The 57,218-nt window shown below is 65.1% G+C and carries 48 protein-coding genes and 1 riboswitch (2 of these 49 only partly in view); of the genes, 24 read left to right on the plus strand and 24 right to left on the minus strand.

What is annotated here, in order from left to right:
* On the minus strand, positions 1-2,132 hold the 5' portion of the coding sequence (locus AC07S4_RS03625) for a TonB-dependent receptor (RefSeq protein ID WP_494985287.1). 262 nt of this gene lie to the left of the window's left edge; only the first 2,132 of its 2,394 coding nucleotides appear in the window; its start codon is at positions 2,130-2,132; its stop codon lies beyond the left edge, outside the window.
* Positions 2,133-2,458: 326 nt separating this feature from the next.
* Between AC07S4_RS03625 and AC07S4_RS03630 the strand changes: the two genes are divergently transcribed.
* Positions 2,459-4,252 (plus strand): DUF885 domain-containing protein, encoded by a 1,794-nt coding sequence (locus tag AC07S4_RS03630; protein WP_494985288.1) that lies wholly within the window; start codon positions 2,459-2,461, stop codon positions 4,250-4,252.
* Here the strand turns inward: AC07S4_RS03630 and AC07S4_RS03635 are convergent.
* Positions 4,236-4,406 (minus strand): DUF3606 domain-containing protein, encoded by a 171-nt coding sequence (locus AC07S4_RS03635; protein ID WP_494985289.1) that lies wholly within the window; start codon positions 4,404-4,406, stop codon positions 4,236-4,238. The genes AC07S4_RS03630 and AC07S4_RS03635 overlap by 17 nt on opposite strands.
* A 207-nt stretch (positions 4,407-4,613) precedes the next feature.
* On the opposite strand from AC07S4_RS03635, the gene AC07S4_RS03640 reads away from it, so the two are divergent.
* The gene (locus AC07S4_RS03640) at positions 4,614-4,910 is read left to right on the plus strand and encodes a hypothetical protein (protein WP_494985290.1); all 297 of its coding nucleotides are present in this window, start codon (positions 4,614-4,616) and stop codon (positions 4,908-4,910) included.
* Between the two features lie 77 nt (positions 4,911-4,987).
* Entirely contained in the window at positions 4,988-6,973 is a 1,986-nt protein-coding gene (locus AC07S4_RS03645) for a TonB-dependent receptor (RefSeq protein ID WP_494985291.1), read from the plus strand.
* On the opposite strand, the gene AC07S4_RS03650 is transcribed toward AC07S4_RS03645, so the two are convergent.
* From AC07S4_RS03650 to AC07S4_RS03660, 3 genes are read right to left on the minus strand one after another with little or no spacing between them, the layout of a single operon-like run.
* Positions 6,974-7,156: a hypothetical protein gene (locus AC07S4_RS03650; protein WP_494985292.1), complete on the minus strand. Its 183-nt coding sequence runs from the start codon at positions 7,154-7,156 to the stop codon at positions 6,974-6,976.
* A gap of 60 nt (positions 7,157-7,216) precedes the next feature.
* The gene (locus AC07S4_RS03655; protein ID WP_494985293.1) at positions 7,217-8,878 is read right to left on the minus strand and encodes a glycoside hydrolase family 43 protein; all 1,662 of its coding nucleotides are present in this window, start codon (positions 8,876-8,878) and stop codon (positions 7,217-7,219) included.
* A gap of 19 nt (positions 8,879-8,897) precedes the next feature.
* The gene (locus tag AC07S4_RS03660; RefSeq protein WP_494985294.1) at positions 8,898-9,995 is read right to left on the minus strand and encodes an endo-1,4-beta-xylanase; all 1,098 of its coding nucleotides are present in this window, start codon (positions 9,993-9,995) and stop codon (positions 8,898-8,900) included.
* Between the two features lie 161 nt (positions 9,996-10,156).
* On the opposite strand from AC07S4_RS03660, the gene AC07S4_RS03665 reads away from it, so the two are divergent.
* The 4 genes from AC07S4_RS03665 (at position 10,157) to AC07S4_RS03680 (ending at position 18,632) form a co-directional block, all read left to right on the plus strand.
* The gene (locus AC07S4_RS03665; RefSeq protein ID WP_494985295.1) at positions 10,157-11,236 is read left to right on the plus strand and encodes a LacI family DNA-binding transcriptional regulator; all 1,080 of its coding nucleotides are present in this window, start codon (positions 10,157-10,159) and stop codon (positions 11,234-11,236) included.
* A 199-nt stretch (positions 11,237-11,435) separates the two neighbouring features.
* On the plus strand, positions 11,436-14,147 hold the full coding sequence (gene galB / locus AC07S4_RS03670; protein ID WP_494985296.1) for a beta-galactosidase GalB: 2,712 nt from the start codon (positions 11,436-11,438) through the stop codon (positions 14,145-14,147).
* 265 nt (positions 14,148-14,412) lie between these two features.
* Positions 14,413-17,604 carry a TonB-dependent receptor gene (locus AC07S4_RS03675; protein ID WP_494985297.1) on the plus strand — a complete coding sequence of 1,064 codons (3,192 nt, stop codon included), beginning with the start codon at positions 14,413-14,415 and terminating at the stop codon, positions 17,602-17,604.
* A 176-nt stretch (positions 17,605-17,780) separates the two neighbouring features.
* The gene (locus tag AC07S4_RS03680; protein ID WP_494985298.1) at positions 17,781-18,632 is read left to right on the plus strand and encodes a transposase; all 852 of its coding nucleotides are present in this window, start codon (positions 17,781-17,783) and stop codon (positions 18,630-18,632) included.
* Between the two features lie 109 nt (positions 18,633-18,741).
* Here the strand turns inward: AC07S4_RS03680 and AC07S4_RS03685 are convergent, their stop codons facing one another.
* The 3 genes from AC07S4_RS03685 to AC07S4_RS03695 form a co-directional block, all read right to left on the minus strand.
* A complete protein-coding gene (locus tag AC07S4_RS03685) occupies positions 18,742-19,764 on the minus strand; it encodes a glycoside hydrolase family 43 protein (RefSeq protein WP_494985299.1) in 1,023 nt (340 codons plus the stop codon).
* 40 nt (positions 19,765-19,804) lie between these two features.
* Entirely contained in the window at positions 19,805-21,292 is a 1,488-nt protein-coding gene (locus AC07S4_RS03690) for an MFS transporter (RefSeq protein WP_494985300.1), read from the minus strand.
* Positions 21,293-21,466: 174 nt separating this feature from the next.
* Positions 21,467-21,628 carry a hypothetical protein gene (locus AC07S4_RS03695; protein WP_161071199.1) on the minus strand — a complete coding sequence of 54 codons (162 nt, stop codon included), beginning with the start codon at positions 21,626-21,628 and terminating at the stop codon, positions 21,467-21,469.
* Between the two features lie 167 nt (positions 21,629-21,795).
* On the opposite strand from AC07S4_RS03695, the gene AC07S4_RS03700 reads away from it, so the two are divergent.
* Both AC07S4_RS03700 and AC07S4_RS03705 read left to right on the plus strand, forming a co-directional pair.
* Positions 21,796-23,502 carry a hypothetical protein gene (locus tag AC07S4_RS03700; RefSeq protein ID WP_494985301.1) on the plus strand — a complete coding sequence of 569 codons (1,707 nt, stop codon included), beginning with the start codon at positions 21,796-21,798 and terminating at the stop codon, positions 23,500-23,502.
* A riboswitch (cobalamin riboswitch) is annotated at positions 23,497-23,713 on the plus strand. Its footprint overlaps the gene before it by 6 nt.
* 76 nt (positions 23,714-23,789) lie before the next feature.
* Complete coding sequence (locus AC07S4_RS03705; RefSeq protein ID WP_494985302.1) at positions 23,790-25,787, plus strand: TonB-dependent receptor; 1,998 nt, start codon at positions 23,790-23,792, stop codon at positions 25,785-25,787.
* Positions 25,788-25,791: 4 nt separating this feature from the next.
* Here the strand turns inward: AC07S4_RS03705 and AC07S4_RS03710 are convergent, their stop codons facing one another.
* Positions 25,792-27,609: a serine hydrolase domain-containing protein gene (locus AC07S4_RS03710; RefSeq protein ID WP_494985303.1), complete on the minus strand. Its 1,818-nt coding sequence runs from the start codon at positions 27,607-27,609 to the stop codon at positions 25,792-25,794.
* A gap of 214 nt (positions 27,610-27,823) precedes the next feature.
* On the opposite strand from AC07S4_RS03710, the gene AC07S4_RS03715 reads away from it, so the two are divergent.
* The 4 genes from AC07S4_RS03715 (at position 27,824) to AC07S4_RS03730 (ending at position 31,789) form a co-directional block, all read left to right on the plus strand.
* Positions 27,824-28,423: a LysE family translocator gene (locus tag AC07S4_RS03715; protein ID WP_494985304.1), complete on the plus strand. Its 600-nt coding sequence runs from the start codon at positions 27,824-27,826 to the stop codon at positions 28,421-28,423.
* A gap of 72 nt (positions 28,424-28,495) precedes the next feature.
* A complete protein-coding gene (locus AC07S4_RS03720; RefSeq protein WP_494985305.1) occupies positions 28,496-29,053 on the plus strand; it encodes a DUF1003 domain-containing protein in 558 nt (185 codons plus the stop codon).
* 115 nt (positions 29,054-29,168) lie between these two features.
* The gene (locus AC07S4_RS03725) at positions 29,169-29,627 is read left to right on the plus strand and encodes a (2Fe-2S)-binding protein (protein WP_494985306.1); all 459 of its coding nucleotides are present in this window, start codon (positions 29,169-29,171) and stop codon (positions 29,625-29,627) included.
* Between the two features lie 5 nt (positions 29,628-29,632).
* On the plus strand, positions 29,633-31,789 hold the full coding sequence (locus tag AC07S4_RS03730; RefSeq protein ID WP_494985307.1) for a xanthine dehydrogenase family protein molybdopterin-binding subunit: 2,157 nt from the start codon (positions 29,633-29,635) through the stop codon (positions 31,787-31,789).
* A 6-nt stretch (positions 31,790-31,795) separates the two neighbouring features.
* Here AC07S4_RS03730 and AC07S4_RS03735 read toward each other — a convergent pair whose 3' ends face one another.
* From AC07S4_RS03735 to AC07S4_RS03745, 3 genes are all read right to left on the minus strand, one after another.
* Complete coding sequence (locus AC07S4_RS03735; protein WP_494985308.1) at positions 31,796-32,203, minus strand: hypothetical protein; 408 nt, start codon at positions 32,201-32,203, stop codon at positions 31,796-31,798.
* Positions 32,204-32,269: 66 nt separating this feature from the next.
* A complete protein-coding gene (bcaP, locus tag AC07S4_RS03740) occupies positions 32,270-33,688 on the minus strand; it encodes a branched-chain amino acid transporter BcaP (protein WP_494985309.1) in 1,419 nt (472 codons plus the stop codon).
* Positions 33,689-33,839: 151 nt separating this feature from the next.
* Complete coding sequence (locus tag AC07S4_RS03745; RefSeq protein WP_494985310.1) at positions 33,840-34,052, minus strand: hypothetical protein; 213 nt, start codon at positions 34,050-34,052, stop codon at positions 33,840-33,842.
* A gap of 225 nt (positions 34,053-34,277) precedes the next feature.
* Here AC07S4_RS03745 and AC07S4_RS03750 point away from each other — a divergent pair, with 225 nt between their 5' ends.
* Together AC07S4_RS03750 and AC07S4_RS03755 are read left to right on the plus strand one after the other, a co-directional pair.
* Positions 34,278-35,066, plus strand: a complete 789-nt coding sequence (locus tag AC07S4_RS03750) for a Crp/Fnr family transcriptional regulator (protein WP_494985311.1) — start codon at positions 34,278-34,280, stop codon at positions 35,064-35,066.
* Between the two features lie 83 nt (positions 35,067-35,149).
* Complete coding sequence (locus tag AC07S4_RS03755) at positions 35,150-35,710, plus strand: lysozyme (protein WP_494985312.1); 561 nt, start codon at positions 35,150-35,152, stop codon at positions 35,708-35,710.
* Positions 35,711-35,761: 51 nt separating this feature from the next.
* Here the strand turns inward: AC07S4_RS03755 and AC07S4_RS03760 are convergent, their stop codons facing one another.
* The 4 genes from AC07S4_RS03760 to AC07S4_RS03775 all read right to left on the minus strand — a co-directional run bounded on the left by AC07S4_RS03760 (position 35,762) and on the right by AC07S4_RS03775 (position 39,399).
* Entirely contained in the window at positions 35,762-36,535 is a 774-nt protein-coding gene (locus tag AC07S4_RS03760; protein ID WP_494985313.1) for a ferredoxin--NADP reductase, read from the minus strand.
* 194 nt (positions 36,536-36,729) lie between these two features.
* Positions 36,730-36,954: a hypothetical protein gene (locus AC07S4_RS03765; RefSeq protein WP_494985314.1), complete on the minus strand. Its 225-nt coding sequence runs from the start codon at positions 36,952-36,954 to the stop codon at positions 36,730-36,732.
* 72 nt (positions 36,955-37,026) lie between these two features.
* Entirely contained in the window at positions 37,027-38,391 is a 1,365-nt protein-coding gene (locus tag AC07S4_RS03770) for an amino acid permease (protein WP_494985315.1), read from the minus strand.
* Between the two features lie 72 nt (positions 38,392-38,463).
* Positions 38,464-39,399, minus strand: a complete 936-nt coding sequence (locus AC07S4_RS03775) for a LysR family transcriptional regulator (protein WP_494985316.1) — start codon at positions 39,397-39,399, stop codon at positions 38,464-38,466.
* Positions 39,400-39,502: 103 nt separating this feature from the next.
* On the opposite strand from AC07S4_RS03775, the gene AC07S4_RS03780 reads away from it, so the two are divergent.
* Positions 39,503-40,375 (plus strand): type 1 glutamine amidotransferase domain-containing protein, encoded by an 873-nt coding sequence (locus AC07S4_RS03780; protein WP_494985317.1) that lies wholly within the window; start codon positions 39,503-39,505, stop codon positions 40,373-40,375.
* 338 nt (positions 40,376-40,713) lie between these two features.
* Here AC07S4_RS03780 and AC07S4_RS03785 read toward each other — a convergent pair whose 3' ends face one another.
* Positions 40,714-41,706, minus strand: a complete 993-nt coding sequence (locus tag AC07S4_RS03785) for an alpha/beta hydrolase (RefSeq protein WP_494985318.1) — start codon at positions 41,704-41,706, stop codon at positions 40,714-40,716.
* A 249-nt stretch (positions 41,707-41,955) separates the two neighbouring features.
* Positions 41,956-43,305 carry an MFS transporter gene (locus AC07S4_RS03790; RefSeq protein WP_494985319.1) on the minus strand — a complete coding sequence of 450 codons (1,350 nt, stop codon included), beginning with the start codon at positions 43,303-43,305 and terminating at the stop codon, positions 41,956-41,958.
* Positions 43,306-43,433: 128 nt separating this feature from the next.
* Between AC07S4_RS03790 and cyoA the strand changes: the two genes are divergently transcribed.
* The 8 genes from cyoA to AC07S4_RS03830 are packed head-to-tail and all read left to right on the plus strand — an operon-like array spanning position 43,434 to position 51,527.
* Positions 43,434-44,435, plus strand: a complete 1,002-nt coding sequence (cyoA, locus tag AC07S4_RS03795; protein WP_494985320.1) for a ubiquinol oxidase subunit II — start codon at positions 43,434-43,436, stop codon at positions 44,433-44,435.
* The gene (cyoB, locus tag AC07S4_RS03800; RefSeq protein WP_494985321.1) at positions 44,419-46,413 is read left to right on the plus strand and encodes a cytochrome o ubiquinol oxidase subunit I; all 1,995 of its coding nucleotides are present in this window, start codon (positions 44,419-44,421) and stop codon (positions 46,411-46,413) included. Before cyoA ends, cyoB begins: the two co-directional genes overlap by 17 nt.
* Positions 46,406-47,017 carry a cytochrome o ubiquinol oxidase subunit III gene (gene cyoC, locus AC07S4_RS03805; protein WP_494985322.1) on the plus strand — a complete coding sequence of 204 codons (612 nt, stop codon included), beginning with the start codon at positions 46,406-46,408 and terminating at the stop codon, positions 47,015-47,017. Before cyoB ends, cyoC begins: the two co-directional genes overlap by 8 nt.
* Positions 47,014-47,418 (plus strand): cytochrome o ubiquinol oxidase subunit IV, encoded by a 405-nt coding sequence (gene cyoD / locus AC07S4_RS03810; protein ID WP_494985323.1) that lies wholly within the window; start codon positions 47,014-47,016, stop codon positions 47,416-47,418. Before cyoC ends, cyoD begins: the two co-directional genes overlap by 4 nt.
* Positions 47,415-48,245 (plus strand): SURF1 family protein, encoded by an 831-nt coding sequence (locus AC07S4_RS03815; protein WP_494985324.1) that lies wholly within the window; start codon positions 47,415-47,417, stop codon positions 48,243-48,245. The genes cyoD and AC07S4_RS03815 overlap by 4 nt, the downstream gene beginning before the upstream one ends.
* 45 nt (positions 48,246-48,290) lie before the next feature.
* Complete coding sequence (locus tag AC07S4_RS03820) at positions 48,291-49,610, plus strand: ATP-binding protein (protein WP_494985325.1); 1,320 nt, start codon at positions 48,291-48,293, stop codon at positions 49,608-49,610.
* Between the two features lie 4 nt (positions 49,611-49,614).
* Positions 49,615-50,157 (plus strand): response regulator transcription factor, encoded by a 543-nt coding sequence (locus tag AC07S4_RS03825; RefSeq protein ID WP_494985326.1) that lies wholly within the window; start codon positions 49,615-49,617, stop codon positions 50,155-50,157.
* A gap of 56 nt (positions 50,158-50,213) precedes the next feature.
* The gene (locus AC07S4_RS03830; RefSeq protein ID WP_494985327.1) at positions 50,214-51,527 is read left to right on the plus strand and encodes a TonB family protein; all 1,314 of its coding nucleotides are present in this window, start codon (positions 50,214-50,216) and stop codon (positions 51,525-51,527) included.
* A 50-nt stretch (positions 51,528-51,577) separates the two neighbouring features.
* On the opposite strand, the gene AC07S4_RS03835 is transcribed toward AC07S4_RS03830, so the two are convergent.
* The 6 genes from AC07S4_RS03835 to AC07S4_RS03860 all read right to left on the minus strand — a co-directional run.
* Entirely contained in the window at positions 51,578-52,366 is a 789-nt protein-coding gene (locus AC07S4_RS03835) for a trypsin-like serine peptidase (RefSeq protein WP_494985328.1), read from the minus strand.
* A gap of 20 nt (positions 52,367-52,386) precedes the next feature.
* Entirely contained in the window at positions 52,387-52,740 is a 354-nt protein-coding gene (locus tag AC07S4_RS03840; protein WP_494985329.1) for a hypothetical protein, read from the minus strand.
* Positions 52,741-52,855: 115 nt separating this feature from the next.
* Entirely contained in the window at positions 52,856-54,370 is a 1,515-nt protein-coding gene (locus AC07S4_RS03845; RefSeq protein WP_494985330.1) for a response regulator, read from the minus strand.
* Complete coding sequence (locus tag AC07S4_RS03850; protein WP_494985331.1) at positions 54,367-56,148, minus strand: ATP-binding protein; 1,782 nt, start codon at positions 56,146-56,148, stop codon at positions 54,367-54,369. The genes AC07S4_RS03845 and AC07S4_RS03850 overlap by 4 nt, the downstream gene beginning before the upstream one ends.
* Positions 56,145-57,200 (minus strand): ATP-binding protein, encoded by a 1,056-nt coding sequence (locus tag AC07S4_RS03855; RefSeq protein WP_494985332.1) that lies wholly within the window; start codon positions 57,198-57,200, stop codon positions 56,145-56,147. Before AC07S4_RS03855 ends, AC07S4_RS03850 begins: the two co-directional genes overlap by 4 nt.
* Positions 57,185-57,218, minus strand: the end of a protein-coding gene (locus AC07S4_RS03860; RefSeq protein WP_494985333.1) for an ATP-binding protein. 383 nt of this gene lie beyond the right edge of the window; 34 of the gene's 417 nt are visible here — the last part of the coding sequence; its start codon lies beyond the right edge, outside the window — the gene reads right to left on this strand; its stop codon occupies positions 57,185-57,187. The genes AC07S4_RS03855 and AC07S4_RS03860 overlap by 16 nt, the downstream gene beginning before the upstream one ends.

Consider the following 57,218-nt stretch of genomic DNA (forward strand, 5'->3'; position numbering starts at 1 on the left):
TGCACGCGCGACTGGGTGCGCCACTGCATGTTGAACGCGGTGCGGAAGGGCAGCAGGCCCTCCGGCAGCCGGTACTCGGCGCCCGCGCTCAGCTTCCACTTCGGCGCGTTCGGCATGCCGCCGCCGCTGGCGTCGCGCAGGAAGGCACCGGGCACCAGCGCGTTCGGCACGGTGCAGTCGGTGGCGCCGCTGTAGCACGGTCCCTGCGTCCAGTTCAGGATGGTGGCGCGGGTAAAGGCCAGGCTGGCGTTCAGCTGTAGTTCGCGCGTCAGCAGGACGGTGGTGTCGGCTTCGAAGCCCTTGGTCTGCAGCGACGGAATGCTGTACAGCACACTGGCCTGGCTGCCGTCGGAGAAACGCTCGGTGGCCGAAGTCTGGTAGTCGTGGAAGCGGGTGCGGAAGGCCGCCGCGTTGAACGTGGCCCGGTTGTTCCACAGGTTGGCCTTGAAACCCAGTTCGAAGCTGTCCGCCGTTTCGGCGGCCAGCGGCAGGCGCTTGAACACGTTGACGTTGTTGGCGCCGCTGGTCATGTCATACGCCACACCCTTGCGGCCGGTGGCTGCGGAACCATAGGCCATCACGTCCGGCGTGAAGTGGTAGGTGTAGGCCAGCTTGCCGGTAATGCCGTTTTCGTCGTGCTGCGGCGCCACGTAGAGGTTTTCACCCGTGTGGATATTGTTCGGCGCGCTGGACGAAAGGCTGTCGATGGTGTGGAACATGTAGTTGTTCGATTCGCGGTTCAGGCGCACGCCGGCCGTCAGCGTGTTGCGCGATGCGAATTCCCAGCTGCCGTTGGCGTACAAGGCGCGGTTCAGGTTGGACGACGAGGTTTCGTAGTTGGTGAAGTTGGTTTCCTTCACGAAGGGGTTGCCACGGTAGTAGGTCCGGTACAGGCTGTTGCGCGCAAACCAGAGGCCCACCAGGTAGCGCAGCTGCCCCTCGTCCGGGGACGTGAGGCGGAACTCCTGGGTGGAGGTCTTGCTGTCGCTGGTGCCGTTGATTTCGGCCTTGGCGTTGATGCCGGAAGGCTTGCCGGCGTGGTTCAGCTGGTAGAAGGTGGAAACCAGGTCGATGTTGTCGTTGTCGCGGAAGTCGTTGGACAGGTTTTTGACGACCGAGGAGATCGACGTCAGCGCATATCCGGCCAGCGGTGTACGTTCCGGGAACTGGTAGTTCACGCGCACGCCGACGCCGCGGTTGGTCGACTCCAGGCCGGACGGCGAATCGTTGCGGATGTCGCGGTTGGTGGCGCTGGGCGTGATGCCGCGCAGGACTTCGGTATTCGACAGCGCCGTGTAGGCCTTGTTGTACAGGTAGCCCACGCCGGGATCGATGGACGTGATGGCTGCAGTGTTGCCGGTGGAGAGGGAGTGGTCGTACTGCGGCGCGACCATCACGTCCACGTCGCTATTGACCTTCCACAGGAACTTGGTGACGAAGCTCTTGCCGCCGGAGCCGTTCTGCTTTTTGCCGGTGGTGAGGTTGTTCAGCAGGCCGGGGAAGTTGGTCTTGCTGGCGAACAGGCGCATGGCCACGTCGTCGGACAGGCGGCCGCTGAGGGCGGCGGTGGCGCGGTATTCGTCGTCGGAGCTGCGGAACAGGCTCACATTGGTCTTCATCGGGCCGGCGCCGATAGGCTTGGTGGTCATCACCACGGCGCCCGCGATGGCGCTCTTGCCGAACATGGTGCTTTGCGGGCCTTTCAGCACTTCCACGCGCGACACGTCGGCCTGGTCCTTGAAAGCCTGCTGCGGCTGGGCGTAGGGCAGGTCGTCGATGATGACGGCGATGTCGCCCTCGATGCCCAGGTTGTTCGACGTGGTGCCGATGCCGCGCATATTGATGCTGTTGGTGCCAACCTGGGTGCCGACCGAAATCGACAGCGCGGGCGTCAGGTTGACGATGTCGTTAAACTCGCGCACGTTGTTGCGCTGCATGTACTCCTCGCCCAGCACCGTGATGGACTGCGGCACATCCTCCAGCTTTTCGATGCGGCGGTTGGCGGAAACCACCACGGTCTCCAGTTTCAGCGGCTCGCCGGCGGCAGGCGCTTGCTGCGCCTGGCCGGGGGCGGCCGCGCCCATCAGCAGCAGTGCGGCCGCCATGGCGATGGGGGTGGGGCGATGCTGCATGGCATCTGGCCTTCCATTACTTATCATCTTCTGTCTCCCTTATAGGTCTTTTTTGAATCAGTATAAGCTGCTTTGACCGTTTGTGTAACGGTTTACTGTATCGTTACAGTGAATGGTTCAAAAGAAACCCAATCGTGAAAATCTTGCCTCTTACTTCGAAGATTTCCTCGTTGGGTAGCTGGTAAATCGTTTTACTGTAACGTTGCAGTGAATCTTAAAGCAAAGAAAAACGAAGTCAACAAAAATTTGGCCCGGTGTTTTTCTGTTTCCACAATGATGGTTCTATGCAAATATATGCGGTTCAGCCACTCTCACCGCCACCGCCCATGAAAATTTCGCTCTCCAGTCTCCTGTTCAGCGCCGGCCTGCTCGCCTTTGCGCCCACGCTGGTGCACGCCGCCGCGCCCGCCACGCCGGAGAAAATGAACCAGATCTACGCCGAGTATTGGGAGGAGTATTCGAAAGCGAACCCCATCAGCGCCACCTTCAACGGCGACAACCGCTTCAACGACCGCTTTGGCCCGGTGACGTCGCAGGAAGCGCTGGCCGAGCGCAAGCGCCTGGCGGACAAATACCTGGCCCGCACCGCCGAATACGACCCCGCCAAGCTGGGCGCCGAAGACCGCATCAGCTACGATCTGCTGCGCTACAAGCTGCAGCAGTCGCTGGACGACATGCGCTTCCCCTCGCAGCTTATTCCCATCAACCAGACCTTCAGCCTGCACCTGCTGTTCGCGCAGCTGGGCTCCGGCAAGTTGGCGCAGCCATTCGCCACGGTGAAGGACTATGACAACTGGCTGGCGCGCGCCGCCGCCTTCGCCCCGGCGGCGGACGCCATGATCGCCGACATGCGCGCCGGTATCGCGCGCGGCGTGGTCCAGCCCAAGATCGTCACCAAGCAGATCCTGCCGCAGCTGGAAAACCTGGGCACGGCCGACCTGGCCAAGAGCGTCTACATGGCGCCGGTGCGCCAGTTCCCGCAGGACTTCAGCGAGGCCGACAAGGCTCGCCTGACCGCCGCCTATTCCAAACTGGTGGGCGAGCAGATCGCCCCGGCCTACCAGCGCCTGCTGGCCTTCATGCGCGACAGCTACCTGCCCGCCAGCCGCGAAACCGTGGGCCTGGGCGCGCTGCCCGAAGGGAAGGCGTGGTACGACTCCAAGGTGCGCAGCTCCACCACCACCTCGCTGACGGCGGACGAGATCCACACCATAGGCCTGAACGAAGTGACCCGCATCCGCGCGCTGTTCGAGCAGGCCAAGGAACGCGTGGGCTTCAAAGGCACGCTGAAAGAGTTCTTCGTGCACCTGAACACCGCGCCTGAGCAGCGCTTCAGCACCCGCGAGCAGATCCAGGCCGCCTACGAAGGCCTACGCCCGCGCGTGGAAGCGAAGACGCCGCAGTTCTTCGGCAAGATTCCCAAGACCCCGTTCGAAGTGCGCCCGGTGGAATCGTTCCGCGAAGTGAGCGCCGCGCCGGCGCAGTACTTCGCCGGCCTGCCGGACGGTTCGCGTCCCGGCATCTTCTACTACAACGCCTACAAGCCGGAGACCCGCACCCGCTTCACCACGGTGGCCTTCTTCCTGCATGAAGCCATTCCCGGCCACCACTTCGAGATCAGCCTGGCGAAAGAGCAGACCGGCTTCCCGGCCTTCCGCCGCAACGAAGGCACCGGCGCCTTCAGCGAAGGCTGGGGCCTGTACAGCGAAATGCTGGGCCAGGAGATGGGCTTGTACGACGATCCATGGCAGTGGTGCGGCCGCCTGTCGGCCGAGATCTGGCGCGCGGTGCGCCTGGTGGTCGACACCGGCATCCACTCCAAGGGCTGGACGCGCGAGCAGGCCATCGCCTACTTCATCGACAACGTGCCGCAGAACGAAGTGGTGGCGGTGCAGGAAGTGGAACGCTACATCGCCGCGCCGGGCCAGGCGCTGAGCTACAAGATCGGCGAGCTGAAACTGCGCGAACTGCGCGCCCGCGCCGAGAAGCAGCTGGGCGCGAAATTCGACCTGCGCGCCTTCCACGACGAAGTGCTGTCGCACGGCTCGGTGCCGCTCAGCGTGCTGGAGGCGGCCGTGGACCGCTGGCTGGCCAGCCAAAAGGCTAGTGCAGGCTCTTAATCTTCCGCACCACGTTCTCCACTACCGGACCAACCTCGTTGACGATCTCAACGAGGGTTTCCCTCGGTATGCCGAGCTTCTTGCTCCAGTAAGCCACTTCCCATTCCTTGTCCACGTGGATGCGCGAGCGGTCCCGCTGAAACAGATCTACCAAATTTTCCGCCATGAGTAATGCTCCATATTTCAGGGGCATCACTGTAGCGGCGGGGCGGGCGCACTTCTGTGCGATAACGCACATTCGGCGCAAGAATGTGCGGCGTGATAGGAAGAATGGAAAATCGCGGTTAGAATACGCGTTTTCCCTCCCAGCGAATTGCCTGACGTGTTACGCCGCATAGTGCCCCTGCTGATAGCTTACCTGTTGCTGATGTCGCAACAGGTGGCGATGTCGCACGGCTATACGCACTGGACGCCGGCGCAAAAAAACATCGCAGGGGAGATACTGACCGCCTCCGGCGCGACGACCGAAGGCGCGGTGGTGGACCACATCTGCCTGCAGTGCGTGGCCGCTGCCGAGCTGGCGTTCGCCATCAACGGCTCGCTGCAGCGCTTCGAGCCGCAGTCCAGCAAGCCGCTGCTGCCCGCGCAGCTGTTCGTGCAGGCGCGCGAGCGCTTCGCCACCGTCGTATTCCAATCCCGGGCTCCACCGGTCCTCTGACAGAAATCGCACCAAGCAAGGCATGCGCGCCGGGAAGGCGCGCGGCCGCTTTACGTCAATTCTTGTTTGAGGTTCACATGATGTTCACCCGTACCCTGATCGCCACGGCGGTCCTGTCCACCATTTCGTCTTTTGCTTCCGCCCAGACCAGCGACCCTGTCGTTCCCAAGGTCGTGGTCACGGCCAATCCCTTTAAAACCGCCGAGGGGGACCAGATCCTCACGCCCGCCAAAGTGCTGGCCGGCGACGAGCTGCGCGACAAGATGGGCAGCTCGTTGGGCGACACGCTGTCGCAGGAACTGGGCGTGTCCGCGTCGGCCTTCGGCGCCGGCGCCTCGCGCCCCATCATCCGCGGCATGGAAGGCGCCCGCGTGAAGATGCTGGAGAACGGCATGGCCGTCTCGGACGTCTCCGGCCTGTCCAACGACCACGCGGTGGCGGCCGAAGGCGCGGTGGCGCGCCAGATCGAAATTTTGCGCGGCCCTGCGGCGCTGCTGTACGGTTCCGGCGCAATCGGCGGCCTGGTCAACGTGGTCAATGAACGCATTCCCACCGCGCTGGAAAAGCAGCTCACCGGCCAGGTCGAAGCGCGCTACAGCACTGTCGATAGCGGCAAGAACCTGTCCGGCACCGTGGACGGCGCAGCGGGCCAGTTCGCGCTGCACGTGGACGGCAATCTGCGCAACGCGGACGACTACAAGATTCCGGAAACCCGCATCGCCAACGACCCGGCCTCGGGTTCCGGCCGCCTGGCGCATTCGGCCACGCGCGAGCGCAACGTTGGCGCGGGCACTTCCTATATCGCCGACTGGGGCTTTGTCGGCGCGTCCGTGTCCCACCTGGACAATGTGTACGGCATTCCGAGCGCGGAAGGCTCGAAGATCGACCAGAAGCAGACCCGCTACGACTTGGACAGCCTGGTGCACAAGCCCTTCAGCGGATTCGAAACCTTAAAGTTCAAGGCGGGCTACACCTCTTACGAGCACGCGGAGCTCGATGAAAGCAACGAGCCGGTGGTGATCTTCAACAACCGTTCGCTGGAAACGCGCGCGGAGCTGGCGCACGAGCCTATCGCCGGCATGCACGGCACCTTCGGCTTCCAGACCGAGAACACGCACTTCTCCGCACTCAGCCCGGACGGCGCGGCCGATACCGTGCCTGTCACGCATTCGACTTCCACGGCGGGCTTCCTGGTGGAAGAGGCGAAAGTCGGCGCCGTGCTGCTCAGCGCCGGCGGGCGCGTGGAATCCGTCAAGCGCAAGCCGGTCACCGGCCAGGACCGCTCCTTCAACCTGAACTCCGGTTCGCTGGGCGCGTTGTGGACCTTCACGCCGGGCTACGGCGCGGGCGCCACCTTCTCGTACTCCGAGCGCGCGCCGGCCACGGAGGAGCTGTACTCCGGCGGCCCGCACGACGCCACGGTCACCTTCGACGTCGGCAACCCGGACTTCAAGAAAGAGGCTTCGCGCAATGTGGAACTGAGCCTGGAGAAGAACACGGGCCTGGTGCGCTGGAAGGCCAATGCCTACCGCAACAAGGTGCGCGACTTTATCTACGGGCATATCACCGGCAGGCTGCTGGATGAGGAAGGCAATCCGGGCGACGAACTGCGCGAGCGCATCTTCGAGCAGGCCAAGGCCACCATCAAGGGCGCGGAAGCGGAGATCACCTACAACGCGCAGGGCAGCGGCTGGTCCGGCCGCCTGTTTGCGGATACGTCCAAAGGCAAGCTGGATGGCGCGGGCAGCCTGCCGCTGCAGCCCGCAACGCGCGTCGGCGCCAGCGTGGGCTACCGCGAAGGTGCATGGCGCGGAGGTTTGTCGCTGGTGCACGCGAATGGCCAGGACCGTCTGGCTTCCTTCGAGACCACGCCGACCGGCTCCTACAACCAGCTCAACGCCAACCTGTCTTACACGCAGCGCCTGGGCAGCCAGGATCTGACGTGGTTCATGCTGGCGAAGAATCTGCTGAACGAAGACATCCGCATGTCGACGTCGGTGCTCAAGGACATTGCGCCTCTGCCTGGCCGCAATATTGTGCTCGGCGTGCGCGCCAAGTTCTAACTAGGGTTTGGAGGCGCGCCTGCGCCTCGGCCTGCGCTTGGTATAGGAGCCCGAGCGCGGCAGCTTCTTCGCGCCGCCGCCTTTGCGGTGCGCGCGGTAGCACCACCATCCAAAAGCAAGGAACACCAGCAGCAGCAAGGCGGCGGACCAGTACGTGGTCCAGATCATGGGGAGAGGGGGCATGCGGAACAGCTTCTTGAAACTGCGTCTTTTTCAAGAGGCCATTCTAGCATGCCCCCGCTCTCAATTCGCCTTAGCGCGCCAGGCGTAGGGGCCGATGACGGTGCCTACAAAACCGCCCGCCTTGCGGGTGGAGAGGAAGGTGGTGTCCACCTTGTCGGCCAGGGTTTCGGTCTTGCCGGCGGCGGTATAGCTGAACGCCATCTTGCCGCCGTCCGCCTGCACGGTCAGCGCCACGCTGTCGCCCTCGAACGGAGCGCTGGCGACCAGCACATCTTCACTGGCCTTGGCGCGCGTGTACAAGGCCAGCACATTCTTGCCCGCGATGCGGCTGATCCCGTAGAACAGATAGGACTCGTCGCTCTGGTAGGCCACCAGGCCCGCGCGGTCGCCGTCCCGCTGCGGCTGGAAGCTCAGCGTGGTGGATACTTTGGCGATATGGTGTTGCTGGCGCCGGCCGATAAAGGACGGCGTGCTTTTCAGGTCGCCCAGCTGGCCACCCGCAGTCAGCGCCAGCGCGCCTTGTTCCAGCTTGTAGAACGGCACGGCGGGCGTGCGCACGCCTATCCATTGCGTGGACAGGGCTGCGCCGGTGAATTCGTCGGCGTAGGCGATGTCGCCTGACATGGGCAGCTCGGGGCGCGGCTGTTCCGGTAAATTCGGCTTGGGTGCGGTGAAGGGAATGCGCTTGCCAGGTTCCAGCACCATGGGCCAGCCGTCTTTCCACGTCACCGGCAGCAAAAAGGTTTCGCGGCCGATGTTGTAGAGGTCTCCGTCGTAAGGGCGCGTGGCCAGGAAGGTAGCCCACCAGTCGCCGTTCTGCGTCTGCACGAACTTGGCGTGGCCCGCCGAGGTCACCGGGTTGGCGCGCTTGCCGTCCAGCGAGCGCTGGCTCAGGATGGGATTGTGCTCGTAGGGCGTGAACGGTCCGCGCACGCTGGACGAGCGGAACACCACCTCCGAGTGCTGGTCGCCGGTGCCGCCTTCGGCCGCGATCAGGTAGTAGTACTCGCCGCGCTTGAGCAGGTGCGGCCCCTCGATCCAGATAGGCTTGGCGGAGATGTCCACGCCGCCGTTCACGATCAGCGTGCGTTCGCCGACCATGGACAGGGTCTTGGGATCAAACTCCTGCACCCAGATGGCGCGGTGGCCATCATAGCGCGGTTTTTCAATCGGATCGCCGTTGTTCACCATATAGGCTTTGCCGTCCGTGTCCCAGAAAATGGACGGGTCGATGCCGCCGAATTTCACCGGCTTGGGGTCGGACCACGGGCCGGCCGGATTGGACGCGGTCATCACCACGTTGCCGCCGCAATCGACGCAGGTGGTGACAATGTAGAACACGCCCTTGTTGTACGAGATGTCCGGCGCGAAGATACCGCGCGAGGAGCGCAGGCCCTGGAAGTTGAACTGGCCGGGACGGTCGATGGCGTTGCCGATCTGCTTCCAGCTTACCAGGTCGCGCGAGTGGAACACGGGCAGGCCGGGGTAGTGCGTGAAGGAGGAATTGATCAGGTAGTAGTCCTCGCCCACGCGGGTGATGGACGGGTCCGGGTAGTAGCCCGAGAGGATGGGGTTGCGGAATTCGCCGGCCGATGGCTGCGCAGTCTCCTGCGTGCGGCCTTCGTAGCTGAAGCGTTCGAAGCGCGCGTCGCTGGCCTGGGCTGCGGTGGAGAGCAGCGCGCAGGCGAGCGCGGTGCAGAGCTGTGTGTTTTTAAGTCGCATGGTTGATGTTCAAGTAGTGTCAGGCGGCGCGCTGCGGCATGTCCTGCAGGGCTTTGGCGATGGCGTCGCGCAGCGGCTTGGCGCGCAGCTGCTCGTCGAACGGGGCGGGGCGCTGCGCCTTGCCGTCCGGGCGCGCGGCTTCCTTCCAGGTCTGCAGCCAGTTCACGTGGTCGGCCATGCCCCACAGCAGGAAGTCGCGGCAGCGCGGATAGCTCAGCGTGAGGTCCAGGTAGTCGCGCGCCAGCGCGGCCACGCCCGCGTCGCGCTGGACGAAATCGGCCGGCAGCTTACGGTCGTTCACGTCGAACTCCGTAATCAGCAGGTCGTAGCCCATGCCGGTCACTTCGTCGAGGAACTTGCGCCACTCGCTGCCGGCTGCGGTGTTTGCAGGCGGCAGGGAGTCGCCGATATGGCTTTGCAGGCCGAGCGCGTGCACCGGCGTGTCGCGTGCGCGCAAGTCCTGCAGCAGCTTGAGCACACCCGCGCGGTGCTTGGCGCTGCCCGCGCCGGGACCCATATAGTCGTTGTAGACCAGCTGCGCATGCGGCGCGTGCTCGTGCGCCAGGCGGAAGGCCAGGTCGATCTCGCCCACGGCGCCCAGGCGCTGGCTGAACACGTTGTCGATCAGCGCGCCGTCGGCGGGGTTGACTGCCTCGTTCACCACGTCATAGCTGATGATGTCCTTGCCGAAGTGGCCGCACACCGCCTTGATATGCTCCGCCAGCAGGCGCTCGGCGGCCTGCTTGGGCTGCGCGCCGAAGTCGTAGGCGTTGACCCAGGCCGGCAGCCACTTCGGCGACTGCCAGATCAGCGTGTGGCCGCGCACGGCCATGCCTTCCTTCTTAGCCCAGGCGAACATCTCGTCCGGTACCGCGAACTGGTGCGGGCCGGGGCGCGGCTGCAAGGCTGGCCATTTGGTCTCGTTTTCGGCGACAATCAAATTGCACTCGCGCGCCATCAGCTCGCGGTAGGCGGGGCCGCCGGCCTTGCCGAGCGCATTCCCGAAGCGCATGCCTTTCCTCGCTGCGATGTCTTTCAGCGCTTCGGGACCGGCTGCAGGGGGTGCTGCGAGCGCCATGGGCGGCAGCAGAAGGGCGCCGGCTGCTGCGCCGAGCATGTGCAGGGCGCTGCGTCGCGTAGTTGTTTGGGTAGTTATTCCGGTATTCATGCGGGTAGTCATATGTCTCCTTGTTGGATTTTTTATATGTAATGATAGCGCAATTCATTTTATTTCGGATTATGATGTTATATCAATTTTTTTCATAAAGATTTGCCTGAATGGACTCGGAAAGCAAACGCATTCCCAACATGATGGACGTGGCCAGGCTGGCCGGCGTGTCGCCGATGACGGTGTCGCGTGTCATGAACGGCAGGGACACGGTGCGCGGCAGCACGCGCAAAAAGGTGGCGGCCGCAGCAGCAGCGCTCAGCTACGCGCCCAATCCCGAGGCGCGCAGCATTGCGGGCCAGAAGCCCATACGCGTCGGTTTCCTGTACAGCAAACCGAGCGGCGCCTACCTGGCGGAATTCCTGCTTGGCCTGCTCAGCCAGGCCAGCCTGAACAATGTGCAGCTGTTCGTGGAGCCGTGCGAGGAGGGCGCCCAGGCCTTGCAGCAGGCGCAGCGCTTCGCCGACAGCAACCTGGACGGCATGATATTGCCGCCGCCGCTGTGCGACCGGGCCGACATTGTCGATTTGCTGGCCGAGTCGGGCCTGCCGCTGGTGGTGGTGGCCTGCGGCCGGCCGGATCCCCGCGTCAGCGCCATCGGCATCGACGAGCACGCCGCCGCCTACCAGATGACGCGCCACCTGATAGAGCTGGGCCATGCACGCATCGGTTTCGTGATGGGCAATCCGGCCCAGTCCTGCAGCGCGCTGCGGCTGGCCGGCTACCAGGCCGCGCTGCGCGACTTCGGCGGCCAGCTGGCGCAGGAACTGGTGGTGCCCGGCCTGTTCAACTACCGCTCCGGCCTGGACGCGGCCGAGCAGCTGCTGGCCCTGAGCGACAGGCCGACCGCCATTTTCGCCAGCAATGACGATATGGCGGCGGCCGCCGTGGCGGTGGCGCACCAGCAGCGGCTGGACGTGCCGGGCGACCTGACCGTGGCCGGCTTCGACGATACCGCGCTGGCCGTCACCATCTGGCCCGCGCTGACCACGGTGCGCCAGCCCACGGCGGCCATGGCGGAAGCCGCCGTGCGCTGCCTGGTGCGGCAGGTGCAGGCCAGGCGCAACCACACGCCTTGCCAGGTCGAGCAGCTGTCCGTCGATTTCACGCTGGTGCGGCGCCAGTCCGACGCGCCGCCGCGCGTCCGGCCGCCCGCGCGGGCCTATGCGCCGACGCTGCTGTCCTATTAGTCCTATCAGTCTTATTAATCCGGCGGTTTGAAAAAGCCGCCTTGACAAGCTCCCTTGCAAAGGAATAGACTGAAATGGTTGCGCTATCTATTTCCTGTTATTCCCAGAATTTTTGGGTGGTCGCGTAACTCATAAGGTCTTTTCGCCGGGTTGCCATTCGTGGCCCCGGCGATTTTTTTATCAGGACTGCCTAAAAATCATGAAAACAATATTGAATCGAGACATGCTGGCCCGGCTGATGCTGTGCGCCGGCTTTTTTGCCATGGCCGCCCCGGCCGGCGCCGCCCCGCAGCGCGAGCGCGTGCTGATCAACGCCGACTGGCGCTTCCAGATGGGCGACCCGGCCGGCACGTCCGACTCGCTGCGCTACGATGTCCGCCCCGAAGTGAAAACCAGCGAAGACGGCAAGGCGGCGGACGCCATGCCGGATGCCGCCGTTAAAGCCGGCGCCGCGCAGACGCCGGTGCTCAAGCCCTGGATACTCCCGAGCGGCAATGCCTTCATCCGCGACCCGGCGCGCCGCTACCAGCGCCCAGCGCAGGAGCCCAAACTGGACGTGGCCTACCTGAAGGCGGGCTACGACGACAGCGCCTGGAAGCGCGTGAACCTGCCGCACGACTGGGCCATCGCCGGGCCATTCCTCGAGCAGGGGCCATACGGCGGCGTGGGTCGCCTGCCCAGCTGGGGCATAGGCTGGTACCGCAAGCAGCTCGCCATTCCCGCGTCCGACAAGGGCCGCTCCATCTTCCTCGACGTGGAAGGCGCCATGTCCTACGCGTCGGTCTGGCTGAACGGCAAACTGGTGGGCGGCTGGCCATACGGCTACAACTCCTGGCGCGTGGACCTCACGCCCTACGTGGTGCCCGGTGGCGCCAACACGCTGGCGATCCGCCTCGACAACCCGCCGGAATCGTCGCGCTGGTATCCGGGCGGCGGCATCTACCGCAATGTGTGGCTGACCAAGACCAACCCGGTTCACGTGGGCCAGTGGGGCACGCAGGTGAAGACGGCCAATGTGGGCAAGGCCTCGGCCGATGTGGCGCTGGAAGTGGCGCTGGACAACGACTCGGCTGCCGCAGCCAGCGTGGAAGTATCGACCGCCATCTACAACCTGGACGACAAGGGCGCGCGCACCGGCGGCGTGGTGGCGTCCATCGCGCCGCAGCGCATCGAGCTGGCGCCTGGCGCCAGCGGCAAGAGCGCCGGTTCCGTGACCATCGCCAATCCGCGCCTGTGGGGTCCGCCGCCCACGCAGCGCCCCAACCGCTACGTGGCTGTGACCACGGTGAAGCGCGGCGGCGCGGTGGTGGACAGCTACGAAACCAAATTCGGCGTGCGCGACGTGCGCATGGATCCGGACAAAGGCATGTTCGTCAACGGCGAGCATATCGCCTTCAAGGGCGTGAACAACCACCACGACCTGGGCGCGCTGGGCGCCGCCTTCAATGTGCGCGCCGCAGAACGCCAGCTCGAGATCCTGATCGAGATGGGCACCAATGCGCTGCGCATGAGCCACAACCCGCCCGCGCCGGAACTGCTGGAACTGACCGACCGCATGGGCATCGTCGTCATCAACGAGATTTTCGACGTGTGGGAGCGCAAGAAGACCGCGCTGGACACCCATCTGATCTTCCCCGACTGGCACGAGCAGGACCTGCGCTCCATGCTGCGCCGCGACCGCAACCATCCGTCGGTGGTGATCTGGAGCATAGGGAATGAAGTGGGCGAGCAGTATTCGGGCGAGGCCGGCGCGGTCATCGGCCGCAGGCTCACCGCCATCGTGCGCGAGGAAGACGCCAGCCGCCCCACCATGACGGCCATGAACTACGCGCGCGCCGACATGCCCCTGCCCACCACGGTGGACATGATCAGTGTGAACTACCAGGGCGCGGGCATCCGCACCAATCCCGGCCGCTTCCCCGAGTTCCGCGCGCGCTTCCCGGACAAGGTGATCTTCAGCAGCGAGAGCGCCTCCGCGTTGAGCAGCCGGGGCGAGTACCAGTTCCCCGTCACCGGCGCGCTTACGTCCCCGGTGCGCCCGGACGCGGGCGGCGACTGGGCCACTCACCAGGTCAGCGCCTACGAGCTGTACGCGGCGGACTTCGGCACCTCGGCGGACCGCTCCTGGGCCGCGCAGGACCAGCATCCCTACGTGGCGGGCGAATTCGTCTGGTCCGGCTGGGACTACCTGGGCGAGCCTACGCCGTTCTATTCCTCGCGCAGCTCCTACTCCGGCATGATAGACCTGGCCGGCTTCAAGAAGGACCGCTACTACCTGTACCAGGCGCGCTGGCGTCCGGAGCTGCCGCTGGCGCACATCCTGCCGCACTGGACCTGGCCGGGCCGCGAAGGCAAGGTCACGCCGGTGCATGTGTTCACCTCGGGCGACGAGGCCGAGCTGTTCGTCAACGGCAAAAGCCAGGGCCGCAAAAAGCGCACCGAGTTCGAATACCGCCTGCGCTGGGACCTGGTGACGTATGAGCCGGGCGAAGTGAAAGTGGTGGCCTACAAGCAGGGCAAGGAGTGGGCCACGTCCACCGTGCGCACCGTGGGCGCCGCCGCCAAGCTGGACGTGGCGCCGGACCGCAAGCAGATCGCGGCGGATGGCCTGGACCTGTCCTTCATCACCCTGCGCGTGGCCGACAAGGACGGCAGCACCGTGCCGATGGCGAACAACGCTATCAAGTTCAGCATCGAAGGCCCGGGCGAAATCGTGGCGACCGACAACGGCGACCCGACCAGCTTCGTACCATTCCCTTCGCCCGAGCGGCCCGCGTTCAACGGCCTGTGCCTGGTCATCGTGCGCGCCAAGCCGGGGCGGGGCGGCTCCATCACCGTGCGCGCCGAATCGCCGGCGCTGCAAAGCACGGCGGTCACGCTGCAGGCGCTGCCTGTGTCACACGCCCGATAGTTAGGAATTCACTATCCGTGTCCATGTAACAACGCATGGGCACGATGCTTGTTGACTCGGCATTGCTTAAAAGGTCACAATGAAATGGTAGCGCTATTCATTTCAAAGTCGCTACCATGTATTTTTAACCGGGGAGGGTGAACACAACTGATCGCGCAAAGATGGTTTGCGCAACCAACAATTTGCTTTTCCTGACATAAGAAGATTGATGCGCCTCACGGCGCATACAACCAAGGCACTAGAGGCCATAAATAGAGGAGACAGTATGAACAAGCATCTGGGGGGCGCCGTCCGGCGTCTGGGCTCGGGAGGGGAGGTCTTTGTCATGACCATGCTCGCGGGCTTGATTTCCACCGCCTACGCGCAGCAAACCGAGCCTGTACAGGTACCGGTAGCAGCAACCGCACCTGCCGCCGCCGACGGTAAAGACACCGCCGCCGTCGCCAAATCGCCCGCCGACAAGGCCGTGGTCACGGTGAGCGGCTTCCGCAGCTCGCTCGGCCTGTCCGCGATGGAAAAGCGCGACGCCATCGGCCTGAGCGACACCGTGTTCTCCGAGGACATGGGCAAATTCCCCGACCCTAACATTGCCGACGCGCTGGCCCGTGTGCCCGGCGTGAAAGTCACCCGCGCCGAGATCGACGGCGAAGGCCTGAACATCTCCATTCGCGGCATGGGTCCCGCCTTCACGCGCGTGCTGCTGAACGGCGCGCCGATGGCGTCGGCATCGGCCGGCAGCTGGGGCGGCTCGATCAGCGCCAACCGCGAAGTGGACATGGATTTCCTGCCGTCCGAACTGTTCCGCAGCGCCAGCGTCTACAAGAGCCAGCAAGCCAGCCTGATCGAAGGCGGCATCGCCGGCACGGTCAATATGCGCAGCGTGCGTCCCTTCGACAAGTCCGGCTTCCGCAGCGCCTTCACGCTGAGCGGCAACTACCGCGAGCAGAACAGCAAGACCGGCAGCACCGGCTCCGCGCTGATCAGCAACACCTGGAACGACAGCACCTTCGGCAAGATCGGCGCGCTGGTCGGCGTGGCCTGGGGCGACACCAAGTACAAGACCGACGGCTTCCAGACCGTGGACATGCGCAACTTTCAGCTGAAAGGCAACCAGGCCACCGCGGCCGACAAGCCCAACAGCACCGGCGGCGGCAACCAGTCCACGCCGGACAACGTGCCGTCCGGCCTGGCGTATGGCTCCTTGCCGTCCTACGCCAGTTCCATCCTGGTGGCCGGCAAGCCGATCGACCGCGCCATGCTGCTTGCGCTCAATCCCGGCGCCACCATCCAGCAGATCGACAACGGCCTGTTCGGCCGCTTGGGCCGCCACCTGGTCTACGAAGGCGAGCGCAAGCGCGCCGGCGAAGTCATCAGCCTGCAATGGCAGCCGAACGACATGTGGGACGTCTACCTGGACACCGTGCTGGCCCAGAAGAAGAACAGCATGGTCTACGAGGCCATGAACGCCGGCACCCGCGCCAACACCGTGATCCCGGTCGGCATGGAGTTCGACCGCACCGACTGCACCATAGGCTGCACCATCACCAAAGCCACCTTCGCCAACACCTTCTGGGCGCTGGAATACCGGCCGATGGAAGAAAAGACCAACTTCCGCAGCTTCAACCCCGGCTTCGAGTTCCGTCCGTCCGACAAATGGACCATAGACGCGCACTTCAACTCCACCAACAGCACCTTCTCGCGCGACATGCCGACGGTGCTGCTGGCCACCACGTCGCCGAACTCGGTCATCAACTACGACAACACGGTGCCGGGCCGGGCGCCGATCTACACCGGCAACCTGGACATCAACGACCCGAAAAACTTCGGCTGGAACCAGGCCGGCCAGGGCCTGTCCGGCCTGCGCATGGACCTGTACGAGCGCAACAACAAGACCAAGGGCTCGCGCCTGAACGTCAACTGGGGCGACACCGCCTTCAGCGTCAAGGTCGGCGGCGCATGGGACGACATCGAGCGCCGCTACCGCAGCTACTCGGTGGCCGACGCCTGGATGAACGTCGCCTGCGGCAACAACATGAGCTACCGCTTCTTCCAGCCCAACACGCAGATCCGCACCCCGGGCTGCGACGGCCGCAGCACGCCGGGCGCAGTGGCCGACGTCAAGACCGCCTACCCGGGCTACGGCACCGGCTCCACCGCCGGCGCCGCGCCGCTGACCTATCTGGGCTCGGTGGTGCCGAATTCCGCCGTCACCAGCTACGCCAAACCATCCGGCAACGGCTTCATCACGGTGGACTGGCCGAAATTCGCCGCCGCGACGGACTACCAGTACTTCCGCGACAACATCTACAAAGGCTTCCAGAACGGCAGCGGCGGCTACATCCGCGAAGTCGTAAGCTCGGCCTTTGTGGAATCGACCGGCCGCACCGAGCTGTTTGGCGGCGTGCTGCGCTACAACGCCGGCGTGCGCTATGCCGAAACCAAGCAGACCATAGGCGCGCTGACCGTGGGCGCCGACCCGCGCAACGCCACGCTGCAGAACGGCGGCCTGTACGACAACATCGGCGTGTGGGCCTACGAAAGCGTCAAGTACGGCAACGCGCTGCCATCGGCAACGCTGGCCTACAACATCACGCCGCAGCTGATCCTGCGCGCCTCCGGCTCCAAGTCGCTGACGCGCGCCAACCCGGCCGACCTGCGCCAGACCCAGCTCACGCTGGGCGACCAGGGCGCGCGCCAGGGCAGCGTGACCAATCCGAAGCTGAAACCGTTTGAAGCGCAGAACCTGGACATCGGTCTCGAGTACTACATGACCCGTGAATCCTACATTTCGGCCAGCGGCTTCGCCAAGGACATCATCAGCCGTCCGGGCCAGCGCATCACCACCTACTCGCTGGCGCAGCTCGACCAGATGTTCGGCACCATCGGCCTGACCGACGCGCAGCAGCAGTCGGTGACCGCCAGCGGCGGCCGCGACAAGCACCTGATCGAGATCACCGAGCCGTACAACATCGACACCAAGCTGAAAGTGCGCGGTATCGAGCTGACGTGGCAGCAGCCGCTGGACATGTTGCCGGTGAAAGGCTTCGGGCTGACGGCCAACTTCACCTACGCCAAGCAGACCGACTCCGCGCTGAACGCGCCGCCGGTGGCCGGCGTGCCGCCGCGCACCAACAACCTGACCTTCTACTACGAGCGTGGCGGCCTGAACTTCCGCGTCTCGCGCCAGTACACGGCCAGCCACGTGGTCAACACCAGCACGGGCCTGAACGTGCCGGGCGGCGCGTATGCCTACACCACCGAACGCGCCCAAGTGGACGCCTCGGCCGGCGTGAACCTGAAGCAGATGTTCAACTTCCGCTACAACACCGACCTGACGTTCAGCGTCTGGAACGCCAACAAGGCGATCAGCCAGACCTACACCCAGTTCAGCAACGCCATCTTCGACGAGTACAAGCCGGGCGCCAGCTACACCGTCTCCCTGCGCACCTCGTTCTAAGCGCAAGCTAGTCCCCAAGGCTCGGCAGCTCACCCCTGCCGGGCTTTTCCCATTGCGGGGTCAGTTCTCTCATCACGCCATTTCACGTCCGGGGTCAGTTCCACCATCGCGTCACGAGCTGGACCGTAGCTGAGGCAGATCAAGATGCGTTCGTTACGCTGCTGTAACGTATGCGCATGACACGTCCACTTCGACTTGAATTTTCCGGCGCGCTGTATCACGTTACCGCACGTGGCGACCGCAGCGAGCTCATCTTCCTTGATGACCAGGACCGCGTTGCCTGGCTCGATATCATGGCGCGCGTGTGCAAGCGCTTTAACTTCGTCGTTCATGCGTTTTGCCAGATGGGTAACCACTACCACTTGCTGGTGGAAACCGTCGAAGCGAACCTGTCACAGGGAATGCGGCAGGTGAACGGGCTCTACGCTCAGCACTTCAATCGTCGGCATCAGCTGGTGGGGCATCTCTTCCAGGGGCGCTATCACGCCATTCTGGTGCAGAAGGAGGGCTATCTGCTTGAAGTGGCGCGCTACCAGGTACTGAATCCGCTACGCGCGGGTATGATCCGGGCGCCAGGCGAGTGGGCCTGGAGCAGCTACAGCTATATGTTGGGTATCAACGAAGCGCCTGAGTGGCTGGAGACGGACTGGATGCTTGCGCAGTTCAGCTTGACGCGCGCCAAGGCCGTGCAGGCGTACATCAAATTTGTGATGCAGGGCATAGGCCTGAGCAGTCCGCTGCTGCATGTGAGCCATCAACTGATACTGGGCGATGCCGAATTTGTGGAGCGGCATCGCGCCTTGGCCGGCGAGCTCCCGCTGCGTGACGTATGCAAGACCCAGCGGCGGACTGCTGCGCTCACCTTGGCCGAGTACCAGCAAAAATACCCGGACCGCGACGAGGCGATGGCCAGAGCCTATTTCTCCACTGTCTTTACGATGGCGCAAATCGCTGCGTTCTTCAATGTCTCATTGAGCACGGTAAGCCGGGCAATACAACATTTCGAGCACAGGGACAATATGACGTGATGCGAGAACTGACCCCATGATTGAAATGACGTGATGATAGAACTGACCCCCGGTAGTAAAAAAGCCCAGCGGGCGCGGGCCGGCTGGGCTGAAACCACGCTGGACCGCGTTATGCGGCGTCACCGTAGGGAGAGATGGGGAGGATGTTGCCGTCGGCGTCGTAGTGCAGCTCGGTCATTTTGACCGAACGCAAATGGGTGACGCCGTCGGACAGGCTGCTGTCGTGGTAGAACAAATACCAGCGGCCTTCGACTTCGCAGATCGAGTGGTGGGTGGTCCAGCCGATCACCGGGCTTAGGATGCGGCCCTGGTAGGTGAACGGGCCGTAGGGATTGTCGCCGGTGGCGTAGCACAGGTAGTGGGTGTCGCCGGTGGAGTAGGAGAAGTAGTATTTGCCCTTGTATTTGTGCATCCACGGGCCTTCGAAGTGGCGGCGGTCGTGGTCGCCGGCCAGCAGTTCCTTGCCGTTTTCGTCCAGGATGACGACGGCGCGCGGCGCTTCGGCGAACTGCTTCATGTCGCCGCTCAGGCGGGCTACGCGCGCTTGCAGCGCGGGCTGGCCGTCCGCCGGTTCTTCGTTGCCGGCGCCGTAGGCGTTGTCGCGGTATTTCTGCAGCTGGCCGCCCCAGATGCCGCCGAAGTACATATAGTGCTCGCCGCCGTCCTCGAACACGGCCGGGTCGATCGAGTAGCTGCCTTCGATGGGCGCGGCTTCCGGCACGAAGGGGCCGGCCGGATCGTCGCCCACCGCCACGCCGATCTGGAAGATGCCGTCCGCTTTCTTGGCCGGGAAGTAGAGGTAGTATTTGCCGTCTTTGAAGGCGGCGTCCGGCGCCCACATTTGGCGCTCCGCCCAGGGCACGTCTTTCACGTGCAGGGCCACGCCGTGGTCCACCGTCTCGGCGCCCGGCGCGTCCATCGACAGCACGCGGTAGTCTTCCATGGCGAAGTGGTCGCCGTTGTCGTTGAAGGCGATGCCCGCTTCAATGTCGTGCGAGGGGTAGATGTAGATGCGGCCGTTGAAGACGTGGGCCGAGGGGTCGGCCGTGTAGATGTGGCTGACCAGCGGCTGCGAGATGGCGCGCGATTTCATTTGCTGCAGGTCGTCCTGCGTCAGTTCTTGTTCTGGCATGGTGCTTGTTACCCGGTTCTAAGTTGATATTTGTGCTTGATCAGCGCTGTGCGGCGGCGCGGCGCAGGCCCAGTTCCTGTTCGATGGTGCGCTCGGTCGCCTTGCGGATGTCGTAGAACGCCAGGCTGGCCACGCCCACCAGGAAGGGGATGGAGGCGTAGATGCTGACCGACAGCTTGATGCCGTAGGCCACGCTCTCGTTCTGCACCGCCTGCAGCGCGTCGTAGCCGATCATGGACAGCAGGGCCGCGACCAGCGCGCCGCCTATGCTCAGGCCCGCTTTCAGGCCGAAGATCATGGCCGAGAACAGCAGCGCGGTGGCGCGGCGGTTGTTTTTCCATTCGGAGTAGTCGGCCACGTCGGCGATCATGGCCCACAGCAGCGGGATGGTGATGCCGTAGAAGAAGCCGTGCAGGGTCTGGGAGATGAACACCAGGCCGATGGAGCTGGGCGCGTAGAAGTAGAAGGCCAGCATGAACAGCGTGGAGACCAGCAGCGCCGCGCCGAACACGTCGCGCTTGCCGTAGCGGTCGGCCAGCGGCTTGGAGAAGCCGATGCCGATGATCATCATCAGGATGCCGGCGGCGTTGAACAGGCTGAAGCCGGAGGTGGCGGCGTCTTCCGGCCATTGGAACTTGGTCAGGCCGACGCTGGTCAGCACGGAATTGAGGCCGTGGATGAAGCTGTTGAAGCCCACGTCCTGCAGGAAGGCGGCCAGCGCGGCTTCGTTCAGATAGGTCTTGAAGTAGAAGATGTACATGCCGCCCTTGAGGGCCAGCGTGATGAAGACCAGGATGGTGAGCACCAGCATGACCACCCACGGACGGTTGCCCAGCAGGTCGGCGATGTCCTGCTTGATGCTGGAGCGCTGCTCGGCGGTGGGCACGATGCGCTCGGTGGTGGTGAAGAAGGTGACGAGGAAGCAGATGGTGCCGGCCACGGCGAAGATGATCATGGTGTTCTGGAAGCCTTGCACCTTGTCGCCGCCGCCCAGGATGAGCACCAGCGGCAGCAGCAGCACCTGGATGATGAACTGCGCCACCATCACCGCCACGAAGCGGTAGGCCGACAGGCTGTTGCGCTGTTCCATGCTGCCGGTGAGCACGCCGCTCAGGGCGGAGTAGGGCAGGTTGTTGGCCGAGTAGATCAGCATCAGCAGCACATAGGTCAGCGTGGCGTAGATGAACTTGCCTTGCGGGCCGAGATCGGGGACGCTGAAGGCGAGGATGGCGACCAGGCCGAAGGGCACCGAGGTCCACAGTATCCATGGGCGGAACTTGCCCCAGCGGGTGACGGTGCGGTCCGCGATCAGGCCCATGATGGGGTTGAAGCAGGCGCCGACCAGGCCGCCGACGAAGATGATGGTGGCGGCGGCGTTGGGCGCTATCTTGGCTACGTCCGTGTAGAAGAAGGCGATGAAGGTCAGCAGGGTCTGGAAGATCAGGTTGGCGGCCAGGTCGCCCAGGCTATAGCCGATTTTCTCCACGGTCCCCAGCTTGGCGGCGGAGCTGTCTGCGGTGCTTGTCATGTCGTCTCATTTATCGTTATCAGTGCGCAATTCGAAATGAATAGCGCAACCATTTTGCGATGGTGACTGATTTAGCACCGGGCGTCAACTGTACCGGCGATGAGATTTGCAGGGGAAGGGCTGCCGCGCGCAGAACGCGCGCGGCGGATGCTGCTGAGGCGGGCGGTTTGCCGCTTAGAACGGTGGGTAGCGGCCTTCGACGAACGGCGAGCCGATGTGCTCGACGATCTTGCGCAGCTTGGCTTTCAGGATGCGCGTCCAGCGGCGCACGTCCGAAGGCGACGGGCTGTTGGTTGCTTGGGTCACGCCATATGGGCTGTAGGACGAGAAATTCATGCTGTTTCTCCTGCTGTTGGATTTCGATGTGTCCAGAATACTGCGCTGCAACATATAAATCCAATTGCAATTTTCGATGCCTGATATTCGTAATGTGAATGTGATGCTGAAACCGCCATTATGCTAAATTGATTACATTGCATAAAAATTAAATCGCGGAGGCGGCCATGCGGACGAGGCAAGGGAATTCCTGGCGCTGGGCCATGCTGATGCTGGGCGTGCTGTATGCCGCCGCGGTGCTCTACGTTTTGCCCTTCGCCACCAATGACGGGCCGGTGCATATGAGCTTCGGCCATCTGCTGGCCGGGGCGCCGGACGCCGGGGGCTTGCAGGCGCAGCACTACCAGCGCAATGGCGCCCTCCATCCCAATCTGGCCGTGTATGGGCTGATTGTGCTGCTGCTGAAGGCGGTGGCGCCGGAGGTGGCGGAGGCAGTGGTGCAGCTTGCCTGCCTGCTGGGGCCAGTGGCCGGCATGGCGGCGCTGCTGCGGCAGTTCCGGCGGCGCCAGGTGTGGGTGGCGCTGTTTGCTTTTCCGCTCGGGCTGCACCAGCTGTTCTTCCTGGGGCTGTACAACTACTGCCTGTCGGTGACGGGCTTCCTGTTGAGCATGGCTGCGCTGCTGTGGATGCAGAAGCGGGCCGGAGCCTGGCGCGCGGCGGCGCCTGTGGCGGCGCTGTACTTCAGCTATTTTTCGCACGCATCGGGCTTCCTGGCCGCCATGCTGGTGCTGGGCGTGCTGACGATGGTGTCCTGCGCGGCGGCCTGGCGCATGGGCGGGCCGGTGCAGGCTTTGCTGGCGCATGCACGGCATGCGGCGGTGCTGCTGTCGCCGCTGCCGCTGGTGTTGCTGTCCTTGGACACGGCGCCCGGCGCGGCGGTCACGTTCGGGGCGCCGCTGGGGGAGCGGCTGAAGAGTTTTGCCATCCTGTCGCCGCTGAACCTGCAGCACACGCCGGCGGACCGCTACCTTGCTCCCGCGCTGGCCGCCGCCATACTCGCCAGCGTGCTGTTGCTCGCCCTTCGTTGCGCGCTGGCGTTAGGAAGCCGGCGCGCCGATGTCCGCAGCTGGGCGGCGTTGCTGCTGTTTGCATCGTTGCTGGCCTTGGCCCTGGCCTTCCCGGACACCATGGGCGGCGGCTGGACCCATTACCGCCGCATGCAGATGTTTCCCTATTTCGCTGGCCTGCTGTGCATGGCCTGCCTGCCTTTGCCTGCCGGCGTGCGGCGCGCGCTGGCGGCGCTGGCAGTCGTGGTGTCGCTGGCGCTGATGGCGGGCGGCACCTGGCGCCAGCACCGTATCAAGCAGCAGCTGGCGCCGCTGGCCGACGTGGAACAGCTGGTGCCGCCGCATTGCACGGTGCTGCCGCTGGTGCTGGACGACGGCGGCGCCTGGGCCGACGGCATGGCCCTGCCGCCCAAATACCGTCCGTTCTTCCAGGCCGCTAGCCGGCTCGAACTGCGCGGCGACCGCGTTGCGCTGTTCAACTATCTGGCGCGGCTAAAAGTCTATCCGGTGCAGTTCGTGCCGGGACAGGACACGCAGGCGCTGCTGTTCCATTGGCGCCCGCAGCAGGAGGGCACGGACGTGGCGCGCATCGACATTGCGGGATACGAGCAGGCCAGCGGCCAGGCAGTGGACTACGTGCTGCAATGGGGCGCGCTGGCGTCGGCGCCGCCGTCCTTGCAGGCGGAGGTGGCGCGCGCCACGGCCGGCTACACGCCGGTCTACGCCACGCCGGACGGCAGGGTGAGACTGCTTCGGCGCCAGCCGCCTGCCGCCGCTGCCCATGCGTCCCATGCGGCCAATGCAGCCAACCCCGTGCCGCGCAGCCGCTGCACCGCACTGGACTCGCGCCGCTTGCCAAACGTATAATGCGCCCGCTCTGGTGCCCGCGCGCGAAATCTCGCCCGCAGTTAAACGGGAAACACAGGCTGCGCAAGCGGCCGGGTGTGCTGCCCCCGCAACGGTTAGCAAGCGCCGTCTTTGACGGCAGGCTGTCTCTTTACGCCACTGTGCTTCGGCATGGGAAGGCAAGACAGTCACGCTTGGGAGCCCGGATACCGGCCAGGGCAGGTGGAAGCGTCCGCGCATGCGGCGCTTTCTTACGCAGTCGCGCCTACGGGGAAGTGGGGAGGATTGCCGTTCCGTAGGATTATTCCATGTCAGATTTGCCAATCGAAGGCCCGGTTGCGACCGTGCAGGTGCAAGCCCATTACAACAACAGCGTCGGCACCTCGGACGCTGCCAGCCAGGGCGTCGTCACCGCCGCGCTGATCGCCAACCGTCCCGCGCTGCGCCCCGGCGAACTGCTCGAATTCGTGCCCGGCGTGATCGTCACCCAGCACAGCGGCGACGGCAAGGCCAACCAGTACTTCCTGCGCGGCTTCAACCTCGACCACGGCACCGACTTCGCCACCTATGTCGACGGCATGCCCGTCAACATGCGCACCCACGCGCATGGCCAGGGCTATACCGACCTGAATTTCCTGATCCCCGAACTGGTGGACCGCATCAGCTACAAAAAGGGCACCTACTATGCCGACGAAGGCGACTTCGCTTCCGCCGGCGCTGCCCGCATGGCCCTGGCCAACAAGCTGAAAGACGGCACGGCCACGCTGACCGCCGGCGAAGGCCGGTACCTGCGCGGCCTGGTGGCCGGCTCCACGCCGCTGGGGCGCGGCAACTTGCTGTACGCGCTGGAGCTGGCGCACAACAACGGTCCGTGGCAAGTGCCCGAATCGTTCCGCAAACAGGCCGGCGTGCTGCGCTACAGCGCCGGCCCCAAGGAAGACCAGTACAGCGTCACCGCCATGGCCTACAAGGGCGCGTGGCACGCCAGCAGCCAGATTCCGCAGCGCGCCGTGGACAGCGGCGAACTCGATCCCTATGGCACGCTGGACCCCAGCGACGGCGGCGTCACCTCCCGCTACAGCCTGTCCTTCGGCATGAACAAGCGCAGCGCGGACAGCCAGTTCCAGGCCAGCGCCTACGCCGTGCGCTCCGACCTTACGCTGTACAACAACTTCACCTACTTCCTCGACGACCCGGTCAACGGGGACCAATCGCGCCAGACCGAACGCCGCAAGATGCTGGGCTTCGACGTGTCGCAAACCTGGTTCGGCAAGCTGGGCGGGCGGGACATGAGCAACCGCATCGGCCTGCAGGCGCGCCACGACGACATTGCGCCGCTGGCCCTGTACAGCACCGTGCGCCAGCAGATCCTGCGCACCATCACCGAATCGGCGGTGAAGGAGGGCAGCGCCGGGCTGTGGTTCGACAACACCGTGCAATGGACTCCCTGGCTGCGCACCGTGGCCGGCGCGCGCTACGACAGCTACCGTTTCGACGTGGCCAGCGACATCGCCGAAAACTCCGGCAAGGTCAACGCGCACATCGCCTCGCCCAAGCTGGCGGTGGTGCTCGGCCCGTGGAAGCAGACCGAGTTCTTCCTGAACGCAGGTTCCGGCTTCCACAGCAACGACGCGCGCGGCACCACCGTGCACCTGACGCCGAAAGAGCGCGAGCCTGCGGAGCCGGTTACGCCGCTGGTGCGCACGCGCGGCTCTGAAATTGGCCTGCGCACCGAGCTGGCGCCCGGCCTGCAAAGCTCGCTGGCCCTGTGGCGTTTGCGCTCGGCCTCCGAGCTGGTGTTCTCGGGCGATGCGGGCGACACCAGCGCCAGCCGGGGCAGCAAGCGTTCCGGCGTGGAGCTGAACAACCACTACATCGCCAGCAACTGGCTGCTGTTCGACCTGGACCTGGCCTATTCGCGCGCCCGCTACACCGAGCGCGACGAGGCCGGCGACTACATTCCTGGCGCGGTGGGCAAGGTGGCCTCGTTCGGCGCCACCATCACCGAACTCGGTCCATGGTCCGGCGCTTTCCAGATGCGCTACTTCGGCCCGCGTCCGCTGATCGAGGACAACAGCAAGCGTTCCGCCTCCAGCGCCATCGCCTACCTGCGCACCGGCTACCGCATCGACCGCCGCTGGCAGCTGTCGCTGGACGTATTCAACCTGTTCGGCCGCAAGATCAACGATATCGACTACTACTACGCTTCGCGCCTGCCCGGCGAAGCGGCGGAAGGCGTGGCCGACATGCACTACCATCCCGCCGAGCCGCGCGCCTACCGCCTCACGCTGCGCGCAACGTTCTGACGCTTCAAGCCCACAAGCGCAATCCGATCAGACCGTGCCAGCCCAGGTAGACAGCGGTGGCGGAATGGAGCAGCGCGTGCAGGCTGGCGAACCAGTACGCGCAGCGGTTGATTGCGGCGCTCCGCCAGCGCAGCACAGACCACAATCCGGCGAGTGCGGCGATGCCATAGGCGGCGCTGGCGATCATGACCGTCACTGTGAGCGGCGATATCAGGCCCAATTCGCTTTCTTGTGGCTTCATGACTGGGAGGATGAATACAGACACGGCTAGCAGCAGTGTGGCGGCCAGTGGCCACGCCCGCACCTGCGTGGCCGGGCCTGCCGGAATCTTTCGAAGCAGGCGGCGAGGTATCCATACAAGTGCGAATAGCACTGAAACGGCCGACGTCAGCAATAACAGGCAGCCCCCGGTTGCCAAGCCGTATATATGGAAGGCTGAAACTCGCGCATAGGTTTTGTCGCCTATTTGTACGGTCTCGCCCGCTAACGGATCTGTGCCGCGTTTCACAACCGGCAAGCCGCTGCCGGGTTCAATGACGCTTCCGTTTGGGCCGGGCAGCAGAAGGTCACTGTCCCTGCGTAGCAGGTAGGAGCGTGCCAGCCCGTTTTGCTTATAGGCCAGGTGGATGGCAGCGAACGGCATTGCAAACCGGGCCATTTCCATACGCGGGTTGATGTGGATATAGTTGCCGTCCACCGTTTGCCACAGCTGATCAAGCCGCTGAGGTGCCGAAGATGGTGGCTGCATGCCTTCATCCATTATCGAGCCGAGTATGGCGCGGCCTATTTCGGCCAGCGCGCCTGAGTCATTCTTGTTGATCATTGCCACATAGCCGATACCTGATTCCGGCTGATACCAGAACTGGGACGAGGCGCCTTCTATGCTGCCGCTGTGGCCGGTGAAGCGATATCCCCTATATCCCATGGCAAGCGTGCCTAGCCCGGACAGCGCGGTTGGCAGGCCTTCCATGTGCGTGATGGCACTTGCGGAAAATAGTCGCTGCCCCTTGGCTGTGCCGCGGTCCATAAACATCTTCATCAGCTTGCCCATGTCTGCGGCAGATACGTTGGTGGAGCCGTCCGGGCGGTACAAGATGTGCAGGTAGGGCTGCACCTTGCCGTCCGGCGCATACAAAGTTGCGCCATGCTGCCGGTAGCCAGCATCCGCGAAATAGCTTGCGGAATTCATGCCGAGAGGCAGAAAAATGTTGTCCGCGACGAAGCGCTCGAATGGCTGGCCGCTGATTTTTTGCACCACATAGCCCGCCACGGCCGCGCCTGAATTGCTGTAGGACATGCGCGTGCCCGGCACCCAGCGCGATTTGCGGGAGTCTGGATGAAAGGCAAGCGTTTGCAGTAGTGGCGCCTCGGCACGGTTGTCATAGGCGTATTCGGCGTAGTGGATATCGTCCCAGCCGGTAGTGTGTTCAAGCAAATGCCGAATGCGCACCGGCGCCACACTTTCCCAGGGATTTTCGAATGCTATTTCGGGCGCCACCGAGCGCACCGTGGTGTCGAGATTCAGCCGGCCGCTTTCCACCAGCCGCATGACGGCCAGCGCGGTGAACATCTTGCCAACAGACGCAGTGCGGAACCTGGATTCGCCATCAACCGGACGGCGCGACGCCACATCCGCCAAGCCCAGACTGAGAATGCGCGGTTCCCGTCCGCGTTCGATAATGGCAATGCCCGCGCCGGGTACACCGTTTTTCTGCAGGATGTCGGACAGGCGGGCGGTCAGCGGATCCGGGGAAGTAGCTGCTTTGACGGGGTGAATTGCGAGGCTGGCAATAAATAGCAAGGCGGCAGACAGGCGTTTCATGGGGCATCCGGCAGCGCATATGGCTAGTCACTATAGCTCAATTGCAGTTGAGCATGTGGCCGTCGGCGGACGCGGCGGATCGCGGCCAATGAGGCGCCAGCCAAGGCTTGTATTGGCCGGGAGGCCAGTACGGTTTAGTCAGCTTTCTGGGGAAGTGTACCGGTACTGTATTGGGTACTTGGGCTAGCATGGGCTTCTTCATAAGGAGAATCCCATGGACTTGCTGCTGCCGCTGGCCCCGCTGATGACGTTCGCTTTCGTTTCCTCCATCACGCCCGGACCCAACAACATCATGCTGGCCTCGTCCGGCATCTGGTTCGGCTTCCGCCGCTCCATCCCGCACATGCTGGGCATTACCATCGGCTTTGGCGTGCTGCTGGCGATTTGCGCGGTGGGCATCGGCACGCTGGTGATGGCGGTGCCGGCCATGCAGACCATGCTCAAAGTGGCCGGCTCGGCCTATCTGCTCTACCTGGCCTGGCAGATGCGCGCCATGAGCTTCGACCGCGAGGCCGAGCAGGCGCACCAGCCCATGGGCTTTATGGCGGCGGCGATCTTCCAGTTCGCCAATCCGAAGGCCTGGATCATGGCCATTACCGGCGGTTCGGCCTTCCTGCCGCAGCTGGCGCCGGTGTCGCTGGCCATCGCGGTCTATTGCCTGGTGTTCTGCGCGGTGAATTTGCCATGCATCTCGGTGTGGGCCGGGGCGGGCGCCTTGCTGCGCCGCTTCCTGTCCGACCCGGTCTGGCAAAAGGTGTTTATCGCCACCATGATCCTGCTGACGGCGTATTCCGCGTTGGCGATTTGGCTCTAGCGCAGCCGGTACGATTGCCTGCGGTGGGGGATTGGATTAACCTGAGCATTCATTCCCACTCTGAAGGACGCCATGAGCCATTCCGCGCAAGCCCCTACTTCCAGCCGCGAGCCGTCCCACGCGGAGCTGGACGCCGCATGCAAGCGGGTGGCCCGGCACTTGGCGGCGCGCCAGCATATCTCCCGCAACCTGGTCCAGGAAAGCGACGACAACGCCACGCGCGGCCAGAAGGCGGCCGACGCCGTGGCCGCTTTCGGCGGTTCCTGGACCTTTATCTGCCTGTTCGCCGCCACGCTGGTGGCCTGGGTGGTGCTGAACTCGGTCATCCTGGTGCGGTACGGCACGCCTTTCGATCCTTATCCCTATATCCTGCTCAACCTGTTCCTGTCCATGCTGGCTTCGGTGCAGGCACCCATCATCCTGATGTCGCAGAACCGGCAGGCGCAAAAGGACAGGCTGAGCGTGGAGCATGACTACGAGGTGAACCTGAAGGCGGAAGTGGAGATCCTGCTGCTGCACGAAAAGATAGACCATCTGCGCGAGGTGCAATGGCGCGAGCTGCTGGCCATGCAGCAACAGCAGATCGAAATGCTGAGCAAGATGAGCGCCCAGCGCGCCGCCGGAAGCTAGCGCGGCCAGCCTCTGCCAAAAGGCAGAGATGGCGCAAAATGGCCTTTTTTTCCACCGGGCATCGTCCAATAATGTGTTTGCATGTGGACAATAATCTCGACACCGGGGGATGATGATGAGCTATGTAATCAATGTGAACGGCAAGAACCGGACTGCCGACGTGGACGGCGACACGCCGCTGCTGTGGGTGCTGCGCGACGTGTGGCAAATGACCGGGACCAAGTTCGGCTGCGGCATGGCGCTGTGCGGCGCCTGCACCGTGCACTTGAACGGGCAGGCGGTACGCTCCTGCATTACGCCGGTGAGCAGCGTGGGCAAAGGCAAGGTGGTCACGATAGAGACCATAGGCTCCACGCCGGCGGGCAAGCGCATCCAGGCCGCCTGGGTAGCGCACGACGTGCCGCAGTGCGGCTACTGCCAGTCCGGCCAGATCATGTCGGCCACGGCGCTGCTGGCCGCCAATCCCAAACCGAGCGACAGCGACATCGAACAGGCCATGTCCGGCAATGTGTGCCGCTGCGGCACATACGGCCGCATCCGCGCCGCCATCAAAACCGCTGCGAAGCAAGGGTGAGCGCCATGGATGCCCAAACTCAGCAAACCACCGGGCGGCGCGCCTTCCTGAAAACCAGCCTGGGTGCCGCCAGCGGCCTGGTGCTGTCCTTCTATCTGCCTTCCGCCGGCGCTGCGGCGAAGATGGCGCCTGCCGCCGTGTTCACGCCCAACGCCTATCTGCGCATCGCCGCCGACGGCGCGGTGACCGTGGTCTGTCCCTTCGTGGAAATGGGGCAGGGCGCCTACACCGCCATTCCCATGCTGCTGGCCGAGGAGCTGGAGGTGGACCTGGCCAAGGTGCGCGTGGAGCATGCGCCCGCCGACGAGAAACTGTACGGCCATCCCATGTTCGGCGCGCAGCTGACCGGCGCCTCGGCCAGCGTGCGCGGCGCGTGGGAGCCCATGCGCAAGGCCGGCGCGGCGGCGCGCATCATGCTGGTGTCGGCGGCCGCGTCCACCTGGGGCGTGGAGCCGTCCGGCTGCACGGCGGCGCAGGGCGTAGTGACGCACCAGGCCAGCGGCCGCAAGCTGTCCTATGGCGAGCTGGCCGCCAAGGCTGCCGGCATGCCGGTGCCCAAGGACGTGCCGCTCAAGCCGGCCGCCGGCTTCCGCCTGGTGGGCACGGCGGCCAAGCGGCTGGATGTGCCGTCCAAGACCAATGGCACGGCCAAATTCGGCATCGACGCGCAGGTGCCGGGCATGAAGGTGGCGGCGGTGGCGGCCTGCCCCGTGTTCGGCGGCAAGCTGGCTTCGGTGGATGACAGCAAGGCGCGCGCGGTCAAGGGCGTGCGCCAGATCGTCAAGCTGGACAACGCGGTGGCCGTCATTGCCGACCATACGGGCGCGGCGCGCAAAGGCCTGGCGGCGCTGGCGATTAGCTGGGACGAGGGGCCGAACGCGAAGTTCTCCGGCGCCGAATGGGAGCGCCAGCTGGAAGCGGCCATGAAGGGCAAGGGGCAGATGGCGCTGAACGAGGGCGCTTACGCCAAGCTGGTGGAAGGCGGGGCGCGGCAGGTGGAGGCGACCTATGTGATGCCTTTCCTCGCCCACGCCACCATGGAGCCGATGAACTGCACGGTGCAGGTGCGCAAGGACGGCGTGGAGGTCTGGACCGGCACCCAGGCGGCGGGCCGCGCCCAGGCTTTCGTGGCCAAGGCGCTCAATGTGGACCCGGCGACGGTGCGCATCAACAATTTCCTGCTGGGCGGCGGTTTTGGCCGGCGGCTGGAGGTGGACTACATCGTGCAGGCGGCGCTGATTGCGCGCCAGGTCGCGTATCCGGTCAAGGTGATCTGGAGCCGCGAGGAGGACATGCAGCACGACCTGTACCGCCCGCTGTACCGTGACGAGCTGGCGATGGCGCTGGACGCGCAGGGCAAGCCGGTGGGCTTCCGCCACCGCTTTGCCGGCTCGGCCATCGAGGCGCGCTATGCGCCGATGTGGATGAAGGACGGCATCGACACCGACGCCATCGACGCCGCCGCCAGTCCCTACGACTTCGCCCACAAGGTGGTGGAGTTCCATCCGGTGGAAACGGCCGTGCCGACCGGCTTCTGGCGCGGCGTGGGGCCGACCCACAACACCTTCGTCATCGAAGGCTTCATGGATGAACTGGCCGCCGCCGCCAAGGCCGATCCGCTGGCCTACCGGCGCGCGGTGCTAAGCAAGGAGCCGCGTGCGCTGGCGGTGCTGGAGCTGGCCGCGCAGAAGGCGGGCTGGGGCAAGAAGATGGCGCCGGGCACCGGCATGGGCATGGCGCTGGCCGTGGCCTGGGGCAGCTACGCGGCCTGCGTGATCGAAGTGGCGGTGGACCCGGCCGGCCAGGTGAGCCTGAAACGCGTGGTGGCGGCGATAGACTGCGGCCAGGCCGTGCATACCGACGGCGTGATGGCGCAGATCGAGAGCGGCAGCGTGTACGGGCTGACGGCGGCCCTGTACGGCAAGCTGACGCTGGAGAACGGCCGCGTCACGCAGGGCAATTTCCACGACTATCCGGTGCTGCGCATGAACGAGGTGCCGCCCATCGAGGCCCATCTGGTGAAAAGCGGCGAAGCGCCCGGGGGCGTGGGCGAGATCGGCTGCGCCATGGTGGCGCCGGCGCTGGTGAACGCGGTCTTCGCCGCCACGGGAAAACGCCTGCGCCGCCTGCCGGTGGAGGCGGAGCAGCTGAAGCAGGCGTAGGGGGGCTTAGTCGCGCGGGGCTGCCGGCAGTTGCGCCAGCACCTTGCGCAGCGCGCCGTGGGCCATGGCGACTTCGGGCGAGTCGTGCAGCATGGCGTTGTAGCGCTGGCGGAAATCCTCGTCGGAGGCGGGCAGGGGGCCGACCAGGCCTTCGACTTCGGCGCGGAAGCGGCGTTCCAGGTCGACCACCAGCGCTTCCTCGTCGTCCAGGCATTCGTCCAGGGTGCTGATGACGCCGGACAGCTTTTGCAGCCAGGCGAAATGCGGGTGGCTGGTGACGAGCTGCAGGTGCTCCAGGGCGCTGCCGACATTGCCGAAATACTGGGTTTCCACATCCAGCAATGCTTTGTGCAGCGTCCTGAGGGCGCGCGACAGGTGTTGCAGGTCGCTGCGCAGGGTTTTTCCTTCGATCATGTCCGGCTCCGGCTTAATGTTGACTGAACCGCCATCATAAGCCATCGCCGGATTTGCGGCGCTCTGCTATTTGGCAGGGACGCCGGCGGGCACGGTCTGGTTGAGCACCGAGTTGTGGCGCGCATAGCCGAAGTACACGGCCAGGCCGATCACCAGCCAGATGCCGAAGGCGATCCAGGTGAACAAGGCCAGGAAGCTCATCAGCGCCAGGCACAGCACCACGGCAATCGCCGGGACCACCGGCACGCCGGGGCAGCGGAAGGCGCGCGGCAGGTCGGGGCGCGTCTTGCGCAGCACCACCACGGCGATGGACACCAGGCAGAAGGCGGCCAGGGTGCCGATGTTGATCAGCTCGGTCAGCACATTCAGCGGCACCAGCGCGGCGATGCCGCCGAACACCAGGCCCACCATCCAGGTGGCGAAGAAAGGCGTATGGTGTTTCGGGTGCACTTCCGACAGCTTCTTCGGCAGCAGGCCGTCGCGCGACATGGCGAAGATGATGCGGGTCTGGCCGAAGGCCATCACCAGGATCACGGTGGTCATGCCCAGAATGGCGCCCACGTCCACAAAGCGGGCTACCCAGTTTTCACCGGCGTATTGCAGGGCCAGCGTGACCGGATGGTCCACGCCCAGGAATTTCTGGTAAGGCACGATGCCGGTCATGATGGCCGACACGATCACGTACAGCACCGCGCAAGCGCCCAGCGAACCGATGATGCCGATCGGCAGGTCGCGCTCGGGGCGCTTCACTTCCTCGGCGGCCGAGGTCACGGCGTCGAAGCCGATAAAGGCGAAGAACACCAGCGCGGCGGCGCTCATGATGCCGCTGGCGCCGAAGGGCGCGTAGGGACGCCAGTTGCTCGGCTCCACGTGGCCGACGCCGACGCCGATAAACAGCAGCACCACGCCGATCTTGATCGCCACCATCACGTTGTTGAGGCGGGCCGATTCACGCACGCCCAGCGCCAGCATGGCGGTCAGGAACAGCATGATGAGCAGCGCGGGCAGGTTGAACCAGGTGGTCACGCCGGGCACGGCGCCGGGGGCGGCGGTCAGCACGGTGGGCAGCTTGTAGCCTATGCTGGCGAGCAGCGATTGCAGGTAGCCGGACCAGCCCACCGACACGGCGGAAGTGGCCAGGCCGTATTCGAGCAGCAGATCCCAGCCTATCATCCAGGCCACCAGCTCGCCCATGGTGGCGTAGCTATAGGTGTAGATGGAGCCGGCCACCGGCACGGTGGAGGCGAATTCGGCGTAACAGAGGGCGGCAAAGCCGCAGGCGATGGCGGCGACCACGAAGGAGATGGTCAGGGCCGGGCCGGCGGTCAGCGCGCCGGTGCCGGTCAGCACGAAAATGCCGGTGCCGACGATGGCGCCTATGCCCATCAGAATAAGGTCGAGGGGGCCGAGTACTTTGGCCAGGCCACCCGGCTTGCGGCTGGCGGCGACCATGTCGTCTAGATTCTTGGTTCTAAAGATGCTCACTATCTTGGTTCTCCAATGGGTCTCTGTCTTGAGTTTTTCTAAGTATGGCGGCCGTGCCAGATCATGGCTGGACGCTGCCGCATACTAGCATACGGCGCCGTGCTGGCACCATGACAAGAAAACAGAGTTGGATAGCCTGTGGTTAAGCGTATCAGTGCAGCAGGCGGCCGGCCCGGTCCACGTAGCGGCTGGGCGCGGCTTGCGCGGCCAGATTGCGGTCCAGCCGTGCCTGGACCAGCTTCTGCCAGGCGTTGACCCAGCGCGAGGCCACCATGCACTCCTCGTTGGAGCGGGCGCCCAGCGTGCGCTCGACGGCGAGTTTCTGACGTTTCAGGGCGCGCAGGGCTTGAGAGTAGTTGTCCACGGAGATGTCCATCTTTGAGGCTCGGTGTGTTGGGCGTTGGGCTGCCATGGACTGAATTATCCGTGAGGCCTGGACGGCTGAATGTGCGTTACCTCGCACTACGTAGGATTAAGACGACATTTTCGCCTGCTTATGTACTACAAGCGGTCATCGCCTCCTCCGATACTGCTGAGTCGCAACAACTTCTAAAGTGGAGCCTGAAGATAACAACAATACAGGTGCCCCATGTTCCAAGCTTACAATACCGTTTCCAGCGCCGCCTCCGCTCCCCTGGCCATTCCTGCCCAAGCCCCTGCCGCGCGCCGCACCGCCTCCGCGCCCGCCGTGTCGCTCACCGGCGCACGCCAGAACGCATTGCTGCAGGCCTTGCCGGACGCGGACCTGGAGCGCCTGTTCGCGCACATGGAGCTGGTGCCGCTGAAAGCCGGCCAGCGCCTGTACGATTTCGGCGACCAGCTGGAATACAGCTACTTCCCCACCAACGCCATCATTTCCCTGCAATACATCAGCGAGGAAGGCTCCACCACCGAGATCGCCGTGGTGGGCCGCGAAGGCGTGGCCGGCGTGGCCATGTACCGTGGCGAACGCGCCAGCAATACCGCCATGGTGACCGGCGCCGGCTACGGCTACCGCCTGCGCGCCGAGGCCTTGCGCGGCATGTTCGCCGAGGGCGGCATGCTGGCGGACCAGCTGATGCGCTACACCAGCAGCATGTTCGCGCAGCTGGCGCAGAACGTGGTCAGCAGCCGCCACGCCAGCATAGACCAGAAGCTGTGCCGCTGGCTGCTGGAACGCCTGGACCGCTCGCTGGGCACGGAACTGAAAGCCACGCAGGAAAATATCGCCAATCTGCTGGGCGTGCGCCGCGAGAGCATCACCGCCAGCGCCGCCAAGCTGCAGGCCGAGGGCGCCATCCAGTGCCGCCGCGGCGTGATCGACGTGCTGGACCGCGCCATCCTGGAATGCAATGCGGGCGGCTGCTACTTCACGCCGCGCCTGGCGCACATGATGTAACTGATGCAAGTGAACGGCCTCCGGCCGGAACCTTTCCAGGTTTTTGCTGTCTTACCTGGACAAGGACAAAAACGGAGGCTGACATGGGCGCTGCATATAACGGACCCTGGGAAGGTGAGGTGCCGCTGGCCGCAACGGCGGTGGTGAAACGCATCGAGGGTTTTTACTCCCATCCCTACGACGACAACGGCTCGCTGCCCGGCGGCACCTGGACCATAGGCTACGGCAGCATCGTGGACGGCATGGGCAGGCGGGTGAGCGAGGATACGGAGCCGGTGAGCGAGGCCCAGGCCGTCGAGCTGCTGCAGCGCGATATGGAGGGGGCGGCCAGCGACGTGATGCAGCGCGTGACCGTGCCGCTGCTGGTCTGCCAGGCGGCCGCGCTGATTTCCTGGACCTACAATCTGGGCGGGGGCAACCTCGCCAAATCTTCCATGCTGCGACGGCTGAACGCGGGCGATTTCGCTGCCGTGCCGGGGGAGATGCGCAAGTGGATCAGCCAGGAGGGGCGGCCGCTGCTGGGGCTGCTGCGCCGGCGCTGGGCCGAGGCGGCCATCTTCCAGGGCATGGATGCAACGGATGCTTGCGTGCTGGCCTGGAGGAATATCGAACAGCTGGAGGATTGGCCGGCGTTTGCGGCCTGAGGCGTTTGGCGGGTTACGCGCGTTGCCGCGCCAACCCGCCCTACGGTGTGCTTACTTCTCGGCGAAGGCGCGTTCGATGACGAAGTCGCCCGGGGTGGACGTGTTGCCTTCGTTAAAGCCGCGCGCTTCCAGCATTTCCTTCAGGTCGCGCAGCATGTCGGCGCTGCCGCAGATCATGACGCGGTCTTCGTTCGGGTTCAGCTCCGGTACGCCCAGGTCTTCGAACAGCTTGCCGCTTTCGATCAGCGCGGTGACGCGGCCCATGTTTTTGTACTCTTCACGGGTGACGGTCGGGTAGTAGCGCAGCTTGCTGGTGACCAGTTCGCCCAGGAACTCGTGGTTCGGCAGGTGCTCCACCAGCATGTCGTGGTAGGCCAGCTCGTCGACCTGGCGCACGCCGTGCACCAAAATCAGCTGGTCGAACTTCTCGTAGATGTCCGGATCGCGCACGATGCTCAGGAACGGGGCCAGGCCGGTGCCGGTCGACAGCATGTACAGGCGCTTGCCCGGCAGCAGGTAGTCGGACACCAGGGTGCCGGTCGGCTTGCGGCCGACGATCACGCTGTCGCCCACTTGCAGGTGCTGCAGGCGCGAGGTCAGCGGACCGCCCGGTACTTTGATGCTGAAAAATTCCAGATGGTCTTCGTAGTTGGCGCTGGCGATGCTGTAGGCGCGCAGCAGAGGCTTGCCGTCGACGCGCAGGCCGATCATGGTGAAGTGGCCGTTCGAAAAGCGCAGAGCCGGGTCACGCGTGGTCGTGAAGGAGAACAGGGTGTCCGTCCAGTGGTGCACGCTTAAAACCTTCTCCTCGTTCATGTTGCTCATTGTCTGAATCCCGATTGACTTAATAGTGAAAGCACCAGGCCCCCGCGCGCATGGGCGTTTGCTTGGCAATCGGCTGAGCAGGGGAAGGCGCCGTAGAAATTAGTGGCGTAGGCGGCATTGTAACGGATCGCGCCCCATCCTGTCTCGGGGGCGCTCCGACTTACTGCTTATATGCTTATGCGCGGAAGCCGGTGTTAGCGGCTCGGGAGGGCGGCGGGAATGCGATCCATCGCGTCGCGCGCGGCGTCGCCGGACAAGACCGTCTGCTTGGCGGCCTTGTCCGGTCCCTTGCGCGGAATCAGGCTGCCGGTGGGCGTGTAGGCGTCGTTGTCGAAACCTTCGTTGCCGTCGGCGGGCGGGTTGATGGAGCAGGCGCTGAGCAGGGCTGAGGCGGCAATCATGATGCAAATACTTTTCATGCGAGATCTCCTTGGTGGGTGCTTACACGGGGATTGTAACTTGTGGTCACATTCCGCGCCAGCCCTGCGGTGTTATGCGCTGGCCGGCTGCGTTTTGCGCTGCTTGCTCCAGTAGCCCAGGCCAAGCGCCAGCAGCCATACCGGGATCAGGTAAACCGACAGGCGCAGGTCCGGCGTCAGGTACATCACCACCAAAATGGCGGCCAGGAAGGCCAGGCACAGGTAGTTGGTGAACGGGTAGCCCAGGCTGCGGAAGGCGGTGGACTGGCCTTGCTGCTGCTTCTGCGCGCGGAAGCGCAGGTGTATCCAGCTGATCATGCCCCAGTTGATGATGAGCGCCGAAACCACCAGGCCCATCAGCATGCCGAAGGCCTGGCCCGGCAGGAAGTAGTTCACCGCCACGCAGATGCCGGTGGCCAGCGCGGACACGCCCAAGGCAGCCAGCGGTACGCCGCGCTTGTTGACTTTCAGTAGCGAGCGCGGCGCGTTGCCCTGTTTGGCCAGGCCGAACAGCATGCGGCTGTTGCAGTACACGCCGCTGTTGTACACCGACAGCGCAGCCGTCAGCACCACGATATTGAGCGCGTTGGCCACGGCGTTGCTGTTGAGCGCGTGGAAGATCAGCACGAAGGGGCTGCCGCTGGTGACCACCTTGGTCCACGGATACAGCGACAGCAGCACGCCCAGCGCGCCGATATAGAAGATCAGGATGCGGTAGATGGCCTGGTTGGTGGCCTTGGGGATGGTTTCCGACGGATTGCTGGCTTCGGCGGCGGTAATGCCCACCAGTTCCAGGCCGCCGAAGGAGAACATGATGACGGCCATGGCCATCACCAGTCCCGAAATGCCGTTCGGGAAGAAGCCGCCGTGCTGCCACAGATTGGCCACGGTGGCTTCCGGGCCGGCGTTGCCGGAGACCAGCAGGTAGACGCCGAACGCGATCATGGCGACGATGGCCACCACTTTAATAATGGCGAACCAGAACTCCATCTCGCCGAACGCTTTCACATTGGACAGGCTGATGGAGTTAATGATGAGGAAGAAGGCCAGCGCCGACACCCAGGTCGGAATGGCGGGCCACCAGTACTGGACGTAAATGCCCACCGCCGTCAGCTCGGCCATGCTGACCAGCACGTACAGCACCCAGTAGTTCCAGCCAGCCACGAAGCCGGCCATATTGCCGCAGTATTTGTCGGCGAAATAGGCGAAGGAGCCGGCGACGGGCTCGTCCACCACCATCTCGCCCAGCTGGCGCATGATCAGGAAGGCAATAAAGCCCGCCACCGCGTAACCCAGCAGCACCGAGGGGCCGGCCATCTGTATGGTCTGCGCAATGCCCAGGAACAGGCCGGTGCCGATGGCGCCGCCCAGCGCGATCAGCTGGATATGCCGGCTCTGGAGGCCGCGCTTCAGTTCATTCTTCCCGTCTTCAATCATGTCTCTTGGTCCCTGATTTTTTGAAAAGCGCGTCAATGTGGATAATCATGCAACACGCTGAAGTCAGTGATTCTAAAGCATAGGGGGCGCGGCGTGGGAAGCCAAAATGCTTGCGTTGCCGGTCAGTGTTGCGATCAGCGCGCGGGAGGCGGCGGAAAGGCTGCGGTGCGGCGGGTAGATCAGCGAAAACGGCTTGCTGCGGCCCCAGCTCCCGGGCAGCACCGCCACCAGCTGGCCGCTGCGCAGGCGCTCGTCGGCCACGAAGCGGTAGGTCTGGCAGATGCCCAGGCCTTGCTGCGCCATGGTCACCACGCCCAGCACGTCGTCGGCGATATGCATGCGCGGGGCCGGCTGCCAGTCCAGGTCCGCGCCGTTGTCGCGCAGCTGCCAGGCGGCCGGTTTGCCGGTGCTGGGCATGGTGAACGAAAGGCAGGCGTGCCGGGCCAGGCTGGCGATGTCGGCGGGCACGCCGGCGCGGGCCAGATAGGCGGGCGCGGCGACCAGGCAGAGCTGCGCGTCCTCCAGCGGCCTGGCGATCAGGCCGCTGTCCGGCAGCGCGCCCTGGCGTATCGCCATGTCGTAGCCCTCCTGCACCAAGTCCACATTGCGGTTGGCAATGCTCAGTTCGATCACGACCTTGGGATGCTGCTCCATGAACACCTGCAGCAGGGGCGGCAGGCGGTAGTGGCCATAGGTGGTGGGCGCGCTGATGCGCACCGTGCCGGACAGCTCGCCGCCCTGGTCGCGCATCGAGCGTTCGGCGTCCGCCATCAGGGCGAAGGCGCTGCGCGACTGTTCCAGGTAGGACTTGCCCGCGTCCGTCAGGCTCAGGCGGCGGGTGGTGCGGCGCATCAGCTGCACGCCCAGGCGGGCCTCCAGACGGGCCACGGCGCGGCTCAGCACGGACGCGGTGGTGCCCAGCGCCACGGCGGCGGCGCTGATGGTGCCCTTGTCGGCGATGGCGAGGAAGGCTTCCACGTCGCCCAGGTAGTCAAATTGGCGCGGCATTACACTCTCTGGGGAACAAATGATTTGATTGGGAGGTTGTTTATTGTTTTGGGAGGTGTGAATAGAGTAGCGGCTATTCATCAACCCTACAAGGAGTTCCACCATGAAACCATTCATCCGAACCGCCGCTGCAGCAGCAACTCTGGCGCTGAGCGCCGCCGGCGCCCAGGCCGCCAATGTGCTGGTCGTGCTGTCCGACGCGTCCAGGCTGGAACTGCGCGACCAGCGCAGCTACGAGACCGGCTTCTACGCCAACGAGCTGATGCAGCCGGTAAAGAAGCTGCTGGACGCGGGCCACACCGTCACCTTCGCCACGCCGCTGGGCAAGGCGCCGTCCGTGGACCGCAATTCGCTGGACGCCTCGCTGTTCGGCGGCGAAGCAGCCATGCAGGAGCACATCGCGCTGCTGGACAAGCTGAAGCTGACCTCGGTATCCGCCTCGCCGGTCGTGAGCCTGGCGCGCGTGGAGCAGGGCGGCTACGCGCAGTTTGACGCGGTCTACATCCCCGGCGGCCATGCGCCCATGCAAGACCTGATACGCAGCCCGGCCGTGGGCCGCCTGCTGGCCTACTTCCACCACGCCGCCAAGCCGACCGCGCTGGTCTGCCACGGCCCGGCCGCGCTGGTGGCCACGCTGGACCAGCCGGAGGCTTTCGTGGCCAAACTGGAGGCGGGCGGCAATGCCGCCAATGCCACCGCCGCCAAAGGCTGGATCTATGCGGGCTACCGCATGACGGTGATCAGCAATGCCGAAGAAGAAGCGGGCAAAGGCTATCTGAATGGTGGCGTGATGAAACTCACCCCGCAGACCGCGCTGGAACGTGCGGGCGGCAAATACAGCAGCGGCCCGAACTGGGCGGCGTACACCGTGACGGACCGCGAGCTGATCACCGGCCAGAATCCCGCCTCGGCCGTGGCTGTGGCAGACCTGCTACTGGCGCGCCTGCCTGCAGCCGCACTCAGCAACACTAAGTAGCAAACGCATACTGACACCCCGGCGGGGGCGTGCTACTATTTTCAGGCGCCCAAACGACCGCGCATCCTCCGTGCTTAATCAGCACTTGCCTACCCAGCTCCGTAGGCAGACCGAGGGAGTCAGTGCCATGAGCTGTTGCAAGAGAAGCAATTATGAGCTTGCCAAAGTCATAGAAGAAGGCCGCCGCATCGACGCGGCGAAAGGGGCGGCCAACGCCTGGGCTTATCTGGCGGCTCATTCAGTCGCGCCCCAAACCATACTCCGCGTCCTGTCCGGCGCCGCGGTGCGCCGCAACAGCGGCTTGCATTAGCCGCAAATGAATATCCGGGTGGCGCCGGCTAGCAGCCGGGCGGAGGCGTGGCCGGCTGGGCCGGCGCGGGCGTCGTGGCCACGTACTGTGGACTGAGCCAGTCCTTGACGCCGGCCAGCAGAGCCTTGCTCCACATCCACTGGTCATGTCCAGCGGGGTAGCTGGTGAGTTTGACCGTGCCGCCACGCTCGGCCGCATGCGCTGCGAGACATTGGGCGTTCCACCAGAATCCACGTTCCAGCAGTCCTGCCGAAACATGGAACTGCGTGGCCAGCTTGGCTGCCGGGTGTGGTGCAGGCCGGACTCCGGGCGACATTACAAATGCGGTCCCGAACAGCGAGGGATGGCGCAAGGCCATCGAAGCGCTCCATACGCCGCCGTTGGATGCACCGCCGATTGCGCGCAGCTGAGGTCCCGGCGGCGCGCCGTATTGCGCTTCTATCTGCGGCATGACCGTCTCGATCCAATATTTCTCGTGCGCCAGGAAGTCCTCGTTCTCCACTTTGCCGTCCACCGTGCCGCTCTTGAATCCGGCGATGTACTTGCGGCTTCTGCAATCGCTGCTGCGCGCCTCGATTGGGCAGGGTTCGATGCCGACCACGATGACCGGAGGCAGCTCTCCTTTGCGTATAGGCTCAGCCAACAGCGAGCCGGGACTGGTGCCGCCGCCGTCCGCCAGATACAGGATGGGATAGCGTTCGCCCGCGCGGTATCCTGGCGGCAGCCACACATTCACGGGCAAACTGGAGTCGCCGAGAGTGAGCACGCGCGCTGCTGTGTGACTGTCCGGGGCAGGAGCCGCCGCCGCAGGCCCGATCAGACCTGGAGAAAGCCGGACATTCTCGCTTTTGCCGTCTTTCGAGACGCGCAGGCTGAGTGAGGCGTTGACCTGCTGGGCTTGTTTGAATTGAATAACCAACTGGCGCACATTGTCGGCCACCACGGGCATGGCGGCACGCAGCTGGCTTATGCTGCCGGCGATATTGACAGAGTCGGCCTTGCCGACCCATGAGATGACCATTCGTTCGCCAGCGACCCATGCTGCTGCGCCCGCCGCCGGTAGGCGCGCAAGGTCGGGCGCCGCTGTCTCCACGATGCAAGGTTCGGGGTCGTCCGGTCCGCTGCAGGGATTGATGAAGCTGGGGTGGGCTTGTGCAGGCGTAATGGCCAGGGCTGTGAGCGGCGCGGCGGCAAGGCCGCGCAGAAGAGTGAGCAGCCTTGAATTGCGCCGCCCATGGCGAGGGCGGCGCAGTGCCGGGTGCCGCATGTCTTAGTCGCGGATTTCCAGCGCGCGGTTCAGGCTCAGGGCGGCCAGGGAGCCGACTGCGCCGGACAGCAGGTACAGGCTGACATAGGCCAGGCCGAAGTTGGCCGACAGCCCCAGCGCCACCAGCGGCGCGAAGCCCGCGCCCACCAGCCACGCCAGGTCGGACGTCAGCGCCGCGCCGGTGTAGCGGTACTTGGTCTGGAAGTTGGCGGTCACGGCGCCGGCGGCCTGGCCGTAGGACAGGCCCAGCAGCGTGAAGCCCACCATCAGGAAGATGTTCTGCCCGGCTTCGCCGCCGTCCATCAGCATCGGCACAAAGCCGCTGAAGACGGCGATCAGCGCGGCCAGCGTGCCCAGCGTGGTGCGGCGGCCGAAGCGGTCCGCCAGCAGGCCGGATGCAATGATGCCGCCCGCCGCCAGCACCGCGCCCACCATCTGCAGGCCCAGGAAGTCGCTGATCGAGCGCGTCGAGTACAGATTGATCCAGGACAGCGGGAACACCGTCACCAGGTGGAACAGCGCATAGCTGGCCAGCGCGGCCAGCGCGCCGATCAGCACGTTGCGGCCTTGCGAGCGGGCCAGTTCCATCACCGGCGTGGCGTCCAGCTCGTGGTCGTCCAGCAGCTTGGTGTATTCAGTGGTGGACACCAGGCGCAGGCGGGCAAACAGCGCCACCACGTTGATGGCGAAGGCCACGTAGAAGGGATAGCGCCAGCCCCAATCGAGGAATTCCAGCGTGGTCAGCGCCGACAGCAGGAAGGAGAACAGGCCGGCGGCCAGGATGAAGCCGACCGGCGCGCCGAGCTGGCCCAGCATGGCGTACCAGCCGCGCTTGTTCTGCGGCGCGCTCAGCGCCAGCAGCGAGGGCAGGCCGTCCCAGGAACCGCCCTGGGCGACGCCCTGGCCGACCCGCAGCAGCGACAGCATGACCAGCGCGCTCACGCCCCAGTCCGCATATTCAGGCAGGAAGGCCACGCCGGCGGTGGAGGTGCCGAGCAGGAAGAGGGCTCCCGTCAGCTTGGCTTCGCGCCCGAAATGGCGCTGTAGCGCCATAAACAACACCGACCCGATGGGGCGCGCGATAAATGCAAACGAGAAGATGACAAAGGAGTAAAGTGTGCCGTCGAGGCGGCTTTCAAAGGGGAAGAAGACCTGCGGGAAGACCAGCACCGAGGCGATGGCGTAGACGAAGAAGTCGAAGTATTCGGATGCCCGGCCTATCACCACCCCGATCGCTATTTCTCCGGGTTCGATGTGGCCATCCCTGGCATTGATGTTGCGCGCCCCTTGACTGGTTTGACGCGATGGATGTTCGGCGGGAAGATCGCCGTTGAATGTTGTCGTCGTGGCCATATTCCTTGTCTCGCTTAATAGTTGTACAACGGTCCGCCCCCAGGGGTAGGACAAAGTGTCCAATGTCCAAGAGGAGCCGTTATGGTTACAGTACCATGTTATTCATTTTATGTAACGTACATTACCGCATGAAATCTCCCTTGAACCATCGTGGATTGGCTCTTTTGCCACTGTTGTTGCTTGCAGGCTGCAACACCGTGGTCATGAACCCGTCCGGCGATATCGCCGCGCAGCAGGCCCGCCTTGTGGTGGTGTCCACCTTGCTGATGCTGCTGATAGTCGTCCCAGTCCTTGCACTGACCCTGTTCTTTGCGTGGAAGTATCGCCAAAGCAACACCGCCGCCAAATATGAGCCCGATTGGGATCATTCCACCAAGCTCGAACTGGTCATCTGGGGCGCGCCCCTGCTGATCATCATCGTGCTCGGTCTGCTGACCTGGATCAGCACGCACAAGCTCGACCCCTACCGTCCGCTGGACCGCATCGACGAGAAGCGTCCGCTGGTTGCCGGTGTCAAGCCGCTGGAAGTGCAGGTAGTCGCGCTGGACTGGAAATGGCTGTTCATCTATCCGGAGCAGGGCATCGCCACCGTGAATGAACTGGTGACCCCGGTCGACCGTCCTGTACGTTACAAGATCACCGCCTCGAACGTGATGAATGCCTTCTACGTGCCGGCCCTGGCCGGCATGATCTACGCCATGCCGAGCATGGAGACGCAGCTGAACGCGGTCATCAACAAGCCCGGCGTGTACGACGGCTTCTCGGCCAACTACAGCGGCGCGGGCTTCTCGCACATGCACTTCAAGTTCCACGGCGTGAGCGAGACCGACTTCGACAGCTGGGTTGCCAAGGTCAAGGCCTCCGGCGCCACCGGCAGCGTCGCGCTGGACCGCGCCACCTACCAGGTGCTGGAAAAGCCGAGCGAAAAAGAGCCGGTGCGCTACTACAGCGCCGTGTCGGCCGACCTGTACGACGCCATCCTGAACCGCTGCGTCGGCGACGGCGCCACCTGCATCAACAAGATGATGGCGGATGACATCGTTCGCGCGAAAACCGCCGCCGAGTTGTGCAATACGCCGACTCCCGTGCCTAATCTTTCCATGAAGAGCAACAATGCAACACGATACTGATCTCATCTTCGGACGGCTGAGCTGGGACGCGATTCCCTTCCACGAGCCTATCCTGCTGGCGACCTTCGCCGGCGTCGTGCTGGGCGGCATCGCGCTGCTTGGCGCCATCTCCTACTTCCGCCTGTGGGGCAATCTGTGGACGAACTGGATCACCAGCATCGACCATAAGAAAATCGGCATCATGTACATGATCCTCGGTCTGATCATGCTGCTGCGCGGTTTCTCCGACGCGCTGATGATGCGCGCCCAGCAGGCCTTCGCCTTCGGCGATTCGGCCGGCTTCCTGCCGCCGCACCACTACGACCAGGTCTTCACCGCCCACGGCGTGATCATGATTTTCTTCGTGGCCATGCCGTTCGTGACGGGCCTGATGAACTACGTGGTGCCGCTGCAGATCGGCGCGCGCGACGTGGCCTTCCCCTTCCTGAACAACTTCTCCTTCTGGATGACCGCCTTCGGCGCCGTCCTGATCATGGCGTCGCTGTTCGTGGGTGAATTCGCCCGCACCGGCTGGCTGGCGTATCCGCCGCTGTCCGGCATCCTCGCGTCGCCCGACGTCGGGGTGGACTATTACATATGGTCATTGCAGGTGGCCGGGGTCGGGACCTTGCTGTCCGGCGTCAACCTGGTGGTCACCATCGTGAAAATGCGCGCGCCCGGCATGGACATGATGAAGATGCCGGTGTTCACCTGGACCGCCCTGTGCACCAACGCCCTGATCGTGGCCGTGTTCCCGGTGCTGACCGCCGTGCTGGCCATGCTGTCGCTGGACCGCACCTTCGGCACCAACTTCTTCACCAACGAGCTGGGCGGCAACCCCATGCTGTACGTGAACCTGATCTGGATCTGGGGCCACCCCGAGGTGTACATCCTGGTGCTGCCGGTGTTCGGCGTGTTCTCGGAAATCGTCTCGACCTACTGCGGCAAGCGCCTGTTCGGCTACACCTCCATGGTCTACGCCACCGTCGTGATCACCATCCTGTCCTACCTGGTATGGCTGCACCACTTCTTCACCATGGGCTCCGGCGCCAGCGTGAACTCCTTCTTCGGCATCACGACGATGATCATTTCGATCCCGACCGGCGCCAAGATCTTCAACTGGCTGTTCACCATGTACCGTGGCCGCATCCGCTTTGAAGTGCCCATGCTGTGGACCATCGGCTTCATCATCACCTTCGTGATCGGTGGCATGACCGGCGTGCTGCTGGCCGTTCCGCCAGCCGACTTCGTGCTGCACAACTCGCTGTTCCTGATCGCCCACTTCCACAACGTCATCATCGGCGGCGTGGTGTTCGGCGTGTTCGCGGCGATCAACTACTGGTTCCCGAAAGCCTTCGGCTACAAGCTCAACAGCTACTGGGGCAAATGGTCGTTCTGGCTGTGGTTCGTGGGCTTCTACTTCGCCTTCATGCCGCTGTACGTGCTGGGCCTGATGGGCGTGACCCGCCGCATGAGCCACTTCGACGATCCTTCGCTGCAGATCTGGTTCCAGATCGCCGCCGTGGGCGCGGTCATGATCGCCGGCGGCATCGGCGCCATGCTGATGCAGTTCTGGGTCTCGTTCCGCGACCGCAAACAGAACATGGACGTCACCGGCGATCCATGGAACGGCCGCACGCTGGAATGGTCGACCTCGTCGCCACCGCCGGACTACAACTTCGCGTTCACCCCGCGCGTGCACGACAACGACACCTGGGCCGACATGAAGAAAAACGGCTACCAGCGTCCGCTGAAGGACTACGTCGCGATCCACATGCCCAAGAACACCTGGGCCGGCTTCGTGATCGCCGCGATCAGCGGCCTGATCGGCTTCGCGCTGATCTGGCAGATGTGGATCCTGGCCGGCGTGTCCTTCGTGGCCATGATGGCTGCCATCATTACGCATACGTTTAACTACAAACGCGATTACTACATTCCTGCGGACGAAGTGGTCCGCACCGAAGATGCTCGCACCCAACTGCTGAATGCCCATGTCTGACGCTACTTTGAACCCAAGCTCGCGCTACTTCGTGCGCGAGCACCATCCGGAAAACGGCACCTTGCTCGGTTTCTGGATCTACCTGATGAGCGATTGCCTGATCTTCGCCGTCCTGTTCGCAACCTACGCCGTGCTGGGCCGCAACTACGCGGGCGGCCCGACCGGCGCCGAGCTGTTCGACCTGAAGCTGGTGGCGTTGAACACCTCGATGCTGCTGCTGTCGTCGATCACCTACGGCTTCGCCATGCTGGAAGCGGGCCGCAAGCGCCTGGGCGCCACCATGGGCTGGCTGGTGGTCACCGGCCTGTTCGGCGCGGCCTTCATCTCGCTGGAACTGTACGAGTTCGTGCACCTGCTGCATGAAAACGCCGGTCCGCAGCGCAGCGCCTTCCTGACCTCGTTCTGGTCGCTGGTGGCCACCCACGGCCTGCACGTGAGCTTCGGCATCGTGTGGCTGGTGACCCTGCTGTTCCAGCTGAAGAAGCACGGCCTGACGCATGAAAACATGCGCCGCCTGACCTGCCTGTCGATGTTCTGGCACTTCCTGGACGTGGTCTGGATCGGCGTGTTCACCTTTGTTTACCTGATGGGAGTTCTGCCATGAGCGATCACAACCACGACCACCATGGCCATGACGATCACGGCCACGGCCACCACGGCCATGACGACCACAACCACGGCAGCCTGAAGTCCTACACCATAGGCTTCATCCTGTCGGTGATCCTGACCGCCATTCCGTTCTGGCTGGTGATGGGCAATGTGTTCGCCAATCCGGCCACCACGGCCTTCACCATCCTCGGCTTCGCGGCCGTGCAGATCGTGGTCCACATGGTCTACTTCCTGCACATGAACGCGAAAGTGGAGGGCGGCTGGTCGCTGCTGGCCATGATGTTCACGCTGATCCTGGTGGTCATCGTGCTGTCGGGCTCGATCTGGGTCATGTACCACATGAACGCCAACATGATGCCGGGCATGGACGCGCACCAAATGCGCAACATGCCATGATGTCCGCACCGCGCACTGCCGCCGCGCCGCGCCTGCGTTCCGCAGGCCTGCGCTACACGCTGGCGGCTTGCGCGGTGCTTGTTATTGCAGTACTGCTCGCGCTGGGCACGTGGCAAGTCCAGCGCCTGCAATGGAAACTGGCTCTGATCGAACGCGTCGACGCACGCGTGCACGCGGAGCCGGTGCCCGCCCCCGGTCCGCAGGACTGGGCCAGGGTGTCCGCAGACACCGATGAATACAAGCACGTCTTCCTGACGGGCAGACTGCTCCCCGAATACTCCACCAAGGCGCAAGCCACCACCGAGCGCGGCCCGGGCTACTGGCTGCTTACGCCGCTGTGCCAGGCCGATGGCAGCACCGTCATCGTCAACCGCGGCTTTATCCCGCTGGACGCGGCGGCCGCGCTGGAAAGCAGCCTGAACGCCGTGGTCCCGGCCGGCATCGACGCCTGCGCGGCGGCCGCCTTGTCCGGCCGCGCCCCGGTGCGCCTGAACGGCTTGCTGCGCATCAGCGAAACCAAGCCCGGCCCGCTGGGCCTGCGCAAGAACGAGCCGGCGCAGAACCGCTGGTATGCGCGCGACGTGCACGCCATCGCCACGGCGCGCGGCTTGCAGCCGGCGCGCGTGGCGCCGTACTTTGTCGACGCCGACGCCGGCCAGTACGTGGCCGACCTGGCCGAGCCGCTGCGGCCCTACGGCGGCATGACCGTCATTTCCTTCACTAATCATCACTTGGTTTATGCTCTCACCTGGTACGCGCTGGCTGTTATGATGGCGGCCGCGCTGGCGTGGGTGGTACGCGACGAGCGCCGCCGCGCCGGCGGATAGCACGGCGCAGGCTGTACCCAGCTTGCATAACTCAGGCGAGGATTAATGTCGGGCCAACTACTTTCAATCGCAAAACTGCCGTCCTTCCTGGCGGCGGCCCGCGCCGGCCAGGCGGCAGGGCACCAGAACATGCAGCAGCTGATACAGCTGCGCTGGATCGCCGTGGCCGGGCAGATCACCACCATACTTGTCGTCGCCTGGGGCATAGGCATCAAGCTGCCGCTGGTCTACATGCTGGAAGTGCTGGCCTGCCTGATCGCCTTCAACGTCGCCAGCCAGCTGCGCTGGCATGAGAAATGGGCCGTGTCGAACGGCGAACTGTTCCTCGCCATTTTGGTGGACGTGGCCAGCCTCACGGCCCAGCTCTACCTGAGCGGCGGCACCTCCAATCCCTTCGTCTACCTCTACCTGCTGCAGGTGATCCTGAGCGCGGTGCTGCTGGAGGCCTGGTCCACCTGGACCATCGTCGCCATCGCCAGCGCCTGCCTGGCGGGGCTGTCCGTGTGGTCCAAGCCGATCGCGCTGCCGCTGTTCCACGAGCGCGGCTATTTCAGCCTGTACATCCAGGGCATGCTGATCTGCTTTGCGCTGAACGCCGCGCTGCTGGTGGTGTTCATCACCCGCATCATGAGCAATCTGCGCGCCGGCGACGCCATGCTGGCCAGCATGCGCCAGCGCGCCGCCGAGGAGGAGCACATCGTCCGCATGGGCTTGCTCGCCTCGGGCGCCGCGCACGAGCTGGGCACGCCGCTGGCCACGCTGTCGGTGATCCTGGGCGACTGGCGCCGCATGCCGGAGTTCAGCAAGAACCCGGAGCTGCTGGAGGAAATCGGCGAGATGCAGGCCCAGCTGGCGCGCTGCAAGTCCATCGTCAGCGGCATCCTGCTGTCGGCGGGCGAGGCGCGCGGCGAATCGTCGGCGCGCACCACCATCAACACCTTCCTCGACGAACTGGTGCAGGAATGGCGCGCCAGCCGCCCGGTGGCCTCCTTCGACTACCGCAACACCATCGAGGACATGCCGGTCGTGTTCGACACGGCCTTCAAGCAGATGATCTGCAATGTGCTGGATAATGCGCTGGAGGCATCGCCCGAGTGGGTGCGGCTGGAAGCGCGCTGCGAGGACGGCGCCATCAAGCTGCTGGTCAGCGACAGCGGCCCCGGCTTCGCGCCCGACATCCTGGAGCAGTTCGGCAAGCCCTACAATTCAAGCAAGGGCAAGCCCGGCCGTGGGCTGGGCCTGTTCCTGGCGGTGAACGTGGCGCGCACGCTGGGAGGCACGGTGGAGGCCGGCAACCGGCCGGAAGGCGGCGCCGCCGTCTTGCTGAGCTTGCCGCTGACGGCCATTGCAGTGGAAGAGGAATAGCGGAATGACCGAAGAAGAAGTACGCCAGCTCATCATCATCGAGGACGACGCCGCCTTTGCGCGCACGCTGGGCCGTTCCTTCGAGCGGCGCGGCTACCGGGTGCTGCTGGCGGCCAGCCTGGAAGAGGCCGAGGCGCTGCTGGAACAGCATACGCCCGGCTACGCCGTGGTGGACCTGAAACTGAAGAACAACACCTCCGGCCTGCTGTGCGTCCAGATGCTGCACGCGCGCGACCCGGACATGCTGATCGTGGTGCTGACCGGCTTCGCCAGCATCAACACGGCGGTGGAGGCGATCAAGCTGGGCGCCTGCCAGTACCTGGCCAAACCGTCCAACACCGACGACATCGAAGCCGCGTTCGCCCACGTGGCCGGCAGCGCGGATGTGGAAATGACCAACCGTTCGACCTCCATCAAGACGCTGGAGTGGGAGCGCATCCACGAAGTGCTGGCCGAGACCGACTTCAACATCTCCGAGGCCGCGCGCCGCCTCGGCATGCACCGCCGCACGCTGGCGCGCAAGCTGGAAAAGCAGCGCGTGAAGTAGACAAGCCTATATCAAGCCGGTAAGATGGATTTTTTGCTAACTGGCGGAGCGGGACCATGGATAGGGCACGACTGAAGCAAGCTGCGGCGCTGACCATGGCCATCTCCGCCCTGCATGGCGCGGCCTGCGCCGACACTGCGGCTGCGCCGGCCAAGGCCACGCGCGCCGTTGCCGACTTCAGCAAGTGCGACAAGCCGGCGTGGCCGCAGGAGGCGCTGCGGCGGGAGCAGCAAGGCACCGTCACGATGGCGTTCAAGATCGGCGAAGACGGTAGCGTGGTGGAATCCAAGGTGACCAAGAGCAGCGGTTATCCGCTGCTGGACGAGGCGGCGCGCTTCGGCATCGCCAAATGCCTATTCAAGCCCGGCACCGTGGACGGCAAGCCCCAGGCCGCGTGGATGCAGATGCAATACAAGTGGACGCTGGACCAGCCCGAGAAGGATCCTGCCTTGCAGGCGGCGTTCGCCGAGGCGCTGGCGGCGGCCGAGGGCGGCGATCCGCAGGCGCAGTTCAAGGTGGCGGAACTTATCCGCACCGGCAAGGGCGTGAAGCACGACGACGCGCAGGCCATGGCGTGGCTGAAGCGTGCCGCCGAGACCGGCTTTGCCGAGGCGCAGTTCATGTTGGGCGGCTACTACCTGAGCGGCAAGGGCGGCGAGGCGGGCGTGGCGCTGGCGCATCCCTTGCTGCTGAAAGCCGCCGAGCAGGGCCATGCGATGGCGATGATGGCGGTGGGTGGGCAGTATATGACGGGCAAGGGCGTGGACCGGGATCCGGAGCAGGCCTATGCCTGGGTGCGCAAGGCGGCCGATGCGGGCTTGCCGATCGCGTACACCGGCCTGGCTTCCATGTACTTTGGCGGCGTGGGTGTGGCGCGCGACCCGGACGAAGCGCTGCGCATGCTGCGCCGGGGCGCGGAACTGGGCGAGCCGTCGGCACTGCAGGGACTGGCCACGGAGCTGCTGCGTTCGCAGTCGCCGCGCGACCAGGCGGAAGCCTTGCCGCTGCTGGAGAAGGCGGCCGCAAAAGGCTCGCCGGTTGTGCAGTATTTGCTGGGCAATGCTTATGCCGAGGGCAAGGGCGTTGAAGCGGATCCGGTGGCCGCTGCGGAATGGTTCCGCAAGGCCGCCGCGCAGAGCTATATGGCGGCGCAGTTTGCGCTGGCCGGCTTGATGGAGCAGGGCAACGGCATACGCAAGGACGAGGCCGAGGCGCTGCGATTGTACGAGCTGGCCGCGCAGCGCGGCTATCCGCCGGCTGTGCAGCGACTGGTGAAGGCGTCGGAGCGCGGCGAGCTGGGCCGGCCTGTGGATGTGGCGGCCGCCGAGCAGTGGCGCGCGAAGCTGGGTAGCGTCAGCAGCAAGAAGTAGCAGGCTGGCGGGTTAGGCGCAACGCGCCGTAACCCGCCAAGCGCCGCCGCTCAGCACCCCTGCGCCGTGCACAGCGTGGCGATATTGCCGCTGGTGAAGCGCGCGCCGTTGAAGGTCTGGCCGAAGGTGCCGGTGCAGCTGGCGCTGTCGTAGCCGTGCACCACCGAGTCCACATGATTGCCGCCCCGGTAGTCGCGCAGCCATGGCCCGCCGCTGGAGCCGAACGTCATCGAGCAGCCGGTGTTGAGCACCGAGGTGCCGCCGCAGCTGCCGCTGGGACTGAAGCTCTCGGACGCGCAGGCCTGCAGCGTATTGCCGCCGCCCAGATTGCCCGGATAGCCCAGCGCATGCTGGCTGAGCACGCTTCCGTAATTCCACGACCGCCCCAGCCATCCCGTGTAAAAGGTCACGCCGCGCCCGGCCGAGTCGTTCTGCAGCGCGATCAGGCAGACGTCGGACGCCACGTCGCCGTTGTTGATCCAGCTGTTGAGCACGCGCGCCTGCGACCAGGTGAACATGCCGAACGGCGCGTTGCCGCTGTTGTAGGCCGGCGCGAAGGACCAGCCGCCTATCCAGTTGTTGCGCGAGCGGTCGTAGCAGCAGTGCGCCGCCGTCACGATGATGTTGTTGCCGCTGATGACGGACGCCGAGCAGGTGCCCGCGCTGGTGAACAGCTTGCCGATCGCGCGCGGGGTATTGGCGTTGCTGGTTTCCTGGTACTGCGTAAAGATATCAACCGTGGCGCCCGCCGGGCCGGCGAAGCCCAGCGCGCCGCACGTTGCCAATACCGCCCATGCCGCCGGCACGGCCAGCGCCTTCTTGTTTGTGTGCTTGTCCATTTCAGATCTCCCTGCCGTGCTTAGCGTTGTTTTTGGTCTGCCGCCTTCCAGTCGTCCGGATGCAGGCGGCGCGCTTCCTCGTCCGCCTTGGGGTCGGGCGCGCCGCCTTCGGACATCTCGGGCTTGGCGCCGGCAAGCGCCTTTTTCTCCGCCGCCGTCTGCGACTGGCGTTTGGGTTTGCCCTTGGTCACGTTCCAGTCCAGCGGCTTGGCGCTGAGCCGCTCCTCGCGCGTCTGGTAGGTCGGCTCGGCCGCGGCGCGCTGCGTGTCGGCGTCGCGCTTGATGCTGGTGGTGGGTTCCTGCGGTGCTGCGAAGGCCGAGCCCGCCATGAACAGGGCGGCCAGCGCGGCGTGGGATGGTGAGTTGATAGACATAGTCGCCTCCTTTAGGTGAAGCGGGCAGGCCGGCCCCGCTTGCTAAAGTTCAGCGTATGACTTGTGGCGCGATTTGCAATGCGGTTTCAGCCGCCGTATTGATGCAGGTCAGACTTTAGCTGGCTTCGCCGGCTTCGTTGACGGCGGCGGTCAGCGCCTCGAACATGGCCGGCTTGGTCAGGTGGCGGTCGAAGCCGGCGGCGATGGCGTCGGCGCGGTCGCGGTCCTGGCCGTAGCCGCTCAGCGCCACCAGGCGGATGCCGGCCAGCTCGGGCAGCTTGCGCATGGCGCTGGCGGCCTCGGTGCCGCTCATGTCGGGCAGGCCGATGTCGAGGAAGACGATGTGGGGACGGAAGGCCAGCGCCTGCGCAATGGCGGCCGCGCCGCTGTGCGCCACGCGCACCTCGTGGCCGGCGAACTCCAGCAGCGCGGCCACCATCTCGGCCGAATCGACGCTGTCGTCCACCACCAGCACGCGGCGCCTGGCCGGCGGCGCCGGTTCGGGGGCGGCCTGCGCTGCGCCGGGCGCGTCCGGCGCGTCCGTCAGCGGCAGGCGCACCTCGAAGCAGCTGCCCTGGCCGGCGCCCGCGCTGCTGGCTGAGATGGCGCCGCCGTGCAGGTCGACCAGGGTCTTGACCAGGGACAGGCCGATGCCCAGCCCGTCCTGCACCCGGTCCGGCGAGTGGCCGGCCTGCGAAAACATATTGAAGATGCTGTCGATCTGCGCGGCCGGGATGCCGATGCCGTTGTCGGCGATGCGCAGCACGGCCTGCGCGCCGTCGCGCGCCAGGCTGGCGGTGATGGCGCCGCCCAGCGGCGTGAACTTCACCGCGTTGTTGAGCAGGTTGCCCGCGATCTGGGCCAGGCGCACCGTATCGCCGGCCGCCCACAGCGGCTGCTCCGGCAGGGTGACGGTGATCTGGTGCCGGCGCTTGGTGCTGGCGTCGTCCACGCTGTCGAGCACCGAGCGCAGCAGTTCGCACAGCTCGACCGGCGCCACGCGCAGCGTGATCTTGCCCTGCGAAATGCGCGACACGTCCAGCAGGTCGTCCACCAGCCGCACCATGTGGTCGGTCTGGCGCACGATCATCTGGCGCGCGTCCTCCTGCTGGCGGGGCGGGTTGGGGTCCAGGTTGCGTAGCTGCTCGACCGCGTTGCGGATCGGCCCCAGCGGATTGCGCAGCTCGTGCGCCAGCACGGCCAGGAACTCGTCCTTGCGGCGGTTCATTTCGCGCAGCTCGCGCTCGGCCTTGGCCAGGCGCAGCAGCGCGCGCACATTGGCCACCAGCTCTTCGGGTTCGATCGGCTCGAACAGGTAGTTGTCGGCGCCGCTGTCGAGCGCGCGCACGCGGTCCGGCGAGGCCACGTAGGAAGCCGAGGTCTGCAGCACCAGCACCATGGCCGTGGCCGGGTCGCGTTTCAACTGGCGGCAGACGTCGAAGCCGCTGATGTCGGGCAGCTTGGTGTCGAGCAGCACCAGGGCCGGCCCCTCGCTGGCGGCCTTGGCCAGCGCCTCGGCGCCGCTGGCCGCCTCGATTACCTGGAAGCCTGCGCGCAGCAGGATGCGCGACTTGGCGTAGCGCGCGGCCTCGGTGTCGTCCACATTGAGTATCAGGTCTTGCACTGTCATAGGGGCTCGCGTGGTTTGGTGGCGGCCGGGCACAGCGCGTACAGCTGCGCCAGCAGTTCGGCGCGCGGCACCGGCTTGACGAAATACGCGTCCGCGCCCAGCGCGTAAGCCTTCTGCCGGTCCGCCACTTCGGAGGCGACAATGAGCGGCACCTGGCGGCGCCGTTCGTCGTTCTTGGTCTGGGTCAGCCAGCGCCAGGTGTCGTTGCCGTTCAGATAGAGGTCGAGGATGACGGCGGCCGGCGCTTCGGTGTTCCACGCCTGTTCGGCCTCCCACAGGCTGCGCGCGCACACCGGGCGGAAGGGGGTGTCGCGGAAGAAACTGCGGTACAGCAGCATGGCGGTGCGGTCGTCCTCGATCACCAGCACCGGGATGCCGCCGCCGTCGGCCGCCGTGGCGGGCGCGAGCGGGGCAGGGGCAGGGATGGGGGCATGCTCGTGCAGCTGGCACGGCAGCGTGGCGTGGAAGGTCGAGCCGGCGCCGGGCGTGCTGTCCAGGCCGACCCGGCCGCCCAGCAGGGCGGCCAGCTTGCGGCACAGCGGCAGGCCCAGGCCGGTGCCCTTGGCGCTGCGCTGCATATGGCTGGGCACCTGGCTGAACTCCTCGAACACGATGTCCTGGTGCTCGGGCGCGATGCCGATGCCGGTGTCCTGTACTGCGAAGCGTACGGCGGCGCCGTCGGCCAGCAGCTCGGCCGACACGCGCACCTGGCCCGCCTCGGTGAACTTGAGCGCGTTGGAGATGAAGTTGCGCAGGATTTGCGACAGCTTGGCCTCGTCGCTGAACATCAGCAGCGGCGCGGCCGGCAGCTCGAACAGCAGCTCCACGCGCGGGCTCAGCAGCAGCGGGCGCAGCATGCCGCGCAGGGCGCTGAAGGTGTCGGCCACGTCGAAGGTCTCGGCGCGGATGTCGACCTTGCCCGCTTCGATCTTGGCCAGGTCCAGCAGGTCGTCGACCAGCTCGGTGAGCGATTCGGCACCCGTCAGGATGTAGCCGACCTGCTTTTCCTGCTCCACGCCCAGTTCGCCGTCGACGCCGTCGAGCAGCAGCTTGGACAGGGCGCGGATGGAGCTGAGCGGGGTGCGGAACTCGTGGCTCATATTGGCCAGGAAGCGGGTCTTCATCTCGTCGGCGCTGCGCAGGTGCTCGGCCTGCTGGTCCAGCTCGGCGTACAGCGCCAGCACGCCGCGGTTGGTGTCCTCCAGCTCCCGCGTCAGCTGCACCAGCTCCTGCTGGCGCACCTTCAGTTCGGCCAGCGTGGTGAGCAGCTCCTTGTTTTGCTGCTGCATCTCGGACAGCGCCACGTCCGGCGGCAACGCGTGCAGCTGCGAACCGAGCGCGCCCACACCTGCTGCGGTGAGCAGCGGCGCGTCCTGCGGCAGCAGCTTTTTCAGCACGATGGCGGTGCCTTTGCCGGGGCCGGTCTCGATGTCGCACTGGTCCATCAGGCGGCGCGCGCCCAGCAGGCCGACACCCATGCCGGTGCTGGAGCGGTAGCGGCCCGCCAGCACTGCCTCCAGGTCGGCAATGCCGGGGCCGCGGTCTTCGATGCGTATCGCCAGCGACTGCGGCGCGGTGTCGCCTTCCAAGCTGAACTCGACCCGGCCGCTGCCGGCGTAGTTGTAGACGTTGCGCGTCAGCTCGGAGACGGCAGTGGCGACCCGGGTCTGGTCCTGGCCGTTGAAGCCGCACAGCGCCGCGATCTGGCGCGCGCGCTGGCGCGAGGCCACCACGTCCACTTCGGCGTGGATGGCCAGCTTGAGGATGCGCTGGCTCACGGCAGGCCCGCCTGGCGGTCGCGCAGCACCAACACGGTGACGTCGTCGCGGCGGCGCGAGAAATCGCGGTACAGCACGGCGGCGATGACGGCCGGGTGGCGCGACACCAAGCCCGGGTAGTCGTCCAGGTTCCAGCGCGAGCCGAGGCCGTCGCTGTGCAGCAGCAGCATGCCGTCCTCGCCCCATTGCGCGGCGAATTCCTGCACCTTGCGCATATTGCTGCCGACAATGCCGTTGTGCGACACCATCTGCCGGCGCACGCCGGCGCTCCACACGTGGCAGGCGATGTTGCCCACGCCGGCCATGCGCAGCGCGCCGGCCAGCATGTCGATGCGCACCACGGCCACCGCCGCGCCGCGCGTGCCGCGCAGGGCCTGGTGCGCGTTCTCCAGCAGTGCCGCCGCGCTCTGCTCCGGATGGGCCAGCACGGTTTGCGCCGCCAGGCGCGAGGCGTCCGCCGCCAGCGGGCCGTGGCCCAGGCCGTCGGCCACCACCACGGTGGCGCCGGTGGCGCCGCAGGCCAGCGCCCAGCCGTCGCCGCATTCGGTTTCGCCGTCCATCGGCAGGCACACCACGCCCGCGTCCAGCGCCATGCCGTGCTCGGGAGGCAGGCCGGGCTGGCCCGGCGCCGGCTGCGCGTCGCGCCACAGGCACAGGTAGAGCACGGTGCCCTGGCCCGGCGCGGTGTAGGCGTCGAAGCCGCTCGACAGGCGCCGCATGGCGCCCAGGCCCACGCCGTAGGTGCCGGCGGTGGTCCGCCCGTCCTGCATGCTGGCCAGCAGGCTGCTCATGCCGGGGCCGCTGTCCAGCGCCAGCACTTCGATGCCGGCGTCGCTGCCGGCGTGTAGCGGGCGCAGCAGGATTTCGCCGTGCCCGGCGTGCTTCAGGATGTTGCTGGCCGCCTCGCTGACGACGATGGCCAGCTCGCCGGCGCGGGTGGTGTTAAATCCCTGTTGCGCGGCCAGCAGGGCGGCCACGCGCCGTGCGGCGGCGACTTGGCTGGCGTCGGTGACCGGGCAGCGCAGTTGACGGGGATTCAGAATGGTTTCCATTTGGTGATGCTTACGGTG

This window comes from Pseudoduganella sp. GW821-FHT05F09, assembly GCF_059419605.1.

Coding starts and splice junctions, on each gene's coding strand:
- AC07S4_RS03750 (WP_494985311.1), top strand. CDS start 34,278: ATGTTCCAAGCTTACAATACCGTTTCCAGCGCCGCCTCCGCTCCCCTG.
- AC07S4_RS03630 (WP_494985288.1), top strand. CDS start 2,459: ATGAAAATTTCGCTCTCCAGTCTCCTGTTCAGCGCCGGCCTGCTCGCC.
- AC07S4_RS03660 (WP_494985294.1), bottom strand. CDS start 9,995: ATGCTCGGCGCAGCAGCCGGCGCCCTTCTGCTGCCGCCCATGGCGCTC.
- cyoD (WP_494985323.1), top strand. CDS start 47,014: ATGAGCGATCACAACCACGACCACCATGGCCATGACGATCACGGCCAC.
- AC07S4_RS03735 (WP_494985308.1), bottom strand. CDS start 32,203: ATGATCGAAGGAAAAACCCTGCGCAGCGACCTGCAACACCTGTCGCGC.
- AC07S4_RS03720 (WP_494985305.1), top strand. CDS start 28,496: ATGAGCCATTCCGCGCAAGCCCCTACTTCCAGCCGCGAGCCGTCCCAC.
- AC07S4_RS03695 (WP_161071199.1), bottom strand. CDS start 21,628: ATGAATTTCTCGTCCTACAGCCCATATGGCGTGACCCAAGCAACCAAC.
- AC07S4_RS03765 (WP_494985314.1), bottom strand. CDS start 36,954: ATGAAAAGTATTTGCATCATGATTGCCGCCTCAGCCCTGCTCAGCGCC.
- AC07S4_RS03725 (WP_494985306.1), top strand. CDS start 29,169: ATGAGCTATGTAATCAATGTGAACGGCAAGAACCGGACTGCCGACGTG.
- AC07S4_RS03700 (WP_494985301.1), top strand. CDS start 21,796: ATGCGGACGAGGCAAGGGAATTCCTGGCGCTGGGCCATGCTGATGCTG.
- AC07S4_RS03825 (WP_494985326.1), top strand. CDS start 49,615: ATGACCGAAGAAGAAGTACGCCAGCTCATCATCATCGAGGACGACGCC.
- AC07S4_RS03830 (WP_494985327.1), top strand. CDS start 50,214: ATGGATAGGGCACGACTGAAGCAAGCTGCGGCGCTGACCATGGCCATC.
- AC07S4_RS03675 (WP_494985297.1), top strand. CDS start 14,413: ATGAACAAGCATCTGGGGGGCGCCGTCCGGCGTCTGGGCTCGGGAGGG.
- AC07S4_RS03770 (WP_494985315.1), bottom strand. CDS start 38,391: ATGATTGAAGACGGGAAGAATGAACTGAAGCGCGGCCTCCAGAGCCGG.
- AC07S4_RS03855 (WP_494985332.1), bottom strand. CDS start 57,200: ATGGAAACCATTCTGAATCCCCGTCAACTGCGCTGCCCGGTCACCGAC.
- AC07S4_RS03710 (WP_494985303.1), bottom strand. CDS start 27,609: ATGAAACGCCTGTCTGCCGCCTTGCTATTTATTGCCAGCCTCGCAATT.
- AC07S4_RS03785 (WP_494985318.1), bottom strand. CDS start 41,706: ATGGTCATCTCATGGGTCGGCAAGGCCGACTCTGTCAATATCGCCGGC.
- AC07S4_RS03755 (WP_494985312.1), top strand. CDS start 35,150: ATGGGCGCTGCATATAACGGACCCTGGGAAGGTGAGGTGCCGCTGGCC.
- galB (WP_494985296.1), top strand. CDS start 11,436: ATGAAAACAATATTGAATCGAGACATGCTGGCCCGGCTGATGCTGTGC.
- AC07S4_RS03650 (WP_494985292.1), bottom strand. CDS start 7,156: ATGCCCCCTCTCCCCATGATCTGGACCACGTACTGGTCCGCCGCCTTG.
- AC07S4_RS03680 (WP_494985298.1), top strand. CDS start 17,781: ATGACACGTCCACTTCGACTTGAATTTTCCGGCGCGCTGTATCACGTT.
- AC07S4_RS03730 (WP_494985307.1), top strand. CDS start 29,633: ATGGATGCCCAAACTCAGCAAACCACCGGGCGGCGCGCCTTCCTGAAA.
- AC07S4_RS03780 (WP_494985317.1), top strand. CDS start 39,503: ATGAAACCATTCATCCGAACCGCCGCTGCAGCAGCAACTCTGGCGCTG.
- AC07S4_RS03705 (WP_494985302.1), top strand. CDS start 23,790: ATGTCAGATTTGCCAATCGAAGGCCCGGTTGCGACCGTGCAGGTGCAA.
- AC07S4_RS03775 (WP_494985316.1), bottom strand. CDS start 39,399: ATGCCGCGCCAATTTGACTACCTGGGCGACGTGGAAGCCTTCCTCGCC.
- AC07S4_RS03760 (WP_494985313.1), bottom strand. CDS start 36,535: ATGAGCAACATGAACGAGGAGAAGGTTTTAAGCGTGCACCACTGGACG.
- AC07S4_RS03665 (WP_494985295.1), top strand. CDS start 10,157: ATGGACTCGGAAAGCAAACGCATTCCCAACATGATGGACGTGGCCAGG.
- AC07S4_RS03690 (WP_494985300.1), bottom strand. CDS start 21,292: ATGACAAGCACCGCAGACAGCTCCGCCGCCAAGCTGGGGACCGTGGAG.
- AC07S4_RS03715 (WP_494985304.1), top strand. CDS start 27,824: ATGGACTTGCTGCTGCCGCTGGCCCCGCTGATGACGTTCGCTTTCGTT.
- AC07S4_RS03645 (WP_494985291.1), top strand. CDS start 4,988: ATGATGTTCACCCGTACCCTGATCGCCACGGCGGTCCTGTCCACCATT.
- cyoB (WP_494985321.1), top strand. CDS start 44,419: ATGCAACACGATACTGATCTCATCTTCGGACGGCTGAGCTGGGACGCG.
- AC07S4_RS03790 (WP_494985319.1), bottom strand. CDS start 43,305: ATGGCCACGACGACAACATTCAACGGCGATCTTCCCGCCGAACATCCA.
- AC07S4_RS03845 (WP_494985330.1), bottom strand. CDS start 54,370: ATGACAGTGCAAGACCTGATACTCAATGTGGACGACACCGAGGCCGCG.
- AC07S4_RS03655 (WP_494985293.1), bottom strand. CDS start 8,878: ATGCGACTTAAAAACACACAGCTCTGCACCGCGCTCGCCTGCGCGCTG.
- AC07S4_RS03835 (WP_494985328.1), bottom strand. CDS start 52,366: ATGGACAAGCACACAAACAAGAAGGCGCTGGCCGTGCCGGCGGCATGG.
- AC07S4_RS03685 (WP_494985299.1), bottom strand. CDS start 19,764: ATGCCAGAACAAGAACTGACGCAGGACGACCTGCAGCAAATGAAATCG.
- AC07S4_RS03815 (WP_494985324.1), top strand. CDS start 47,415: ATGATGTCCGCACCGCGCACTGCCGCCGCGCCGCGCCTGCGTTCCGCA.
- AC07S4_RS03840 (WP_494985329.1), bottom strand. CDS start 52,740: ATGTCTATCAACTCACCATCCCACGCCGCGCTGGCCGCCCTGTTCATG.
- cyoC (WP_494985322.1), top strand. CDS start 46,406: ATGTCTGACGCTACTTTGAACCCAAGCTCGCGCTACTTCGTGCGCGAG.
- cyoA (WP_494985320.1), top strand. CDS start 43,434: ATGAAATCTCCCTTGAACCATCGTGGATTGGCTCTTTTGCCACTGTTG.
- AC07S4_RS03820 (WP_494985325.1), top strand. CDS start 48,291: ATGTCGGGCCAACTACTTTCAATCGCAAAACTGCCGTCCTTCCTGGCG.